This window comes from Trinickia camelliae (assembly GCF_053525655.1).
Genome location: NZ_JBCHAA010000001.1, coordinates 570,720 through 628,390 on the forward strand (window position 1 = coordinate 570,720; position 57,671 = coordinate 628,390).

A 57,671-nucleotide genomic window follows, 5' to 3' on the forward strand; every position below is an offset into this window, starting at 1 on the left:
CCGGTGCTCGGCTGTCGATGGCATCTCGCCGCTGGTTAGCAACCTTCTCGGCTGTCGCCCGCACGGGATCATCCTCGGTATGCACATAAGTCATGAACATGGTAACGGTCTTGTGTCCGGTTATCGCCATTCCGACCTTGATGGGAACGCTGGAATTTGTGATGTCGGTGGCAGCGCGATGGCGGATGCCATGCGTCCCGACGTCCGGCACCTTAGCGCGGTCCAAAATGCGCTTCCAGGCGTTGCAATACGTGCCTTCGGGCAGGGGGCTGTGCTGTCAAAGATGGCCGGACACACGTAGGGCGAATCGTCGATGCGAGGGGCGCTCGATAGCAGTTGGAACGGCACTTCGCTCATCGGCTTGGAATTATCCCCGGTCTTACTGTCAGGCCAGCTGACGCGGCGATTATCGAAGTCGATCCACCTCCGTTCGAGCGTGCGGGTTTCCAGCATGCGCGCAGAGAACTCAAATTAAGGCAGTCGCTGGTTAAGCGACCACCGGCTCGATCGATATCTCCTCCGCGATTTAAAGGGTGGCAATCCCCTATTTTGTTTGGGGTTGGGGGGATCCATTGCTGCGAGTCACTGTGATGTACCGCGAGAGTTCGGGCTGGGCTGTCGCGAGCAGGAGCAGTACGACGCCCCCTAAGTTGCGCGCGAATTCGTCATCGAGCTCGAAGTTTCGTTCTTCGAGCGGCCAGGGCACGACCAGTGCCTTTTCTCTCAGCGCCGCTATAGCGGCGCGATCCACCGTGCATGTTTCAATTTGCTGGCCGTCCTCATCGTACGCGATGAGCACACAGCGTGGCGCTCGTGGATTCATCCGATCCCTCAGAGACAGTTTGTATAGCGATTCCGCTGGCCGAGACTTCGGCGACGTGCCTGTGAGTCCCAAACGATTATTCTCCCGCCGCTCGAAGAGTGGTTGCTCGCTACATGAGGACGGCTGCCAAGGGCAGAGGGTGTCGTTCAACGAAAGTTAAACAGTGTTACACCTATGCCAGCCGAGTTTATTAGGACTCGCGCATGCAGCGGTTGGTGCGATTGCCCTGCCGGCTGTACCAGCCGAAACCTGCCCACTGGCCCTACCTGAGCCCATTGGGGCCGCTTAGAATTTTCCGTGAGGATCGCGGCGGCGAGGCGGTCTCGCGGGATCAGGATGAGGCAGTCGATGTAGTCGAAGTGCGAAACGCTAGGAGAACGCTGTGACGACGGATTTCATGAAGCAGGCCCCGGACCGCATGGTGTCGGTGCGCGAGCACTTCGGCATCGATTCGAGCCTGAAAGTGCCGGCGTTCAGAGAGCGTGACGCCCACGTGCCGGACATCGATTCCGCCTACCGCTTCAACCCCGAGGTGACGCTCGCGATTCTCGCCGGCTTCACGCGCAACCGGCGCGTGATGGTTCAGGGCCTGCACGGCACCGGCAAGTCGACGCACATCGAGCAGGTTGCCGCGCGCCTGAACTGGCCGTGTGTGCGCGTGAACCTCGACGGCCACATCAGCCGGCTCGACCTGGTCGGCAAGGATGCGATCGTCGTGCGTGACGACCTGCAGGTGACCGAGTTCCAGGAAGGCATCGTGCCGTGGGCGCTGCAGCGCCCGGTCGCCTTGATCTTCGACGAATACGACGCGGGCCGCCCCGACGTGATGTTCGTGATCCAGCGCATTCTGGAGCGCGACGGCAGTTTCACGCTGCTCGATCAAAACCGCGTGATTCGTCCGCATGCGTTTTTCCGGCTGTTCGCGACGACGAACACGATTGGCCTCGGCAATCTCAACGGCCTCTATCACGGCACCCAGATGCTCAACCATGCGCAGATGGACCGCTGGAACGTCGTGGCGACGCTCAACTATCTGCCGCGCGAAGAGGAAGAGGGCATCGTGCTGGCGCGTGTGCCGGAGATGGCCGACATGGGCGACGGTGACGGCCGCGCGCTCGTCGAGTCGATGGTCAGCATGGCCGCGCTGACGCGCAAGGGCTTCGCGACCGGCGACCTGTCCACGCTCATGTCGCCGCGTACCGTGATCGACTGGGCCGAGAACTGCCAGATCTTCCGCGATCCGGCGCTCGCGTTCCGGCTCACGTTCTTGAACAAGTGCGACGAGGCGGAACGGCCGATCGTCGCCGAGTACTACCAGCGCTGTTTCGGTGTCGAGCTCGAGGCGGGCGGCGAAGCCAATGGCGGCGCGCCGGAGCCGGGCCGATGATGCCGTCGCGCGAGGCCGTGCGCGCCGCGCTGCGCCGCGAGGCGCTGTGCGCGGCTGCCGTGCGCGCGCTCACCGGCGACGCCGCGCTGCACTACCGTGGCGGCCGCCTATGCCGCCAACTGCGGCCGCTGCCGCTTCACGCACCGCATCTGCGCAGCAACGCCTACGAGGACGATTTCGCGTCGCTGCGCGGCGCCGCCGACGGCGCCGCGTTGCGGCTCATCCATTCCGATGCGGCGCTGCACCGGCGGCTGTGTCCCGACGATCCGGTCGAGCGCTTGCTGTTCGAGCTGTTCGAGCAGGTGCGCTGCGAAGCGCAGGCGCCGCCCGGCATGCGCGGCCTCGCGCGCAACCTGCGCGATCGTTTCGACGCGTGGTCGCGCGCGTACTGTCGCGCGGGGCTCACTGACGGACAGCTCGGCATCCTCATCTATACGGTGGCGCAGATCGTGTGGTCGCGCGTGACCGGCTGGCCCGTGCTCGAAGACACCGAAGACCTGATCGAAGCCACCCGTGCCGGCATCGCGCCGGTGATCGGCGTGCAGCTCGCGGGCCTGCGCCGGCATCGGCGGGACCAGCGCGCCTACGCGCACGACGCTCGGGAGTTGGCGCGACGTGTCGCGGCAATGCTCAATGAGGAACGCACGGCCTTCGCCGCCGACGGTGATGATGTCGCGCGCAAACCCGATGATGCGTTGACGTCGTTCTCGCTGTGGGTCGATTTCGACGAGTCCGACGAAGCGCTGCTCGCACTCGCGCCAACGGGCGAGAGTCGCGTGCTCGGTGAGGCCGAGGACGGTTATCGCGCCTACACGACGCAGTTCGATCGCGAGATCCGGCCCGCCACGCTCGTGCGCGAGCCGCTGTTGCGCGAATACCGCGAACAGCTCGACGAGCGCATCGCCGCGCGCGGCATCCATGTCGCGCGGCTCGCGCGCGTGCTGCAGGCGGCGCTTGCGGTGCCGCAGCGCGACGGCTGGTCGTTCGGCGAGGAGGACGGGCGCATCGACGGGCGGCGCCTCGCGCAAGTCGTCAGCTCGCCGGCCGAACGGCGCGTGTTCACGCGCGAGCAGCTGCGGCCACGTGGGGATTGCGTGGTCAGTTTTCTGATCGACTGCTCGGGGTCGATGAAGGCGCACGTCGAGCCCGTTGCGATGCTGGTCGACATCTTCGCGCGCGCGGCCGAGCAGGCCGGGCTCGCGACGGAAGTGCTCGGCTTCACGACCGGTGCATGGAACGGCGGCCGCGCGCGGCTCGACTGGCTCGCGAGAGGGAGGCCGCCGCATCCCGGCCGCTTGAACGAGACCTGCCACATGGTGTTCAAGGGTGCCGACGACAGCTGGCGGCGCGCACGCACGAGCATCGCCGCGCTCTTCAAGGCGGATTTGTATCGCGAGGGCGTGGACGGCGAGGCCGTCGAGTGGGCGTGCACGCGGCTCGCCGCGCGCCCGGAAGCGCGGCGCATCCTCGTCGTGATCTCGGATGGCAGTCCGATGGACGCGTCGACCGCGCAGGCCAACGACGCGTTCTATCTCGACAACCATCTGAAGGACGTGGTCGCGCGCCACGAGACGCTGCGCGACGTGGACGTAATCGGATTGGGCGTCGGGCTCGATCTGAGCCCGTATTACCGGCATAGCGTGGCGCTCGATCTCGCGGAGCCGCTCGACATGGCGCGGCTCGTGGGCCTCGCGCGGTGGATTGGCGCGCGGCGGCGTTAGCGGGGGCGCTAAGTCGGGCGCGCCTAGCGGGGCGCGCCCTCGCGGCATGCGCAGTGCGCGCCGTGACTCATGCCGCCGACGCCGCAGCCGCGCGTTGCGCCGCGGCCTGCGCCTGCACCGTCGTCACGGCGATCACGTAATAGATGTCTTCGGCGCTGCAGCCGCGCGACAGATCGTTCGCGGGTTTCGCGAGCCCCTGCAGCAGCGGCCCGATCGCCTTCGCGCGGCCGATGCGCTCAGCGAGCTTGTAGCCGATGTTGCCGGCATCGAGATCGGGGAACACGAGCACATTGGCGTGGCCGTGCACATGCGAGTGCTCGATCTTGCGGTCCGCGATCTCGGCTACGATCGCGGCGTCGAGCTGCACATCGCCGTCGATCGCGAGTCCGGGCCGCAGCGCCTCGACGCGATGGGTGGCTTCGACGACCTTGTCGACGGCCGCATGATGGGCGCTGCCGCTCGTCGAGAACGACAGCATCGCGACCCTCGGCTCCTCCATCAACAGCGCGCGCGCACTGTCGGCGGCGGCCATCGCGATTTCCGACAATTGCCCGGCGTCCGGGTCGACGACGAGCGCGCAGTCGGAAAAGATCAGGCCGCCTTTCATCGTATGGAACGGCTCGCAGAGCATCATCAGAAAGAAGCTCGAAACGAGTTTGCACGACGGATCGATGCCGATGATCTGGATCGCGGTGCGCACGACGTCGGCCGACGTATGCACGCAGCCCGCGACGGAGCCGTCCGCATCGCCGAGACGGACCATCAGGTTCGCGTAGGTCAGCGGGTGGCGGATCGCGTCGCGCGCGGCGTCGGGCGTCATGCCTTTTTTCGCGCGCAGGGCGTGGAGCGCGTCGGCGTAGGCCTCGCGCTCAGGGGAGGTCGCCGGGTCGATCAGATCCATGCCGGCGAGGTCGATGCCTTCGCGTTCGGCGGTGGCGCGTATCGACGACATGTCGCCGACCAGCACGATGCGCGCGATGCCTTCTTGCGTCGCGCGTTGCGCGGCTTGCAGCATGCGCGCGTCGTCGCCTTCGCAGAGCGCGATGCGCATCGGCGACGAGCGCGCGGTTTCGATGATGCGGTTCAGGGCTTTCATGGTTTGCGAGAGGACGTCCAATGCGAAAACGGCCGGAGTCAGGCTCTGCATGGGGCCGGAGTAAGTGCTGAAGCACTAACTTCGGCCGACACGCTGAAGCGCTAACTCCGGACGAGCGCTGAACATTCCGAGTAAGCGCTAAAGCGCCAACTTGGACTAATTCAGCATGGGACCGGAGTCAGTGCTGAAGCACCAACTCCGGCCGACACTCCCGTTAGACGTAATCCTTGTACTTATCGAGCAAGCGCACCGGCTTCGCCAACGCGTCGCGGCGGAACGGATCGCCAAGCTCGCGCGTGCACATGATCTCGATGATCGTCGTCTTGCCCTGATTCATCTGCAGATCGATCGCCTTCTTCAAGGCAGGCCCGACGTCCTCGAGCCTATCCACGACGATGCCTTCCGCGCCCATCGCCTTCGCGATCGCCGCGAAGCTCTGGTTGTCGAGCTCGCCCGCGACGAAGCGGCGGTTGTAGAAGTCGACCTGGTTCTTCTTCTCCGCGCCCCATTGGCGGTTATGGAACACCACGGCCGTCACCGGGATGTTGTGGCGCACGCAGGTCATCGTCTCCATCAGGCTCATGCCCCATGCGCCGTCGCCCGCGTACGAGACCGCTGGGCGGTGGGGCGCCGCGACCTTCGCGCCGATGATGGTTGGGAACGCATAGCCGCAGTTGCCCCAGCTCATGGCCGCGAAGAAGCTGCGCGGCTTGTTGAAGCGCAGGTAGCTGTTCGCGACCGAGTTGATGTTGCCGATGTCGGTCGACACCATCACGTCCTCCGGCATCGCCTTCTCGAGCTCGCGCAGCACCTGGCGCGGATGCAGATACGTGCCGCCGCTGAACGGGCGCTCGTGCGACTGCTCTTCGATCATGTCGAGGCTGTACGGGTCGCGCTCGTGGGTCCACTCGTCGAGCTCCTTCTCCCAGGCGGCCTTCTCGGATGCGATCTGGCCGGCGCGTTCGTCGCGCGTCGCATCGCTCGCGAGCTTGCGGTCCGCGAGGCGCTGCGTGAGCGCGACCGCGGCGGCCTTCGCGTCGCCGCAGATGCCGACCGAGATCTTCTTCACGAGGCCGAGCATCTTGTGATCGGCGTCGATCTGGATGATCTTCGCTTCTTTCGGCCAGTAATCCAGCCCATGCTGCGGCAGCGTGCCGAACGGTCCGAGCCGCGAGCCGAGCGCGATCACGACGTCGGCGCGCGACAGCAGCTTCATGGCGGCCTTCGACCCCTGATAGCCGAGCGGGCCGCACCACAGCGGATGCTTCGCCGGGAACGAGTCGTTGTGCAGGTAGCTGTTGACGACCGGCGCGCCGAGCCGTTCGGCGAGCGCCTTGCATTCCTCGATGGCATCGGCCATCACGACGCCGCCGCCCGAAATGATCACCGGGAATTTCGCCTGCGCGATCAGCTCGGCCGCTTCGTTCAGGCTCTGCTCACCGCCCGCGCCGCGATCGAGCTTGCGGGGCTGCGGAATCTCGACCTTGACCTTGCCGTAGAAGTAGTCGCGCGGAATGTTGAGCTGGGTCGGTCCCATCTCGGCCTGCGCGCGGTCGAAGCAGCGCGCGGTGAATTCGGCCATCCGCGCGGGGTGCGTGACGTGGCCCTGGTATTTCGTGAATTCCTGGAACATCGGCAGCTGGTTCGCTTCCTGGAAACCACCGAGGCCGATGCCCATCGTGCCGGCCTCCGGCGTGACGATCACCACCGGGCTGTGGGCCCAGTAGGCGGCCGCGATCGCGGTGACGGCGTTGCTGATGCCGGGGCCGTTCTGGCCGATCACGACGCCGTGGCGGCCCGACACGCGCGCATAGCCGTCGGCCATATGGCCCGCGCCCTGTTCGTGGACGACCGGAATCAGGCGGATGCCGGCGGGCGCGAAGATGTCCATCGCGTCCATGAACGCGGAGCCCATGATGCCGAACATCTCGGTCACGCCATTGGCCGCGAGTGTCTCGACGAAGGCTTCGGAAGGCGTCATGTCTTGCGCACCGGTAACGGTCGCGGGCTGGGGTTTGGAAAGGTCGTTCATACGTTGTCTCCGTTCGTCATCTAATGGGATGCCCTGTTTCTGATGCTATTCACTGTCGAAATCAGGTCAATCGATTCCGCGTGTGGTTCAGAAATCTGGAATGAAATGAAATGATTTGTTCCAAATGCGTGCGCCAATGCGCGACCCGTCAGGCCGGCTGCTTCGGCCGCTCTTTGCGGAACGCGCGCTTGACGGCAATCAGCCCGTCGCGGAACTCGAACAGGTCGCAGCCTTCGGCTTCGATTCGCCAGCCTTCCGCGTGCGTGCCCGTGAACACCCACTCGGATACGCCGCGCTCACCGGCGACGTAATGGCGGCCGTGGCCCCAGTGCGCGTCGGGGAAGGTCTTGAATACCGCTTCGAATGCGGCGCGCACCGCTTCGCGTCCAACGAAGCGCGTGCCGAAAACGTCGGGGCCGCCGGCCGCGTCGAACACGCAGTCCTCAGTCATGAAGGTCATCAGCGCGTTCGCGTCGTGCCGGTTGAAGGCATCGGAGAACGCGGCGAGCGTGTCGGCGGTGACGGCGGAAGAGGCGAGGGGCGTGTCTGTCATACGTGTCTCCATAGGGGATGGCGGTGGCCGCACCGCATAGGTGCGCAATGCGGCATCTCGTACTGACACGTTAGTGGGGGCGTGCCCCGGCGAGTAGCGCCAGTTCGGAGGTTTCGCTTGGGCCAGCGGGGGTCAGCGGGCACGTGCGCAGCCCGCGCGGCGGCCCGCTCGACGGCCCGCGGAACCAAGGGAAATCCCTCATCTGGCTGGCCCCATCAGAACCTTTTGGCTGGTACTACCCGCTCATTTATGGATTGACGATGCTGGTCTCAACGGGCGAGCTGACAAGTGCGTGTCGCGTCCCGGGCCGAAGTCCGTCGCTGCCTGTGCTGTCTATACTTGAAGCCAGAAGCCATGGTGATGAGGTCTACTTATTGCAGACCAGATTGAGGAGGCGGTGATGAGATTGACACTAGGACACGGAAAGATGAAGCATCTGAAGCATCCCATTGCGTCACCCGGCGAGCAGGCGATCAAGCTTCGCCGCGTTCGCTTCGGATCGAGCTCGTACTGGCTGACCGCCGCCGTGCTGGTGGCATCGGTCTTGATTTGGCAGGCCGTGTCGATGGCGGGCGTGTTCCCATCGTTCGCGCTGCCGTCGCCGGTGGCGGTCTGGCAGTCCCTCATCGAGATTCTGCGCAACGGCTACGGTGGACAGACGCTAGGCAGCGACATCCTCATCAGCTGCGTGCGCATCATCATCGGCTTCGTCGGCGCGGTCGTGATCGGCGTTCCCATCGGGCTCGCGATGTCGCGCAACAAGTTCGTGTTCGACATCATCGACCCCTTCCTGCAGTTCGTCCGTCCGGTTCCGCCGCTCGCCTACATCCCGCTGCTGGTGGTGTGGTTCGGCATCGGCGAATTGCCCAAGGCCATTCTGATTCTGGTCGGCACGATCCCCGTCATCATCATCGGCACCATGTCGGGGGTGAAGAGCACGCCGGCGCTGCGCATTTCGGTGGCCCGCACGCTCGGCGCGAGCAATGCGCAAATTTTTCGGAAAGTCGTACTGCCTTCGGCGTTGCCTGAAATCTTTACCGCGATGCGCGTGGGGATCGGCGTCGCGTGGACGTGTCTGGTCGCAGCGGAACTGATTGCCGCGAGCAGCGGGCTGGGCTGGCTCGTGCAGTTCGCGGGACAAGCCCTGCAGGTCAGCATCGTGATCGTGGGGATCGTGATCATCGGGCTGATCGGGTATGGCATGGAGTTGGTGATACGAAAGTTCGAAAACCTGATCGTGCCTTGGCGCAGCCATAACTGATCGAAAGATCGGAGGAGACTAAACATGAAACGAATGCAATGGGTCCAGGCCGCGAGCGCGGTGCTGCTCGCCGCCGGCTGTGCGGCCTCGGGCGTGGTCAGCGCCCAGGACAAGCCCGAAGTCATCATCGGCTACGAGGACAACGGCGCCGATCCGTATATGGTGTCGATGGCGGAGCATATGTTCGAGAAGCACATGAAGGCCGACGTCCAGTACAAGCTGTTCAGCTCGGGCCCGGCGGCGATGAGCGCGCTGGCGTCGAACAGCCTCACGTTCATGTGCGGGCTCGGCGTTCCGCCGCTCGTCACGGCCATCTCGCAGGGCCTGCCGATGACCATCGTGTACAACCAGGAGCGCTACACGAATGCGGCCGGCATCGTGGTCAAGCCTGAGAGCGGCATCAAGGACGTCGCCGAACTGAAAGGCAAGAAGATCGCGATCGTTGCCGGCTCGCAGGCGTCCTTCGAACTGGCCACTTTTCTCTCCGAGGCGAAAGTGCCGTATGACTCGGTGACGCAAATCAACATGGCGCCGCCGCAGATGCGCACCTCGTGGGTGACCGGCGCGATCGACGCGGCTATCGTCTGGGACCCGGTATTCAGCGCGCTGCGCGGGGCGGGCGGCAAGGCGATCAAGACCGACGGCGATCTGCCGCGCGAAGCATCGAGCTACAACGTCTGCATCGCCAACGCGGACTGGGCGAAAGCGCATCCGGATCTGGTGCAAGGTTTCGTCGCCGCGCTCGACGACGGCTATCAGCTAACGCAGAAGGAGCAAGACAAGGCGCTCGGCGAGATGGCCAAGGCGACGGGCGTCACCTTGGACGTCGCGAAGAGCGAGCTGGCCGGCTACGAGCTGTTCTCGGGCGCCGACCAGACGACGCCGAAAGTCATGGGCCTCGACGCGGGCGTGAAAACCTCGGCGACGTATATGACTTTGGCCAATACGGCCAAGGTGCTCAAGCAGATCGGCCGCATCCAGTCGGTGCCGGCGAGCTTCGAGACCAACGTCGCGCCGCAGTATTCGAAGCATTTGGCCCATTAGGGCTGGCCCATTAACGGGCTGGCCCATTAGGGGCTGGCCCATTAACGGCTAACGGGCTGGCCTATTACTCGCCAGCCCATTGAGTGACTCACCCGCCTAGCAGGAGACGAACTTGAACATCGTCATCGATTCCTTGTACAAGACCTTCGGCGCCACCGCCGCATTGGAAAACATCAATCTGACGTTCCAAGGCGGCGAGTTCGTCACCGTGCTGGGGGCCTCCGGCTGCGGCAAGACCACCTTGCTGCACCTGCTGGCGGGGCTGACGTCACCCTCACGGGGCAACATCTACGTCGACGGCGAAGTCAAGAGCGAGCCCGGGGCCGACCGCGTCGTCGTGTTCCAGCAGGCGGGATTGTTTCCGTGGCTCAGCGTCGAAGACAACATCGAGTTCGGGCTTTCGCTGCACAGCGTGCCCAAGGAGAAGCGCCGGAAGGCCTCGGCTGACATCCTGCGCATCATCGGATTGGAGTCCTTCGCCAAGCACAAGCCCTACGAGTTGTCGGGGGGTATGCAGCAGCGCGTGGCCATCGCCCGCGCGCTGGTCATGAAGCCCAAGGTCCTGCTGATGGACGAGCCCTTCGGCGCGTTGGATGCGCAGACCCGCAGTGACATGCAGACCTTCTTGACCTCGCTGTGGGATCAACTGCATTGCACCATCGTGTTCATCACGCACGACGTCGACGAAGCGATCTTTCTGGGCACGCGGCTGGTCGTCATGTCGGCGCGGCCTGGGCGGGTTGCGATCGACGTGCCGATCGAGCTGGAGCGGCCGCGCACGCCGCAGGTCGCATTCGAGCCGCATTTTCTGGAGTTGAAGAGGCAGGCGATGGGCATTCTGGCGCATTGAGCGCGGCGCCTTATGTGGCACCTGCGGCGGCGCTCAGCCGTCGCGCAGGTGCAGGAGCGGGGCGAGCCGGCTGGCGGCTTCCCGCATCTGCGGCACGGCCTCGAGCAAATCGTTGAGCGTCGCTCGCGCGGTCGGCGCATGCACGGCCAGCGCCGCGAGCACGCGCCCGTCGGCGGCGTCCTTCACCGGCACCGCGACGGCCACCATTCCTCGCACGAATTCTTCGTTGTCGATGCCGACGCCGCGCGTGCCGAGGCGCTCGAGCTCGGCGGCGAGCTGTTGCTTATCCGTCAGCGTCCGGTAGGTCATCTTCTTGAGCGTGAGCCGCGCGAGCATCGCATTGCGTTCGAGCGCCGTCATCTGCGACAGGAACAGCTTGCCGCTCGCCGTGCAGTGCAGCGGCACGCGCATGCCGGGCCGCATCTCGAGCCGCAGCGGCTCGGCCGTTTCCACACGCTCCACGTACACCACCATGTCGCCGTCGAGCGCGGTGAGGTTGCAGGTCTCGCCAAGCACCTCGACGAGCGCGCGCAGCACCGAGCGGCATGCGCGCGTGAAGGTGTTGTTGGCGAGTGTGGCAAGCGCGAAGTGCGCGGCGCTCGGGCCGAGCGCGATGCTGCGGTCATGGCCGCGCGAGTCCGGCATGTGCATCACGTAGCCGCGTGTCTCCAGCGATTCGATCAGCCGCAGCAGCGTGGCTTTGGGAATGTGCAGGCGCGCGGCGAGCTGCGACAGCGTGTACGGCTGTCCCGCCGACGCGAGCGCTTCGAGCACGGCGAGCGCGCGCAGCACGCGGGCGTCGTCGGCGGGCGTGGCATCGGTTGCGGCTTCAGGCTGCTTCGGAGCGGTGGCGCGCATGGGTCTCCTTAGTTGATTCTTCGTCGCTCAGTTGATTTCGCCGTGCGTCCCAGCATAGCTAAAAATGAAACAAATTGGTCTGTTTTTGTGGGGCATCGCTCGGCATGAATACCCGGCGTGAACACTAAGCGGGCCGATTTTGCTGGCCCAAGCGAATCCGGGACACTGGTCCTACCTGCCGAAAATTTGCCTTCCTACACTTTCTTCAACAGGTCGCCGCAACGAAGCGTAAGCGCTCGATGGTCGACCTGAAGAAAACGATTTGGAGACAGGCATGGGATCCACCAGTTCAATGGAGCGAGTCGCAGGCGGCTTCGTCACACGCACGCCGGCGGATACGCGTTACGACCCGACCTACGACCCGCTTGTATCGCCGGGACCGGGGCACGGCAAGGACTATGCGCCGACCTACTGGGTCGCGACCGCGGGCACGCCGCCGCCCGACGACGGTCCGATCACGAAGGACATCGACGTCGACGTCGCGATCATCGGCGGCGGTTACACGGGCCTCGCGACCGCGCTTTGCCTCGCACGCGAGCATGGCATCAAGGCCGTCGTCCTCGAGGCCAACCGCACGAGCTGGGGCTGCAGCAGCCGCAACGGCGGGCAGGGGCAGAACGCGTCGGGACGCCTGTCGCGCTCGCAGTGGATCGAGCGCTGGGGCAAGGACGTCGCGCTCAAGATGCACGACGAGATCCTCGAAGGCTTTCAGCACTTCAAGGCGTTCGTCTCCGAGATCGATTGCGATCCGCAGCCGGGTGGCCACTTTCTGATCGCGCATCGCGCGCGGATCATGGAGAAGCTCGCGGCCGAAGCGAAGGTTTGGAAGGACGTGTTCGGCTATCCGTCCGAACTGCTGAGCGCCGAGACGTTCCGCCGCGAATTCGTCAACGATCACGAGTCGTGCGGCGCGCTGCATGAGCCCGAAGGCATCGGCATTCACGCCTTGAAGCTCGCGTTCGGCTATCTGCGCCTCGCGCGCGAAGCCGGTGCGCGCGTGCATACGAGCAGCCCCGTGATCGGCTGGGAAACGATCAACGGCGTGCATCACTTGCGCACGCCGGGCGGGATCGTCCGTGCGCGCGCGGTCGGCATCGCGACGGGCGCTTATACCGCGCAACGCTTGCATCCGTCGCTGCGCAGCAAGGTGATGCCGATCCTGTCGAATTCGATGGTCACGCGCCCGCTCACCGATCAGGAGATCGAAGCGTGCAACTTCCGCACGACGCAGGTGCTGACCGACACGCGCACACTGCGCTTCTACTACCGATTCCTGCCCGACAAGCGTCTGCAGATCGGTAGCCGCAGCGCGATCACGGGTGCCGACGCGCCGAACCCGCGCCACCTCGATCTGCTCAAGGAAGGGATGGCGCGCAAGTTTCCGGCGCTCGCCGGCATCCAGATCGACTACTCGTGGTGGGGCTGGGTCGACGTGAGCCACGACATGATGCCGCGCGTCTGCCAGCCCGATCCGAAGCAGGCCGTGTTCTATGCACTCGGCTACGGCGGCAACGGCGTGTCGTATTCGCAGCAGGCGGGGCGCCGGATGGCCGAGCGCATCGCCGGCAAGGGCGCACATCAGACGCTGCCGATCTTCACTTCGCCACTGCCCGGTCACCTGTTTGCGCCGTTCCGCCGCCTCGGGCAGCGGATGCTCTACGTCGGCTACTTCCGGCGCGACGAGAAGCCCTGATCCTCACGCGCCGGCGGGCTCAGCCGCCCAGGCCGGCGCATCCCCGATTACAAAACGATAAATCCTTGCGGCAAGGCGCGAGAGGCGCCTTTGCACGCTCCGTTCAGACGGCGCGAGTGCGGGCGCTTAAGCGCATCGGGATCGCACGGGCGTCGTCCAAGACATCTGGAAATGGAGAAGACATGCAACCCTCGATGGACCGAAGTGACTTGAAGTGCGGACTCAAGCAGCGGCACATGACGATGATCGCGCTTGGCGGCGTGATCGGTGCAGGGCTCTTCGTCGGCAGCGGCGTGGTGATACAGCAGACCGGGCCCGCTGCGATCCTGTCGTTCCTGATTACGGGCGTGCTCGTCGTGCTCGTGATGCGGATGCTCGGCGAGATGGCGTGCGCGATGCCCGCCGTCGGCTCGTTCTACGAATACGCGCGGCTCGCGTTTGGCCGCGGGCAAAGACCGGGACGGCTCGCCGGTTTTCTGACGGGCTGGATGTATTGGTATTTCTGGGTGATCGTCGTCGCGCTCGAAGCGGTTGCGGGAGCGAAGCTCGTGCAGTTCTGGATACCCGACGTGCCCGCGTGGATCATCAGCTTGACGCTGTTAGTCGTGCTTACGGCGACGAACCTGATCTCGGTCGGCAGCTACGGCGAGTTCGAGTTCTGGTTCTCGTCGATCAAGGTGGGCGCGATCGTCGTGTTCCTGTTTCTCGGCGGCCTCTATGTGCTCGGCCTTTGGCCTGCGTCGTTGCACACGACGGCGGTGCTGCCGACGCTGCTCGGCCACGGCGGTTTCATGCCGCACGGCATAGGCCCGGTGATGAGCGGGGCGGTCGCGGCGACAGGCTTCTACTTCGGCGCGGAAATCGTGACGATCGCGGCGGCCGAGGCGCGCGAGCCCGCGAAGGCCGTTGCGAAGGCAACCAATTCGGTGATCACGCGCGTGCTCGTGTTCTACGTCGGCTCGGTCGCGCTCGTCGTCGCGCTCGTGCCGTGGAATTCGCCGCACATGGCGACGCCGTACGTTAGCGCGCTGCAAGTGATGGGCCTGCCGGCCGCCGCGAACGTGATGAACGCGATCGTGCTGACCGCCGTGCTGTCGGCGCTGAATTCGGGGCTTTACGCGGCCTCGCGGATGTTGTTCGCGCTCACGCGCCACGGCGACGCGCCGGCCTCGCTCGCGAAAGTCAACAAGCGCGGCGTGCCGGTGCGGGCGATCTTGCTCGGCACGCTGTTCGGCTATGTGTCGGTCGTGATGTCGTACGTGTCGCCCGATACGGTGTTCGCGTTTCTCGTCGATTCGTACGGGACGGTCGCGATCTTTGTCTACGTGTTGATCGCGTTTTCTCAGCTGCGTCTGCGTAGCCGGCTCGGCGCTCAGGCAGTAAGCGAACTGCGCGTGAAGATGTGGGGCTTTCCGTATCTGACGTGGCTGTCGATCGCCGGCATGATCGGCATTCTCGTAGCGATGGCGTTCATTCCCGAGCAGCGCAAGCCGCTTTGGCTCGGCGTTGTGAGCCTCGGGGTGCTGCTTGTGGTGTATGGGGTGTTCGTTCGCCGTCGCCGTGCGTCGTCGTCGCATGTCGACGAGCATGAGCTCGTCACGTATTCGCAGCATTGAATAATCGCGCCGTCGCGGGCGGCCGCGACCTGAGACTGTTCTCGCCGACGGCGTCAATGATCTAAACCGATGCGTCTGGCCCGGCAGCACCATCGTCCGACAGCCGGGCAAGCAGCGCATCGATATCTTCGACTGCGGCGGGCTTGACCAAATGGGCATCGAAGCCGGCGTCCCTGGAGCGGCGCCGGTCGTCCTCCTGCGACCATCCGGTCAGCGCCACCAGCAAGAAGCGCCGGTCCGATTGCTGGCCGCGAATCCTCTCGGCGGCCTCGTAGCCATTCAACCCGGGCAAACCAATGTCGAGCAGGATCAAGTCAGGCAGCAGGGCGGCCGCTTCCTCCACCGCGCGAAGCCCATCGTACGCAACGTGGACATCGTGACCCAGCATTCGCAGCAGTGTGGCGAGCGAGTCAGCCGAGTCATGGTTGTCGTCAACGATCAGTATGCGGCGAGCCTGCTCCGCCATCTGCTCGCGCCCGGGTCGTTCCGGCAGCGCTGGCTGCGCCAGTTGCGCTTCCGTCAGCATGGGCAGCCGCACGACGAACTCGCTGCCCTGGCCCGCGCCAGCACTGTGAACGGCCACAGCACCGCCATGCATCTCCACCAGCGTCTTGACCAGGGTCAGGCCGATTCCCAGACCGCTACGCGTGCGTTCCAGCGAATTGTCGGCCTGCGCGAACATGTCGAAGATGCGTGACAGCTGGGCTTCCGTAATGCCGATGCCGTTGTCCCAGACCCGGACCAGCGCATGGTCCCCTTCGCGTTCCAGATGCAGTTCGATCCGGCCGCCTCCCTCAGTGAACTTGCTCGCGTTGCTCAGCAGATTGCCGATCACCTGCAGCAGCCGCACGGGGTCACCGTCGACGTAGATCGGCTCAGGCGTCACACTAACCACCAGTTCCTGACGCATCGCCTCGCACTCGCTGCGGGCAGCCTCGGCGGCGTGGTGGGCCAGCGAGTTCAATTCGACCTCACCCCGGCGCAGTTCGATCTTGCCGCGACTGACGCGGCTCACATCGAGCAGTTCGTCGACAAGGCGAACCATCTGCGCCATCTGGCGTTCCATGATGTCCATCGCGGATCGATCCGCTGGCATGTGTGTGCCCGACTGCAGCAGTATCTGCAGGGCATTGCGAATCGGCGCGAGCGGGTTGCGCAGCTCGTGTGCGAGTACCGCCAGAAACTCGTTCTTGCGCCGGTCGGTTTCGGCGAGTCCGGCGGCAAACGCTTTCAATTCTTCCTGCATGCGCCGGCTCTCGCTGATGTCGCGCGCCACGCGGGATATGCCGAACACCGCACCGTTGGCGTTGCGAAGCGGCGAGATGGCGACCGACAGGTGCACCTGCCGGCCGCCCCTGTTCATGATCGTCGTTTCGACATGCGCGATACGCTCGCCCCGCCGCATGCGGGCCTGAAAGTCGGCCTCCCCGTTTTCCTGTGCGGGCGGCATCAGCCGCGCGAGGGACGTGTCGATCGCCTCGTCGGCGCGCAGCCCGAAGATCCGTTCCGCGCCCGCGTTCCATGTCGTGATCACGCCGTCAAGGGTTGTGCTGATGATTCCGTCGTCGGAGCATTCGACAATCTCGGCCAGCCGCGCCTGGACCTCTCCCGCGCGAGTGCGTTCGGTCACGTCCTCGAGCGCCAGCAGGATCAGTCCCGTTTCTTCCCCGTTGCGAACGATGCGGCGGGCATTGAGCAGCATGATCCTGTGGCCGACTGTGTCGAAGGTCGCCTTGACTTCGTAGTCCTCGAAAGGCTTGCGCTCGACGAGCGCCTGCGCGAGCAGTGCGCGCAGCTCGGGAATGTTCCACTGACCGTTGCCCAGTTCAAACAGACGGCGCCCTTCCGTATCGGATGGCATCTGGCGGAACGTGCGATAGAACGAGCGGCTCGCCATCTGGATGCGCAGCTCGCTGTCCAGGACCAGCAGCGGGTCGCGCACCGTCTCGATGATGGCCCTGGCGTAATCGCGCGCATCGAGCAGCGCGGCCTGCGCCAGCTTCGCGGCATGAATGTCCTCGAGCGCGAGCACAGCGCCGTCGATCCGGTTGTCGGCGGTGCGGTAGGGCAGCACGCGGAACGCGTACCAGCGACCGGCTGCGTCCTGCACCTCGTGTTCGCGCATCTGCACGGTCCCGATGACCTCGTTCAGCAGCGCTTCGAGGCCAACCGTCGGCACCGGCAGCCTGAGATGACTGGCCGGTCGTCCGACGTCGCCGGCGCGCAGGTGCAGCAGCTTCGTGGCGGGCGGCGTGAAGCGGCGCACGCGCAAGTCGCTGCCGAACACGATGATCGGAACGTTGACGCTGCCGAACAGGTTGGTCATGTCGTCGTTGAGCCGGATGAGCTCGGCGTTGCGGACCTGCAGCTGTTCGTTGACCGTCGTCAGCTCTTCGTTGAGCGATTGCAGCTCCTCCTTTGCGGTTTCGAGTTCTTCATTGGTGCTCTGCAACTCCTCGTTCGACGAAAGGATCTCCTCGTTGCTCGCCTTCAGCTCCTCATTGGCGGCATCCTGCTGCTCGATCACCGATTGCAGGTATTCACGCGTGGAGGCCAGTTCCTGGCGCAGCAATTCCAGTTCGTCCCCAGGCCATTTCGCCGGTGCGGCGATGGCCGGTGCCGCCGGCATCGGACCGGTGCGACGCGCAGGCTCGGCAAACGAAATCAGGTAGCAGCGTTCCGCCGCGTTCGGCAATTTGACCGGGATGACGTCCAGGTCGATCTCCCGGTCGGCCGCTTCGCCACGCACGCGTACGCCCTGACGGTGCACCGGAACGCCCTGCTGCTGAGACTCGGCGAGCGCGGTGCGTAATGGGCCGAACAGCCCCTCGCGCGCCATCTTCAGGAGGTTGTGACTGGGTTCCCCCGGCGCCGGGGTCAAGAACGGTCCGGTCTGGCCGCGAAACTGCAGGATGTCCAGATTCTCGTTGACCAGGACCCCCGGCGGTGCGTATCGGGCGAGCGCGACGCGGTCGGCCTCGCGCTGCCAGTCTGTAACAGACGTAGCCGGTGCCGGGGCGGCGCTTCGATCGGGGGTTGCGATGGTTCGTTCAGCGCGGAAGTGGGGATACGCCCGGGTTGCCGTTGCCTTTCTTACATAGATGCGGTTGGGCTGGTCGACGGCGGCGAAAAGCGTCGTGAACGAACCGACGGTTTCCGACGAACCGAGTACGAGAAAGCCGCCCGGGTTGAGTGCGTAATGGAAAGTCGGGATGACGCGTTTTTGCAGCGAAGGTGCGAGGTAGATAAGCAGATTACGGCAGCTGATCAGGTCGACACGCGAAAAGGGCGGATCGGCCGCCACGTTCTGCCGGGCGAAAACGATCATCTCCCGCAGCGAAGCGGACACGCGGTAGTGGCTGTCGTCCTTGGTGAAAAAACGGCTGAGCCGCTCGGGTGACACTTCCGCCTCGATGCTGCCGGGATACAGTCCTTCGCGCGCCTGCTGCAGCGACATCGTGTCGCTCAGATCAGTGGCGAAGATCTGGACAGGTAGCGATGCCCAATGGGTCTTCTCGAGAAATTCCGTTACGACGATCGCCAGAGAGTAGGCTTCCTGACCGGTCGAGCATCCCGGCACCCAGATGCGCAGCGGCATGCCGGGTTCCTTGCTCTTGATGATCGCGGGCAGCACCAGCTTCCTGATCGCATCGAACGCGTCGGGGTCCCGAAAGAAGCTGGTGACGTTGATCAGGATGTCGTGGTACAGCGCCTCGAGCTCGATGCGGTCGATCTTCAGTTGCGCGGCGTAGTCGGCCAGGCTGCCAAGCGAATGCAGCACCATCCGGCGCGTGATGCGCCGCCTGACGGTCGTATCGCGATAGGTGCTGAAGTCGACCTTGAAAGCCGCATGCAGCCGGGTCAGGATCTCGCTGTAGTTCCGGTCTTCCGCGAGGGTGTCCGGTTCGGATTTCGTCACCCGGGAAGCGGCGACATAGGGATGACGGCCGATGCGTGCCAGCTCGCGAGCCATGTCCGCAGGAGTCAGAACCATGTCGATGCAGCCCGAACGGATGGCATTCAACGGCATGCCAGCGTGGGCAGCGCTCTGTTCGTCCTGGGCGAGCGTGATGCCTCCGGCAGCTTTGATCTCTTCCACGCCCTGGGTCCCGTCGGTGCCGGTGCCCGAGAGGATCACGCCGATCGCGCGGGCCTGGCAGTCTTCGGCTAGTGACTTGAGAAAATGGTCAATCGGCAAATGTACGCCGTGCGCCTCGCTGCGCGGGGTGACGCGGCATACGCCGTTGGCAATGGCCAGCGTCGTGTTGGGGGCAATTACATAAACGTGGTCCGGTTCGACCGGTAGACCTTCGCGGGCCTCGAGCACCGGCATCGGCGTCACTTCGCCCAGCAGATCGCGCAGTTTGCTTTCGTGTTGCGGATCAAGATGCTGCACGATGACAAAGGCCATGCCCGTATCGGAGGGCAAATGTCCGAGCAGCTTGTTCAGGGCCTCGAGGCCGCCGGCCGACGCGCCGATGCCGACCACCGGCACCTGGCTTCCCTGGACTCGGTCATCCTGTTGCGCGGCTGGGCGAGACGTTTTGCGGATCACTCAAAATGCTCCAGAAGGGGAATCGTTGCTGCTGCCCGGTGCCAATAGCGAGATCGAGATCCGACAACGTCGAGTGCGCAAGCGCCGTGCCGTGGGACCGAAGGGTATCGATATTCCCCACTATATGTCGCCCGCCTGCTGCGCTCGCACGCATTGCGCGAGCGCACGCACGCCGGGCTCGATCTTGTCGAGCGGAATGGCCGAAAAACCCATGCGGAAATAACGGCGCGCCTCGTCGTCGTTCGTGAAGAACACGCTGCCCGGCTCGATCAGGACACCGAGCGCTTGTGCATCGGCGGCGAGGCGCGTGGCATCGAGCCACAACGGCCCCTCGACCCAGCACGATGCGCCGCCCGTCACGCGTACATAGCGCGCATCCGGCAGATGCGCATCGAGCGCGGCCATCAGCGCTTGCGAGCGCTCGTTGTACGCATGCGCGAGCCGCCGCAGTAGCGCGTCGTGATGCCCGAGCGCGAGAAACGTCGCGAACGCGCGCTGGATGTACGCAACGGGGTGCCGCACCATCAGGCGCCGCAACGCACGCAGCTCGCGAATCAGCTCGCGCGGACCGACTACGTAACCGAGCCGCAGACCCGGCGCAAAGGTCTTCGACAGACTACCGACGTAAATCACGCGATCGGCCGTGTCGAGGCTCTTCAGCGCGGGGTGCGGCGTGCCGGAGAACGTGTTCTCGCTCTCGTAGTCGTCCTCGACAATGACGAAGTCGTGCTGCTGGGCGCAGTCGAGCAGCGCGCGGCGACGCTCGATCGGCATCGTCGCGGTGGTGGGGCACTGGTGGCTCGGCGTCACGTACACGTAGTCGCAGCGCGCGAGCGTTTCGCCGAGCGCGTCGGGTGCGATCCCGTTGCCGTCGACAGGCAGCGGCAGCAGCCGCGCATTGCGGTTCTCGAAGATGTTGCGCGCGTCGGGGTAGCCGGGATTCTCGAAACCGACCGTCGTGTCCTCGTCACACAGCAAGTCGGCGATCAAATACAACGCTTGCTGGCAGCCGTTCGTGATGACGATTTCTTCTGCGGCCGCGAACACGCCGCGCCGTGGCAGCACGCGTGTGCGGATCTGCTGGATCAGCGATTCGTCGTCGCGCTCGATGAGGTCGGGCGCCCAGTTGCGGATCTCCATGATCGACAGCGCCTTCATGCAGCACTCGCGCCAGTCGTTGGCCGGAAACAGCGATTGGTCGAACTGGCCGTAGATGAACGGAAATTCGTAGTGCTGCCAATTCGCGGGTTTCACGATGTTGCGTTGCGCCGACGGCGGATGCGCGATGCGCTGTCGCCAGATGGGGCGGCTCGGTGCTTCGCCGCCGGCGGTCGCGGGCGTCGACGCGAAACCGGACCGGCCCCCGAGCATCTGCGGGTTCACGAAGTGTCCGCTGCGCTCACGGGAGATCAGGTAGCCGTCGTCGACGAGCATCTGGTACGCCAGCACGACGGTGTTGCGCGCGACGCCAAGCTGGTCGGCGAGCTCGCGGCTCGACGGCAGGGCGGCGTCGGGAGGCAGTTGGCCGTCGAGGATCGCGGCCACGAGCATCTGCCGGATCTGGTCCTGCAGACTCGTCTTCGATGCCGACGACCGCCTGAATTGCTGGGCCCACAAGGCGGTCGGGGTACGGTTCGGCATGCTGTCTCCTAGTGTGCGCGGTCTTGGCAGCAGGATACGCAAACTCGTGATGCGCCGACGATCCGGACAAATGCCGGTGGCTCTCGCTGGAATCTGCGATGCGTTGTTGCTCGGCAGCGCAGTCGCGAGCCTTCAGGGCCAGGAAGGGGCCGCGCTGCCCAATGCGCTAGCCGGCAGGTCCCAGCGCACGTCGACCCCCGCGATCCGCCACGGCGTGGCGATGCGTCGAGCCGGTCCCCATGAAGTCGATTCGATCGCCGCGCCGGCGTCGGCTGAGGATTCCGCAGCGAGCGGCGTGTCGTCCCACGCTGCGTTGAAGTCGATGAGGGCTCGCGCGGTCCGCGCCAGCGCGAGCCGCGCGCGCGTCGCGACGCCGTCCTCGAGCCGCCGCGTCAGGCCGCGCAGCACCGCTGCCGCCATCAGATACCCGGTGGCGTGGTCGAGCGCCTGCACCGGCAGCGGGACAGGCGAGGCCGAGCCGCGCCAGCGCATCCCCGCATCGGCGATGCCGCAGCTCATCTGCACCAGGCTGTCGAAGCCGCGCCGCGCCGCCCAGGGGCCGCTCCAGCCGTAGGCATCGAGGCTGACGTCCACGAGTCCGGGGGCGAGGCGCTCGCGTGTGGCGGCGTCGAAGCGGAGCGCATCGAGCGCGCCGGGGCGCAGGCCGTGCACCAGCACGTCGGCGTTCGCCAGCAACCCGGCAAACATCGCGTGTCCGGATGGCGTCTTCAAGTCGAGTCGTGCGCAGCGCTTGCCGAGCGTCACGTCGGGCACCGCGCCGGGCTCGTCCCAATCCGGGGGATCGATGCGCAAGACCGTGGCGCCCAGGCCCGCGAGAAAGCGCGTCGCCACCGGCCCGGCGAGCACGCGTGTCACGTCGAGCACGCGCACGCCGTCGAGCGGCCGGTCGAGCGCGACGGGCCAGCCAGGCGCGGCGCTGGCCGGACTCGTGTCGCTCGCGACGAGCGGTTCCGCTGCTATCGCGCTGCCTTGAGGGTGCGAGCGCCACGCGTCGGCGTCGCGCATTTGCGCGGCACAACCGCCTGCATTGACGATCGCTTGCTCGAGGCCGGCGCCGTCCCATGCCGCGACGGCTGCGGCGGCCGCTTGGCGATCGGCGACCGCGCCGAGCACGCGAAGCACGGCCGCCCGGTGATGCGGGGCGTTGACATGCAGCCGGATCCAGCCGTCGCGGGTCGGGTAGTCGCCCGTCAATGGATCCCGCAACGGGGGCACTTGCCAGCCCATCGGACGCAACGACGTCGCAAACCAGAACGAAGCAAGCCGCCGGTCGACTTCGACGGCGGCTGGCGGGCGGGTTTCAACGAGGGAGGCGGAAGGTTCAACAGCGAGCGCACGCACGGCGTGCGGATGCGCCCGCGCGAGCAGTGCGTCGACCGCGAGCGCCGCAGCGGCGATCGACGCGGCCGCGAAATCGGTGACGGCGAACGCCGACGGCAAACTGCCGGCGCCGCGAAAAGCGAGCCGATCGACATCGCCGGCTTGCCCGCCGAGCGCATCCCACAGGATGCGGGTCAGGGCGAGCGAGGCGGACGACATCGCGTGGCTCCTTGTTAACTCAGGTCTCGAGATCGACGCCCTTGGTCTCCGGCGTGGCGAGGATCGCGAAGATTGCCGCCACGGCGTAGACCATCACGAACAGGCCAATATAAATATAGGCGCGATGAATCCCGTACGCATGCAGGATCAGGCCGGCGATGATCGGAATGAGCCCCCCGCCGTAGACCTGCGACACCTGATAGCCGGCGCTCGCGCCCGAGGCGCGATAGCGCGTCGGGAAATTCTCGGTGTAGAAGGTCGGGATCGCGCCATACCCGAAGCCGAACACGAAGCCGAAGCCGATCACCTCGGCGAGCACCGCGAGCCAGAAGTCGCCGGTGTTGATCAGATAGAAGTAGGGGATCGCCCACACGAGGAAGACGACCGCCGAGGTCAGCAGGATCGTGCGGCGGTTGATGATGTCCGCGAGCAGCGAGCCGATGATCATGAACACCAGCATCGAAGCGGCGGCGATGAGGCCGATCGTCTCCGCTTGCGTTCCCGGGAAGCCGACCGCCTTCATGTAGCTCGTGCCGAACACGAAGCTCAAGAAAAACGCGCCGCCGAACATCGCGTTCACGAGCGACGTGCGCAGGATGCGCAGCGGCATTTCCGCCCACACGCGGGCAGCCGGGTTCTTGAGTTTTTCTTCACCCTGTTTGAAGCGCTCGAACACGAAACTGTCCATCGTGCGGGTGCGGATCACGATGCCGACGATCGCCACCGCGAAGCCGACGTAGAAGAAGATCCGCCAGCCCCAATCGGTGAACTGCGCGGGCGTCATCAGCGACTTCACGAAGATCACCGAACCGAAGCCGAGCAGCAGGCCGATCGGGATCGCGAATCCGACCCAGGCGCCCCAGAACGCGCGGCGCTTCGACTTCGCCGCTTGCTCCACGACCCACGTCGACGCCGTGCCGAATTCGGCGCCGAAGCTGATGCCTTGAAACAGGCGAAACACGATCAGGAGGATCGGGGCGATGGCGCCGATGCTGTCGTAGGTCGGCGTCAGTCCGATGGCCAGGGTGCTCACGCCCATCAGCAGCAGCGCATAGACCATCGCGTCCTTGCGGCCGGCGCGATCGGCGATGTTCCCGAAGATGAACGCGCCCACCGGGCGGATCACGATGCCGAGACCGTACACGCCGATCGCGGCGGCAATCGCGGCGAGATTGGGCAGCTTGAAGAAGACGCCGCCCCACACGGTGGCGGCGATGATCCCCGTGACGAGGAAGTCATACTGCTCGATGACCGATCCGATGATGCTGGCGAACGCAACCTTGAAGATCTGCTGCTGTGTGGGTGCTGCTACGGCTTCTTCTGTTATTGCCATGTTGGGTCTCCGTACTTGTCTTGCGCTGGTTTACCGTCGTCGGGAGCCTACATTGCGCCCCGTTCCCGTTTGGTTCGAATCATCCTCGCTTCTGCGCATTTCCATTAGTTGAGGCGATCCCTAGTGCGTATGTCATGCATCAACCTCAATCGTCGGCGAGGCCCAGGCGGTTCGGCTGGCGGCGCTCGATCGCCCACTTGAGCAAGGCCGCCGCGCGCAGCGGCCCGTGCGCGAATTTTCCGTAAGGCAGCGTCAGGAACAACGCGATCACCGCACCCAGGTGAACCGCGAGCAACGTGGGCATCGCTTCGCTCGTGCGCCAGGCGGCAAGTGCGAGCCCGGTCACGGCGATGAACAGCAGCAGCGCGATGAAGCCGAGATCCATCGGCTTTTGTTGCGCGTCGCCCTGCAGCGGGTGGCGACGCAGATTCAGCCAGCCGAGGCCGAGCGTGCCGATCGCAATGCCGATGCCGCCCGCGACGCCCAGCAGCACCGGCAGGCTCGTGTACGCATACGGCGCTTCGAGACGGAACACGTAGTGATAGAGCGTCGCGACGCTCGTCGACAGGAAGCACAGCAAGAAGCCGTAGAAGGTCGCCTGGTGGCAGTGGCGGCGGGCGAGCGAGAAGCGGTCGTCGTCGTTGTTGCAACCGTCGCCGTGGCCGCCGCCGAGATACTTGAGCGTCGCCACCGCCGCGGTGGCCTCGGCCGCTTGCGCGGCGCCGGCCGCGCCGGGCGCCATCTCGCGCCAGAAACGCCGCACGCCGGCGCCGAGCGCGAAGAGCGCGAACAGGAACACCGGCGCGAAGATGCCCGCCATCAGGTTGTGCGAAAACACATCGTAGAAGCTGCCGCCGGGCGTTGCGCGCCATAGGGTGCCGTTCATCGCGAGCGCGAGAACCAGGAACAACGCGATGCCGATGGCAAGCGAGAGCGAAACCACGAGCCCGTTGCGAGCGTAGAGCCGCCCGAAAGCGCTCGGCCACGCGTAGAGGCCGTACGTGCGCAGGCGCACGCGAGCCATCGTCTGCGGCACGTTCACCGCGAACTCATGGGGCGGCGCGTACTGGCACGCGTGCAGGCATGCGCCGCAGTTGTGGCAGAGGTTGGCGAGGTAATGCACGTCGGCGTCGCCGAACTCCAGACGCCGCGTCATCGCCGGAAAGACTGCGCAAAAGCCTTCGCAATAGCGGCATGCATTGCAGATCTGCAGGATCCGCGCGGCTTCGCTCTCAGGGGCGGGCATGAGCGGCACGCCGTCCGCCGCGGCCTGGGCTTGGCGGATCAGGACTTCAAGCGACTGCATCGGCGTGTCCCTTGCGTGCGGCGATGGCTGCGAAGGCCGCGTTGCTGCCCGCGATGCGGCCGAAGGCCGTGCCGATGCTCATGCCGACGCCCGCCGTGTAGCCCTGGCCGAGCACGTTGCCGGCCATCATTTCGCCCGCGACGAACAGGTTCGGGCTCGCGACGCCGCCGAAGTGGACCGCGGCCGTCTCGTCGGTCTTCAGGCCGAGATAGGTGAAGGTGACGCCCGGCCGCAGCGCGTAGCCGAAGAAGGGCGCGGTGTCGATCGGACGCGCCCAGTGCGTCTTGGGCGGCGCGAGATCGGCGGTGCGGCAGTCGTCGAGCCGTGTGTGGTCGAACGTGCCGGGCCGGCACGCCGCGTTGTAGGTGTCGAGCGTCTGCATGAAGCGGGCTTCGTCGAGGTTGAGGGCGCGGGCGAGCTCCGGCAGGCTCTCTGCGCGCGTGCCCGGAAACACGGGAGGCATGAAGCGGCCGACGGCCTTTGCGTCGATGATCGAGTAGGCGATTTGGCCCGGTTGCTGCGCGACGAGCCGGCCCCAGATCGCGTAGCGCTTCGGCCAGAAATCCTCGCCTTCGTCGTAGAAGCGCGCCGCGTCCCGGTTGACGACGACCCCTAGCGACACGCAGTCGATCCGCGTGCAGATCCCGCCGTCGTAGAGCGGCGCGCGCGCGTCGATCGCCACCATGTGCGCCTGGGTCGGGTCGCCGATGCGGTCCGCGCCCGCGTCGAGCATGAAGCGCAGCAGCGTGCCGTTGTTAAAGCGCGTGCCGCGGATCAGGAAGTTATCGGCCGGGTGCTCGCCGCGCTCGTTCTCGCCCCACGCGGCGCGCAGCCACTCGCGGTTCGATTCGAAGCCGCCCGCTGCGAGCACGCCGGTTCGCGCGGCGATCCGTTCGCCGCCCGCATAGGCTGCGACGAAGCGCGAGCCGTCGAGCTCGATCCGGTCGACGGGCGTGTCGTAGCGGATCTGCACGCCGAGCCGCTCGGCGCTGCGGTAGTAGGCGTTGACGAGCGCCTTGCCGCCGCCCATGAAGAACGCATTGGTGCGCGCCGTGTGCAGCGCGCCCGACAGCGACGGCTGGAAGCGCACGCCGTGCCGGATCATCCACGGGCGGCAGGTCGACGAGGCCCGGATCACGAGGCGGGCGAGTGCTTCGTTCGTCTTGCCGCCGGTGACTTTCAACAGGTCCTGCCAGAACTCCTCTTCGGGATACACGTCGACGAGCACGTCCTGCGGGGCGTCGTGCATGCAGCGCAGATTGCGCGTGTGCTGCGAATTGCCGCCGCGCCATTCGCGCGGCGACGCTTCGAGCAGCAGCACCGACGCGCCCGCCTCGCGCGCCATCAGCGCGGCGCAAAGAGCGGCATTGCCGCCGCCGATAACCAGAACATCGACCACTTGATGCGCCACGCTCGTCCATGGGAATCGAAAGATAGACCGTGAGTCTCGGTCCGCGACAGATCGACGTCAATTGCAATTAAGGCATCGATTATTCCAAAATAGGCATCAATCGACCGACGGTGTCCCATGAACATCAATTTCGACTTGAACGACCTTGTGGCCTTTCGCGCGCTCGCCGACCTCGGCAGCTTCCGCAAGGCCGCCGACGCCGTGCATCTGTCCCAGCCGGCGTACAGCCGCCGCATCGACAAGCTCGAGCGCGCGCTCGGCGTGCGGCTCATCGAGCGCACGACGCGGCGCGTGACGCTGACGGCGGCCGGACGCGAGTTCGAGCGCAAGGTGCGCGTGCTGCTCGACGATCTCGACAACGCGCTGCTCGGCATCCGCGGCGATCCGGGCACGCGCGGCGACCGGGTGACGCTCGCGTGCGTGCCGTCGTCGGTTCACCACTTCGTGTCGAAGGTGCTGCGGCGCTATGGCGAAACGCATCCGCGCGTGCAGGTCATCGTGCTCGACGCCAAGGCCAACGAGGTGCGCGAGGCGGTGTCGCAGGGCGAGGCGGATTTCGGCCTGACCTTCGTCGATGCGCACGAGGGCGATGTGGAATTCACGCCGCTGGTTGAAGACCGTTTCGTGCTCGCGTGCAGACGCGATCATCCGCTTGCCGGCGAGCCGAACGTGAGCTGGGCGCAACTCTCGGGCTACGCCTTCATCACGCTCGCGCGCACCTCCGGCAACCGGCTGATCATCGACCGCGCGCTTGCGGGCGCGGCGGTGCGTCCGCGCGTCGCCTACGAGGTGCAGACCGGCGCCACGGCGCTGGCGCTCGTCGAGGCCGGGCTCGGCGTGGCCGCCGTGCCGGCCATCGCCATGGCGGGCACGGAGCATCCGGTGCTCGCGAGCGTGCCGCTCGTCGAGCCGGAAGTGACGCGGACCATCGGGCTCATCCACCGGCGCGGGCGCGCGCTGTCGGCGAGCGCGCAGCACCTGTTCGAGTTGTTCGCGCAGCCTTGGTGATGGCTTGATGCATCTCGTTGGCTGCGCTCATGCCCTGTCTGAGCGGCGCGTTACTCCCACTCGGCCGTCGCCTGTTCCGGATCGGCGAGCGTGAGCCCGCCCGCCGGCAGCGGCAGCGCCGTCTTGTAGCGCACCTGCTTGAGCGCGAAGCTGGAACGGATGTTCGACACCCCCGGAATCGTCGTCAGCCTTTCGATGATGAAGCGTTCGAGCGTGCGCATGTCCGGCATCACGACGCGCAGCAGATAGTCGGCGTCGCCCGACATCAGGTAGCACTCCATCACCTCGGGCCGCTGCGAGATCGCTTCCTCGAAGCGCCGCAGGGCGTCCTCGACCTGCTTTTCCAGGCTCACCTGGATGAACACGTTGATCCGAAGGCCTAGCGGCTCGGGGTCGAGCAAAGTGACTTGCTGCTTGAAGAGGCCGAGCTTTTCCAGCGCGCGCACGCGGTTGAAGCAGGGCGTCGCGGAAAGGTTGACGGCTTTGGCCAGCTCGGCGTTCGTGATCCGCGCGTTCTGCTGAAGCTGGTTCAGGATGCCGATGTCGATGCGGTCGAGCCGCCGGGCGTTGGAGGTCATGGTGTAAATATTCCGATGTCATCGCGATAAGCAGAATATTTACACTATCAACGTGCGAATCTCCAATGAAATCAGACGCACATTTTGCGGGTCGGCCGGTAGCATGACTTCCATTGATGCACGCCCCTGAGACAGCGTGCGGGAGCCTAGCGATGACGGATTTATCGAGCGGTATCGAGCAGACCCAACGCCTTGAGTGGGCAAACGAGTCGGCGAACGCCGACCCCGATGCGCAAGAAACGGCCGAATGGCTCGACGCGCTGGACGGCGTCGTCGCCCACGCCGGCAAGTCGCGTGCGCAATATCTGCTCGACCGGCTCGCCGAACATGCGCGCGCGAACGGACTCGCGTCTGCCCGCATGCCTGTCACGCGTTACCTGAACACGATCCCGCTCGCCGATCAGCCGCGCTATCCCGGCGACCTCGACATCGAAGAGCGGCTCTCGGCCGCGCTGCGCTGGAACGCGCTCGCGATGGTCGTGCGCGCGAACCGCGCGTATGGCGAGCTGGGCGGCCATATCGCGAGCTACGCGTCGGCGTCGGACCTGTTCGAGGTCGGCTTCAATCACTTCTTCCGCGCGGCCCCGCAGGATGGCGGTGCGGGCGCGGGCGGCGATCTCGTCTACTTCCAGCCGCATTCGTCGCCGGGCGTCTACGCGCGCGCGTATCTCGAGGGGTTTCTCGACGAGGATCACCTGCGGCACTACCGGCGCGAGATCGCGGGCCCCGGGCTCTGTTCGTATCCGCATCCGTGGCTGATGCCGGACTTCTGGCAGTTCCCGACCGGCTCGATGGGCATCGGCCCGATCAACTCGATCTACCAAGCGCGCTTCATGCGCTACCTGCAGAATCGCGGACTCGCGAACACGGACGGCCGCACGGTTTGGGGCTTCTTCGGCGACGGTGAAATGGACGAACCGGAATCGCTCGCCGCGCTCTCGTTGGCCGCGCGGGAAGGGCTCGACAACCTCGTGTTCGTCATCAATTGCAACCTGCAGCGGCTCGATGGCCCGGTGCGCGGCAACGGACGCGTGATCGACGAACTCGAAGCGCAGTTCTCGGGCGCCGGCTGGAACGTGATCAAGGTGCTGTGGGGCTCCGACTGGGACCCGTTGTTCGCGCGCGATCACGCCGGCGCACTCGCTCGCGCGTTCGCCGAAACCGTCGACGGCCAGTTCCAGACGTTCTCGGCGAACGACGGCGCGTACAACCGCGCGCACTTTTTCGGTCAGCATCCGGCGTTGGCAGCGCTTGCGGCGCAGCTGACCGATGCCGAGATCGACCGCCTGCGCCGCGGCGGCCACGACGCGCGCAAGCTCCACGCCGCGTATGCGCGTGCGCTGGCTCATAAGGGCCAGCCCACCGTGATCCTCGCGAAGACGATGAAGGGCTTCGGGATGGGCGCGTCGGGGCAGGGCCGCATGACGACCCATCAGCAGAAGAAGCTCGACGTCGACGACCTGAAAGCGTTCCGCGACCGTTTTCGTCTGCCGCTCTCGGACGGCGACGTCGAGCAGCTCACGTTCTACAAACCTGCGGAAGACAGCCCGGAAATGCGTTACCTGCATGCACGCCGGGCTGCTCTGGGAGGCTATCTGCCCAGAAGGCGGAGAGCGGCGTCGAAGGGGCTGACCGTCCCTTCGATGCCAACCTGGGGCGCGTTCGCGCTGGAGGCGGGCGGCCGCGAGATGTCGACGACGATGGCGCTCGTGCGCATGCTCACGGCGCTCTTGAAGGACGGCGAGATCGGCTCGCGCGTCGTGCCGATCGTCGCCGACGAGGCGCGCACCTTCGGCATGGCCAACATGTTCCGGCAGGTCGGGATCTACTCGCCGCTTGGGCAGCGCTACGAGCCGGAAGACCTCGGCTCGATGCTCTACTACCGCGAGGACACGCGCGGCCAGATTCTCGAGGAAGGGATATCGGAGGCGGGCGCGATCTCGTCATGGATCGCCGCGGCGACGTCGTACAGCGTGCACGACCTGCCGATGCTGCCGTTCTACATCTACTACTCGATGTTCGGCTTCCAGCGCATCGGCGACCTGATCTGGGCCGCGGCCGACCAGCGCTCGCGCGGCTTCCTCGTCGGCGCTACGTCGGGCCGCACGACGCTCGGCGGCGAGGGCCTGCAGCATCAGGACGGCACGAGCCACCTCGCGGCATCGACGATTCCTAACTGCCGCGCTTACGATCCGGCGTTCGCGTACGAAGTCGCGACGATCGTCGATGCGGGGATGCGCGAGATGGTCGAGGAACAGCGCGACGTGTTCTATTACGTGACCGTCACGAACGAGAACTACGCGCAGCCGTCGATGCCGGCAGGCGATCGGGAGGCGTTGCGCGACGGGATTTTGAAGGGGATGTACGCGTTGTCGCCCGAAATGTCCGCCGGTGCGCGCGTGCAGCTGCTCGGCTCGGGCGCGATCCTGGGTGAGACGATCGCCGCGCAGCGCATGTTGAAGGAAGACTGGGGCATCGACGCGGCGGTATGGAGCGTGACGAGCTTTACCGAACTGCAGCGCGACGGCATGGAGGCCGAGCGGCAAGCGCGGCTCGGCGACGCGCACGTGAGCCCATACGTGAGCGCCGCGCTCGGCGCATCGCGCGGGCCGGTGATCGCCGCGACCGATTACGTGCGCGCGGTGCCGGAGCTGATCCGCGCCTACGTGCCTCGGCGGTATGTGACGCTCGGCACCGACGGCTTCGGCCGCAGCGATACGAGGCAGGCGTTGCGGTCGTTCTTCGAAGTCGACCGCGCGAGCATCGTGATCGCCGCATTGAAGGCGCTCGCCGACGATGGCGAGATCGATGCCGCCATCGTGCGGGCGGCGCACGAGCGCTACGAAAAGACGGCGGAGCCGAGCGCCGCGCCGTGGCAACGTTGATCTGACGCGGAGCGACAGGCCGCGCGATGCCTCTCATGGACTGTCGCGCTCGCTCCCGTTAAGCCGCCCAAGACTGCGGCCGTGCCACCAATAGGCCTGCTAACCAGCATTTTTTGTATAGCGCGAAGGCGCATTTGGCAAGCCGTGCGCGGCCACCGGGTTCATTCGAGACGGAATAGGGGCCAGTGCGCAAGATGCCGAATGTTGGTCGAATGACGGCCGGTGCATCGGCAGCGTGTAAACTACGGCCTTTTTTGCCTCTCGCAGTATGGAGCAAGCCCCTCAGCGCGCGGCCCTCGGCGGCCCGGCGCTCGTTCGCTTACTGGCGCGCCTGGCCGATGCCGACGTGCCCGAATCCAGCCAATCGCTCTCGGACCGGTTGAGCCAATGGCTCGGCTGGACCGACGCTATTGCGCTGTCGACGGCGTTGAACGGCAATCCTCCCCCGGCGGCTTCCGGCGCGCGCGGCGTCGCGATCGACGACGACCTGTCGAAACGGTGCGCCCACGCGCGCAGCGCGTTGACGAAAGCCATCGTCGGCGATAACGCGCCCGGCTCCGTCAGGCGGGACGGGCGCGTGCCATTACGCGGCCAGGAAGCCCCGACGGATGCGCAACCCGATTTCGCGGTCTTTCGTCAGCGCTATCTGTCGCTGCAGCAGACGATGGACACCGAAATCGGCACGCTGCGCACCCGTCTGCGGACGATGCTGGCCGCCCGGCCGCACGGCATGGCTCGGCTCGCGATGGTGGACGCCGTCATGGAGCGCGCATTGAGCGCGCGTGAGCAGAGCCTCTTTGCCTCGGTGCCCGCGTGGCTCGCGGGGCATTTCGAGCGCCTGCGCCAAGCCGAGGCGCAGCGGCAGGCCGTTGCCGCGGACGCCACCGACGTCAACGCCGAAGAAGCCCCGCCGACGGTCCCCCCCAGCGCCTGGCTGGACGTGTTCCGCAAGGATATGCAGAGCGTGTTGCTCGCCGAACTCGAGGTTCGGTTCAAACCGGTCGAAGGGCTGCTCGCGGCTCTTCGCGCCCGCTAATCAAGACGCTATGCCCAAATTTCGTATCGATTTCGTGGTTTTCTTTGCAGGTCTTTTCGCGGTGTGCTGGATCGGCGCCGGCTATGTCGGATCGAACCCGCTCGCGCTCGCCGTCACGCTGTTGATCGGCGCGTGCTACCTGGCGGGCGCCTTCGAGTTGCGGCGCTATCAGCAGGCCACGTCCACGCTCGCGCGCGCCGTCGCCGGTCTGTCGGAGCCGCCGCCGAGGCTTTCTGCCTGGCTCGACGCGTTGCATCCGAGCCTGCGCAGCGCGGTGCGCGTGCGTATCGACGGCGAGCGCGCCGCCTTGCCCGGTCCGGCGTTGACGCCGTATCTGGTCGGCTTGCTCGTGCTGCTCGGCATGCTGGGCACGCTGCTCGGCATGGTGGCGACCTTGCGCGGCACCGGGGCCGCGCTCGAAAGCGCGACGGACCTCGACGCGATTCGCGCCTCGCTCGCCGCGCCCGTCAAGGGGCTCGGCTTTGCGTTCGGCACGTCGATTGCGGGCGTCGCCACGTCCGCGATGCTGGGGCTTTTGTCCGCGCTGTGCCGCCGCGAGCGGATCGAGGCGGCGCACGAGCTCGACGTGAAGATCGCGACCACGTTGCGCGTCTATTCGCACGCCCATCAGCGCGACGCGTCCTTCAAGCTGTTGCAGCGGCAGGCCGAGGCGATGCCTGCGCTGGTCGATCGTCTGCAGACGATGATGTCGGCGATCGAGCAGCAGAGCCTCGCGTTGAGCGAGCGGCAGATCGCAAGTCAGCAGATCTTCCTCGACAACGCGCAGGCCGCGTATACGCGTCTGGCTTCGTCCGTGGGGCAATCGCTCAAGGAGAGCGTCGCCGAAGGCGCCCGCGCGGCAAGCTCGGCGCTTCAGCCCGTCGTCACGGCGACGATGGACGGTCTCAAGCGCGAGACCGCCACGCTGCACGACACCGTGACGCACGCCGTCGAGCGGCAGTTGAACGGCCTGTCGACCGGTTTCGAGACGGCGGCCGCCAACGTCGCGGATATCTGGAACCAGGCGCTGGCCGGGCACCAGCGATCGAGCGAGGCGCATGCGGAGCATCTGCGCGTGTCGCTCGATCAATTCACCGAAACCTTCGAGCAGCGCTCGGCGAGCCTGCTGGATGGCGTTGCCGCTCGTTTGGATGCGACTGCCGGCAAGGTATCGGAGGCGTGGAACGACGCACTGTCACGACAAGAGCGCGTCAGCGGGGCCATGGCGGAGCGTAACCAGCAGGCGCTGACTGCGGCCGCCGGGGCGTTCGAGCAGCACTCGGCGTCATTGCTTGGCGCTATGAACCAGTCGCATGCCGACTTGCAGACCGAATTGGCGTCGCGCGATCAGGAGCGCCTCGCGGCCTGGACCGAGTCGCTCGCTTCAATGGCTGCCGGTTTGCGCAAGGAATGGGCGGAAACGAGCGCGCACACCGCGAGCCAGCAGCAGGACATCTGCGACACGCTCGCACGCACGGCGCGCGACATCACCGAGCAGACGCAGGCGCACGCGAGCGGCACGATCGCGGAGATCTCGCGGCTCGTCGAAGCCGCCTCGGAAGCGCCGAGGGCAGCGGCCGAAGTCGTCGCCGAACTGCGCCAGAAGCTCTCCGACAGCATGGCGCGAGATACCGCGATGCTCGCGGAGCGCGCCCGCCTGCTCGAAACGGTGGAGACGCTGCTCGATGCCGTCAACCTGGCGTCGACCGAGCAGCGCTCGGCGGTCGACGCGCTGGTCGCCACGTCGGCGGATCTGTTGGACCGTGTCGGCACCCGCTTCACCGACAAGGTGGAAACCGAAACGCGCCATCTCTCCGAAGTGGCGGCGCAGGTCACCGGCGGCGCCGTCGAAGTGGCGAGCCTCGGAGAAGCGTTCGGCGCGGCCGTGCAGACGTTCGGCGAGTCGAACGACAAGCTCGTGGCCCACCTGCAGCGGATCGAAGCCGCGCTCGACAAGTCGCTCGCGCGCAGCGACGAACAGCTCGCTTATTACGTGGCGCAGGCGCGCGAAGTCATCGACCTGAGCATGCTGTCGCAGAAGCAGATCATCGAAGACTTGCAGCAGCTTGCCGCTCAGCAGGCCGCTGCCGGAGCGGAACCGGCATGACGGAAGACATCGAAGGCGGGGTGGAGCCGGCGGTGCCGATTTGGGCGGCGTTCGGCGACTTGATGTCGGCGTTGTTGGGCGCGTTCGTGCTGATCCTGGTCTGCGTGATCGGCATCCAACTGCAGCTCTCGGCCAATCTCCAGAGCGAGGTCAAAGCGCGGCAACTGGAAACGCAGCGCCGCAAGACGCTCGAAGAGGCGCTGGCGGGCCCGCTCGCGGCGGGGCGGATCACGCTCGTCAATGGGCGCATCGGCATCAGCGGCAGCGTGCTGTTCGCGCTGAACTCGGATCAATTGCAGCCCCAAGGCCGCGAGCTGTTGAAGAGCCTGGCCGGGCCGCTGTCGGCCTACCTCAAGTCCCGCGACGAAATCCTGATGGTGAGCGGCTTTGCCGACGACCAGCAGGTGCGCTCGGGCAATCGGCGCTTCGCCGACAACTGGGAGCTGTCGGCGCAGCGCGCGTTGACGGTGACGCGCGCGTTGATCGATGAGGGCGTGCCGGCGTCGTCGGTCTTCGCGGCGGCATTCGGCTCCGAGCAGCCCGTCGGCTCGAATGCCGACGAGCTGGGGCGGGCGAAGAACCGGCGCGTGGAAATCGCGCCGGTCCCGAGGCCGACGGCATCCAATGGCGGACACGGTGAATAACGGCAGCAGGTCCGCCCGGGCGACGCTCGACGCGTGGCGCGAGCGCGGCGCCGATCGCCTGGACCCCGTGCGCTTTCGTTTCATCGATGCGCTGGAGCGGCGCTCGGCCGCGCATAGCGGCGAGGCGCGGCGTGTGTTGGACGAGAGGCTGGCCGCGCTGCTCGATGCTTATGCGGGTGATCTCGAATCCTCCGCGTCGAAGGCCGAAGACGTCGGCAACGAGGCATCGTCGCGCGAGGGGCTGAAGGACCTGGTCGCGTACATCGCCGCCAGCCAAGCATCGGAAGAAGGCGGCGCATCGGCTGGCAACCACGCGAGGCCCACGCCGCGCTCCTATCCGGAATTGGCGATACTCGATGAGTTCCGCGAGATCTGGTCCAGAGTCAGCACCGATCGACAGCTGCGGCAATCGGAGCACCAAGTGCCCAAGAACGCCGGCCCGCTCAATTCGAACATCCTCGTGCACCGATCGCTCTCGCTGATGCGAGAGTTGTCACCGGGTTATTTGCGGCAGTTCCTGTCGTACGCGGACGCTTTGTCGTGGCTGGAGCAACTGACCGCCGTCGCTGCCCCGCCGGCTAAAGAAGCGCCTCGCGCCGCAAGCGCCAAGAAGAGTGCGCGGAGCAAGCCGCGCTAAACCTGCTTATCCAAATCGAGCGCCGTCACGCCTTCAGGCGGACTCGTCACGCGAAGTCATCCCGACCACGTATTCATAGCGCTCGGTGTTCACGTGCGAGATGCGCACTTCGACTGGCGACTGGTGATACGAGTAAGCGACGCGCCGCACTTCGAGCAGCGGATCGCCTTGCGCGAGATCGAGCAATTCGCTTTCGAATTCGTTGGCGCTGGCGGCGCGCACGCGCTCGGAAGTGTTGACCACGTTGATCCCGTACGCTTCCTGATAGAAGTTGTAGAGCGTGCTCGAGCGCCCGCGCAGCGCGGCCTCGGTCAATCCCGGGAAGCGGGATTCGGCGACGGTGATGGTGTCGACGATGATGGCCTCGCCGTGCAGCGAGAGCCGATTGGTAAACGTAAACACGCGTGCGCCCGGTTCGATGTCGAGCATCTCGGCCACCTCGCGTGTGGCTTTCGCCTTCTTGAACGCGACGAGTTCGACGGTAGGGTAGGTCTTGTCGCCGTCCTGTCGCGTGATCCGAAAGAACCGGAAGTAGTGCTGGTCGCGCTGGTGCTGCGCCACGAACGTGCCGAGCCCTTGGTGGCGGATCAGGATGTTGTCGGCGACGAGTTCGTCGATGGCCTTGCGCAGCGTGCCGATCGATACGCCGAAGCGTTCCGACAGACGCTTTTCCGACGGAATCGCTTCCCCGCCTTTCCACTCGTGCGCGGCGAGCGCCGCCAATAGCGCGTTCTTCACTTCCTTGTAGCGCGTTCCGCCCACGGCGGAGACACCCAATGTACGCGCGTTCGCGTTCATGACACCTCCCTGATTTGATATTTGGATTCCGGCCCTCGGCGGCCGGTTTGTCGTTTGGATTCTACCTTGTGTGGTTGACGTAACTCATATAGATGATATAGTTGACTGCGATATCAGCTCAACCTATCAGCTCAATTACACCCAGGAGCGAAAGATGATCCATATCGTGTTGCACGAGTCGAAGGACACCGTCGGCGTGGCGGTCGTCGAGGGCATCAAGGCAGGCGAGCGGTTGAGCGCTTGGATCATGGATGACGACGAGGTCATCACCGTCGTCGCCAAGCAAGACATCCCGATCGGCCACAAGGTCGCGCTCAAGGACATGAACGTCGGCGATACCGTCTACAAGTACGGCGTCGATATCGGCCGCGTCGTCGCGCCGATTGCCGCCGGCGAGCACGCTCACGTGCACAACATCAAGACGAAGCGCTGGTAAGCGCCGCATCCCCCGCGGCAACCCCTTCCTTTCAGTCAAGCCAGAACAGCGAGGCACCATGAGCGTGATCGACTCCAACACGACTTTTCGCGGTTATCGCCGGGCCAATGGGCGCGTCGGCGTGCGCAACCACGTGATCATCCTGCCGGTCGACGATTTGTCGAACGCAGCCGCGCAAGCCGTCGAAAACAACATCAAGGGCACGATGGCCTTGCCCCATCCTTACGGGCGCCTGCAGTTCGGCGCCGATCTCGACCTGCATTTCCGCACGCTGATCGGCGCAGGGTGCAATCCGAATGTCGCGGCCGTGGTGGTGATCGGCATCGAGGATGGCTGGACCAAGCGCGTGGTCGACGGCATCGCGAAGTCCGGCAAGCCGGTCATGGGCTTCGGCATCGAGCTGCACGGCGATCACGACACGATCATGCGCGCGTCGAAAGCGGCCAAGGAAATGGTGCAGTACGCCACCTCGCTCGAGCGCGAGACGTGCCCGATCGGCGATCTGTGGGTGTCGACGAAATGCGGCGAGTCGGACACGACCTCGGGCTGCGGCGCGAATCCGACGGTCGGCAACGCTTTCGACAAGCTCTACGGCCTCGGCACTACGCTCGTCTTCGGCGAAACGTCGGAGCTGACGGGCGGCGAGCAGATCGTGGCCGCGCGCTGCGCGAACGATCAGGTGCGCGAGCGCTTCCAGTTCATGTTCGATCGCTACCAGGACATGATCAATCGCTGGAAGACCGACGACCTTTCGGAATCCCAACCGACGAAGGGCAACATCGCGGGCGGCCTGACCACGATCGAAGAGAAGGCGCTCGGCAACATCCAGAAGATCGGCAAGAAGTGCGTGATCGAGGGCGTGCTCGACAAGGCAGAAGAGCCGACCGGACCGGGGCTCTGGTTCATGGATTCGTCGTCGGCTGCCGCCGAGATGGTCACGCTGTGCGCGGCGTCAGGCTTCGCCGTGCACTTCTTCCCGACCGGGCAGGGCAACGTGATCGGCAATCCGATCGTGCCCGTCATCAAGATCTGCGCGAACCCGCGCACGGTGCGCACGATGTCCGAGCATATCGACGTCGACGTCTCCGGACTTCTGCAGCGCGAACAAAACCTCGATCAAGCCGGCGACAAGCTGCTCGAAGCGATGCTCGCGACGATCAACGGCCGCTGGACGGCCGCTGAAACGCTCGGTCATCGCGAGTTCGTGCTGACGCGGTTGTTCGAAAGCGCGTGAGCGATACCGATGGGGGCGACAGCCCTTGAATATTGGCGCGGGGTGCGACGAGTGCAAGACGAACTCGCCGCACCCCGCGCCATGTGGCGCTTACCCACTATCCAGCAGCAGCGAGTTGAGGAGACACACCTTGCGCCTGCTCAGACATCTCTACGTGCAAGTCCTGATCGGACTTGCCGCCGGCATTCTCGTCGGATTCTTTGCGCCTGACTTCGGCATTCAAATGAAGCCGTTGGGCGATACCTTCATCCGGCTCATCAAAATGGTCATCACGCTCGTGGTGTTCTGCACCGTGACCGTGGGCATCGCGCGGATGGAAAGCCTCAAGCATGTCGGCCGCGTGGGCGTGAGGACGATCCTGTACTTCGAGGCCGTGACGACGGTCGCGCTCGTGCTCGGGCTCATCGTCGCGAACGTCGCGCATCCGGGCGCGGGTATGAACATCGATCCGAAAGCGCTCGACGCGCACGCAGTGAGCCGCTACGTCGCCGAGGCTCATGCCGGGGCGTCGAGCGGCTTGCTCGAAGAGATCGTGCCGAACTCGGTGATCGGCGCGTTCGCGAGCGGCAATCTGCTGCAAGTGCTGCTGTTTTCGGTGCTGTTCGGTATTGCGCTGTCGATCATGGCGCGGCGCGGGCGCTTCTTGTCGAGAGTGATCGAGCAATGCGGCGACGCGCTCATGCGTATCGTCGAAATGATCATGCGTCTTGCGCCGCTCGGCGCATTCGGCGCGATGGCGTTCACGGTCGGCAAGTACGGTATCGCCACGCTGCAGCAGCTCGGGCTCTTGATCGTCTGCTACTACGCGACCTGCATCGTGTTCGTCGTGCTCGTGCTGGGCACGATATCGCGCTGGGCGGGCGTGCCGCTGTGGCCGCTGCTGCGCTATCTGCGTGAAGAGCTGTTGATCGTGCTCGGCACGTCGACGACCGAATCGGTCTTGCCGCGCACGATGGAAAAGCTCGAGCGGCTCGGTTGTCCGAAGTCCATCGTCGGGCTCGTGCTGCCGACGGGCTACTCGTTCAATCTCGACGGCGCCGCGCTCTACCTGACGATGACATCGCTCTTCATCGCCCAGGCGATGAACATCCATCTGACGCTGCTGCAGCAAATCGGCTTGCTCGCGGCGCTGATGATCACCTCCAAGGGCGGTGCAGGCGTCGCGGGGGCGGCGCTGGTCGCGCTGACGGCGACGTTGTCGACGCACTCGATCATTCCGGTGGCGGGCGTTACGTTGATTCTGGGCATCGACCGGGTCTTGAACGAGGTGCGGGCGCTCGTGAATCTGGTCGGCAATGCGGTGGCGACGATCGTCGTCGCGCGCTGGGAGGGCGCGTTCGATTACAAGGTGGCGCGCGAAGTGCTGGCTTCGCACCGCTCTACAACTGACGAAGCCGACGAAGCTCAAAGTTTCCCCGACCAGGCCGTTAATGATGCTGTTGCCGCAAATATAAAAAATCGAACCTAATCGTTGAGATTCCTGATGAAACGTATCAGTCTGAATGCCAAGCTCTGGTCCGCGCTGACGCTCATGTGGCTGGGGTTGTTGCTTCTCGGGGGCTGGGGTGCGCTGCAGGAGCGTAGCACGATGATTCGCGACCGCCGCGCCGATATCAAGAACATCGTCGATACGGCCGACGGCATCGTCAAGGACTACGCAGCGCAAGCGGCGGCCGGCAAGCTGTCGACGCAGGCCGCGCAGCAGGAGGCGAAAGCGCGTCTGTCGACGATGCGCTACGGCACCGATGGCTATTTGTTCATTCTCGATTCTCGCCCCGTCGTCGTGATGCACGCGACCAACGCGAGCCTGCGCAACAAGGACGTGAGCAGCGTGCGCGACACGAACGGCAAGCTGCTGTTCGTCGACATGGTCAAGACCGCGCGCGGCGAAGGCGAGGGCTTCGTGGACTATGAGGGCATTCTCGTCGGCACCGATACGCGCGCGCCCAAGGTGACGTTCGTCAAATACTTCGAGCCGTGGGATTGGACCGTTGCCACCGGCGTCTTCATGCAGGACATCAATCAAGCCTTTTACCGGAACCTGCTGATCAATCTGGCCGTGCTGGCGGCGATCGGCGCGGCGGTGACGATCGCGATGCTGCTGATCATGCGCAACATCAAGCGAAGTCTCGGCGGCGAGCCGGCGTATGCGGCGCAGATCGCGACCCGGATTGCGAGCCGCGATCTGCAAGCGGCAGTGCAGTTGCAGCCAGGAGACGACGACAGCCTGTTGCATGCGATCTCCAGCATGCAAGCGAATCTGTCGTCCGTGATCGGCGAGATTCGCGCGGGCACGGAGTCGATCACGTCCGCGGCGCAGCAGATCGCGGCGGGCAATCTCGACTTGTCGTCGCGCACCGAAGAGCAGGCGGCATCGCTGGAGGAGACGGCGGCCAGCATGGATGAACTGACGGGCGCCGTGAGGAACAACGCTGAGAGCGCGACGCAGGCCACCGCGCTAGCCGCCAAGGCCTCCGACATCGCCGCGCGCGGCGGGGACGTGGTGAGCCGTGTCGTGAGCACGATGGAGGAAATTTCGGCGAGCTCGAACAAGATCGCGGACATCATCGGCGTCATCGACGGCATCGCGTTCCAGACCAATATCCTCGCGCTCAACGCGGCCGTCGAGGCGGCACGCGCGGGCGAACAGGGACGCGGCTTCGCGGTGGTGGCGGGCGAAGTCCGCACGCTGGCGCAGCGCAGCGCGGCGGCGGCGAAGGAAATCAAGGCGTTGATCGGCGATTCGGCGAGCAAGGTGCAGGGCGGCGCGACGCTCGTCGGCGAAGCGGGCAGGACGATGGAAGCGATCGTGGCGTCGGTGAAGCAGGTGTCCGGGATCATGGCCGAGATCTCGGCGGCGTCGGCCGAGCAGAGCACGGGCATCGAGCAGGTCAATCAAGCGGTCGCGCAGATGGATACCGTGACGCAGCAGAACGCGGCCTTGGTCGAGCAGGTATCGGCGGCGGCCCACAGCATGCACGATCAGGCCGCGAGCCTTGCGCGGGCAGTCCGGGAGTTCAAGATTCGCGAGGCGGCTAGTGAGGCGGCGGCAAACGCACTCTCAATGCAAAGTTGAGAGTTGGCTGCGGACCGGGGCGCGGCCAGGCACGGCTCCGGCCGAGAGCGGACTAGGCCCGCTCGGTGGCGACTTGGTGCGGATGGCTTCGATCGCAGGCCGGCGTGGTGGTGATTGCCGGCCTGCCGGTTAGACCAGGTCAGGCTTGAGGCTGGCTGCCGTCGGCACTATCCGTGTTGTTGGCTTCGTCTTCTTTCTTTTCATCTTCTTTTTTTTCCACCAGCTCTTCCAGGGCGCCCGCGCCTTTGAAGCCTGCCACAGCCGCAATGCCTTTCGTCAAAAGCGATGCATCCGGATCAACCTTTTCCGTTGCTTCAACTGCGGCAACGGCGCCCGCGATTTCACCGACCTTATCCAGAATTCCCATGATGATCACCGTAGAGGTTGAAAGTATTGACGAGAAGAACAAGGAGAACGCCTAAGGGGGAGATGGGCGTGACTGGATAAATCAGAAGAATGATCGATCAGCGAAGCGCGTCATCGGCGTCAAGTGTAGCAACAAGCAAGCGCCGCGATGCTTAGGAATTGTCAAATCGATAACCATCCGTAAGCTATATCCGCAGAAACAATCCATTAATCAGACGAATTTGATTTGTATTAATTGCAATGATAAGGATGGCTATATATCGAGTCGGGAGATTTAACAATCTTCAATCATTCGATGAAATTGTGAAGTTTCGTTAGACAACGCCGATCACCACCTCAATCGATGAATCGGTCTCATCGAAAACCCTCGTACAAACGTTTTCGCGCCAATCGCGCCTTAAGTTGTTTTGATTAACGTCGATAGACGCCTCAAGCGCGCCGCGGCCGCCTGCATAAATCAGGTGCGGTGAATGAGTAAAGCAAGGATCGAGCAACCTGTATATCGCGCGCACGTTCTTGCGTTTTCGAATCTCCCATACGTCGTTGTCACACGATTGTCTTCCAGGAGCGTTGTCATGAATTTCAACCAGATGACCGTGAAGGCCAAGCTCACGGCGGGCTTTGGCATCATCGCCGCCGCTGTCATGGTGGTATCGGGCTTTTCGTTGAAGTCGCTGAGCGACTCGAACGAAAGGTTTTCGGGCTATGTGGCAGGCGTGAACGCACGCGCGGACATGGCTGCACAGGTTCGCACGGCGGTCGACCGGCGCGCAATCGCGGCGCGAAATCTGGTGCTGGTGACGAAGCCGGCGGATATCGAGCTGGAAAAGGCAGCGGTTACGCAGGCGCATGAGGACGTCCAAGCGAAATTGAAGCAGCTCAACGACATGATTTCGCACGCGTCCGATGCCACGCAGAAGGCCAAGGACATGGTGGCCGACATCGACCGCATCGAGCAGTCGTATGGACCTGTCGCGCTTGCCATCGTCAACGCGGCGCTGAACAACAAGCACGATGATGCGATTGCGATGCTCGACGACCAGTGCCGCCCGCTGCTTTCAGCGCTGGTCAAGGCGACGGACGACTACGCGCAATACACGCGCACGCGCGCGGCCGAATTGGTCAACGACGCCGATGAGCGGTACGCGAGCCAGCGCAATGTGCTGATCGCGATCTGCCTTGCGGCGATCGCCGCGGCTGTCGCGGCGGGCGTGTTGATCACGCGCGGGCTGACGCGCACGTTGGGCGCGGAACCGGGAACGTTGAGCGACGTGACCCAACGCATCGCGGGGGGCAACCTGAGCCCCGTGTCCGGTTCGCAGGACGCGCCGCAAGGCAGCGTGCTGGCGTCGATGGGCGACATGCAGACGAGCCTGGTGCGGTTGATCGGGCAAGTCCGCACGTCGGCCGACAACATCGCGACCGGCTCGAGCCAGATTGCGGCAGGCAACGCCGATTTGTCGTCGCGCACCGAGCAGCAGGCGTCGTCGTTGCAGGAAACCGCGTCGAGCATGGAGGAGCTGACCTCCACCGTGAAGCAGAACGCGGAAAACGCAAGGCAGGCGAGCACGCTGGCCGCCAACGCGTCGGAGGTCTCGCAGCGCGGCAGCGCGGTGGTCGGCCAAGTCGTCGAGACGATGAACGACATCAGCCAGAGCTCGACCAAGATCGCGGAGATCACGGGCATGATCGAGGGCATCGCATTCCAGACGAACATCCTGGCGCTGAATGCGGCGGTCGAGGCTGCACGCGCCGGCGAGCAAGGCAGGGGCTTCGCGGTCGTGGCGAGCGAAGTGCGGAGTCTCGCGCAGCGCTCGTCGGGGGCGGCGAAGGAAATCAAGGACCTGATCGCCACCTCCGTGGGGAAGATTCAGAATGGCTCGGTACTGGCCTCGGACGCCGGCAAGACCATGTCCGAAGTGACGCAGGCCGTGGCGCGCGTGACCGACATCATGGGCGAGATCGCCGCCGCTTCGGAGGAACAAAGCCGCGGCATCGGACAAGTCAATCTGGCGATCACCCAAATGGACGAGGTCACGCAGCAGAATGCCGCGCTGGTGGAGGAGGCCGCAGCCGCGTCGCGTTCGCTGGAGGAGCAGGGGCGGCAATTGACGCATGCGGTTGCGTTCTTCCGCATCGACGCCACTACGACTGCGCATCGCGGCTCTCAACAAGCGGCGGTTGGATTCGGCGGGACTTCGCTTGTTGCGAGCTAGCGCTGGAAAGGCGGGGTGCGATGCGATCCGGCGCCGAACACAGCGCTGCCCGCGAATGCCGCGAACGGTGCGAAGTGGAGAAGGTCGAGACTCATTGCTCGACGCTTGCGACGAAGCGGGCGATTTCGTCCGTCAGAGTTTCCGCAGCGTCGCGATGCGGCGAGTGTCCGCCGTGAGCGAGCTTGCACAGGCGCGAATGGGAAACGCGTTGCGCGATCGCCTCGATCTGCGCCATCGTGCCGTAGTGGTCGTCTTCGGCTTGAATCTCGATGAGCGGGCATCGGATCGCCGCGAGTTGATCGGTGATGGTCCAGTGGCGGAAGGCCGGGTCGAGCCAGATGTCGTTCCAACCGTAGAACGCGGAATCGACGTCCGCGTGATAGCGGGCGAGGCGCGCGCGCAAGTCCGTCGATTCATACAGGACTTTCGCTTCCGCGATGCTTTCGACCGTCACGTCCTCGACGAACACGTGCGGCGCGATGACGGCCGCTCCGCGCAACGCGGCTGGAAATGCGCTCGCGTACAAGAGCGCGATGGACCCGCCGTCGCTATGGCCGATCAGCCACATGCGCGCGCGTTCGGCGTCGTCGATGGCGAGCACATCGAGGAACGCCGGCAGTACGTCGCGCGCTTGATGCGTCATGAAATCGACGGGCCATTTCACGTCGTGCGCACGAGCCGTCGAGCGCCCATATCCGGGACGCGAATACACCAGGCCGCGCATGCCGAGCCGGTCGCAGAGCGTCTGCGGCCAGTCCTTCCACATCGCAATCGAACCGAGTCCTTCGTGCAGGAACAGGGCGATGGGCGCGTCTCGCCGATCGCGATTCAGCCATTGATATTCGAGCCGAAGCGCTGTTCGTCCGGCAGTGGCGGGCAGTTCGGCAAAGCCCGCATCCGGTGCGGGTGTGATGGGGTGCGCGATCGTATTCATGTCTGACGGCTGGCTTGCTCGCGGAGCCTGAAGCGCTGGATTTTACCCGTGGCCGTCTTCGGCAGATCGTCGACGAAGTGAATCTCCCGTGGATACTTGAAGGGCGCGAGGCGCGATTTGACGAACGCCTTCATGTCGTCCGCGAGTTGCTCGTTTGCCACGTACTCCTGCTTCAGCACGACGAACGCGCAGGTCTTCACGAGCCCGCCGTGATCGACACCGATGACCGCCGCTTCGAGCACCGCTTCGTGCTCCATCAACGCCATCTCGACCTCGATCGGCGAGACATACTGGCCGCTGACTTTCAGCATGTCGTCGCTGCGGCCGGAGTACACGTAATGGCCGTCGGCGAGGCGCTGATACTTGTCGCCGCTCTTGACCCATTCGCCGAGGAAGGTCGCGCGCGATTTCTCGCGGTTGCACCAGTACATCACGGCCGAACTCGGGCCCTTGATGTAGAGATCGCCGATTTCGCCGTCGGCGACGAGCCGGCCCTGTTCGTCGCGCAGTTCGATTTCATAGCCGGGCACGGGGACGCCGGTCGTGCCGTAGCGGACCGCGCCGGGCCGGTTCGACAGGAAGATGTGGAGCATCTCGGTCGAGCCGAGGCCGTCGAGGATCTCGCAGCCGAAGTGCGCGTTGAACCGCTCGCCGATCTGGCTCGGCAGCGCCTCGCCGGCAGACGTGCAGATGCGCAGCGCGACTTCGCTGCGCGCGGGCAGGCGCGGCGACGCCATGATGTTCGCGTATAAGGTCGGCACGCCGCAGAACACGGTCGGCTGGTGTTCGACCATGCGCCGCAGCACGGCGTCGGTCGTGGGGCGCTCGGCCATCAGCACCGTCGTCGCGCCGACCGAGAGCGGGAACGTCAAGGCATTGCCCAGTCCGTACGCGAAGAACAGCTTCGCGGCGGAAAACACGACATCCGTTTCGCGGATGCCGAGGATGGCCTTGCCGTACAGCTCGGCGGTCCAATAGAGATTGGCGTGGGTGTGGACGGTGCCCTTGGGCTTGCCGGTCGAGCCCGACGAGTAGAGCCAGAACGCGATGTCGTCGGCGTTGGTCGCGAGCGGGTGAGGCGCAGGCTCGGCCGCGTCGATCAGCGCGCGCAGGTCGTGACCGGCTACCTCGGGTTCGGCGGGCTGACGTGCGACGATCTGCAGGCAATGTTCGCAGCCCGCTTCGACGAGCGCCTCTGCGACGACAGCCTGCAGCGCGGATGACACGACGACCGCCCGCGCACGGCTGTGCGTCAGCATGTAGACATAATCGGCGGGCGTCAGCAGCGTGTTGACGATGACCGGCACGACGCCCGCGTAAAGCGCGCCGAGCATGACGGCGGGCAAATCCGCCGTATCGAGCATGACGAGCAGGATGCGCTCGTCGGGATGCACGTCGAGTGCGCGCAGTGCGGCGGCGAAGCGGCGTGAGCGCGATTCGAGTTCGCCAAAGGTGGTCGCGCCGTGGTCGTCGATGTACGCGGTTTTCTGCGCCCTCGACGCGTTCAAGCCGAAAACATGCGCGGCGAAGTTGAACAGGGCGAGCGGCGCGACCGCTTTCGCAGGCGCCGTCGTGGTGGGCTCGATCATGTGTCGTCTCCGTCCGATCAGGCGTACGCCGAGGCGTCGCACTCCGATTTGTCGGGCATCGGCATTTTCGCGAAAATTATCGACTGCAATCGCACGTGTCACGCACTATAGTGCATCTATCGAAGTCGTGGAACGAAAAACATGAAGCAGGTTTACCCTGAAGTGATGCAGTCCGAGGCGCAAAGCGCCGGGCAGGAGGCCGCGGACAACGAAGCGCGCAACGCCGAGGCGGCGGAGCGCGACCCGTTCATGGCCGCCATGGGCGAGCGCGTGCGCCTGTTGCGCGCGCGGCGCGGCATGACGCGCAAGACGCTCGCGACCGAAACGGGGCTGTCGGAGCGGCACCTCGCCAACCTCGAATCGGGGGTGGGCAATCCGTCCGTGCAAGTGTTGCGGCAGATCGCGACCACGCTCGGCTGTCCGCTCGCGGAGATCATCGGCGACGTCACGACGTCGTCCGCCGAATGGCTGCTGATCCGCGAGTTGCTGCAGGATCGCGACCAGGCCGCCTTGCATCGCTGCCGCCTCGCGCTGGAAGACTTGCTGCAGGCGGCCCCGGCCGATCCGCACCGCAAGGAGCGCATCGCCCTCATCGGCTTGCGCGGCGCGGGCAAGTCGACGCTGGGCCGGATGCTCGCGCAGGAGCTCAAGGTGCCGTTCATCGAGCTGAATCGCGTGATCGAGCAGCTAGCGGGTTGCCCGCCGTCGGAGATCCATTCGCTCTATGGGGCGAGCGCGTACCGGCGCTACGAGCACCGGGCGCTCGAAGGGGTGATCGCCGAACATCCGCGGGCGGTGATCGCGTCGCCCGGGGGGCTCGTGTCGGAGCCGGCCACGTTCAGCATGCTGCTCGCGCACTGCTTCACGATCTGGCTGCAAGCGTCGCCGGAAGAGCACATGCAACGCGTGATCGCGCAAGGCGACTTGCGGCCTATGTCGGGAAACCGCGAAGCCATGGACGACCTCAAGCGGATTCTCGCCGGCCGCAGCGAACTGTACGGCCGCGCCGACATGCAGTACGACACGAGCGACAAGACACTCGCCGACGCGTATCTGCAGCTTCGCGACCGGCTCGCCGCGCGCCTCGCGGCCGAGGTGTAGCAACGCGAAGGAGGGCGACGGGGTTTACCCTTCGTTGCTGCGTCATATGCACTAAAATGCTTTACTCGCCTCTTGGTGTGCACTATCGTTCATTGAAACGACGGCGAACACCAGGAGACGCTCATGTCCGCACCGCAGTCCCGTGTCGACTACCGCACCGATCCCTCGCAATACAAGCACTGGAACCTGACGTTCGACGGCCCGGTCGCCACGCTCGGCATCGACATCGCCGAAGACGGCGGCATCCGCGACGGCTACAAGCTCAAGCTCAATTCCTATGACCTGGGCGTCGACATCGAACTGCACGATGCGCTTCAGCGCATCCGCTTCGAGCATCCGGAGGTCCGCTCGGTCGTCGTGACGAGCCTCAAGGACCGCGTGTTCTGCTCGGGCGCGAATATCTTCATGCTCGGCCTCTCGTCGCACGCCTGGAAGGTGAACTTCTGCAAGTTCACCAACGAGACGAGGAACGGCATGGAAGACTCGTCGCGCGACTCGGGCCTCAAGTTCCTCGCGGCGGTCAACGGCTCGTGCGCGGGCGGCGGCTACGAACTCGCGATGGCCTGCGACGAGATCTGGCTCGTGGACGACCGCTCGTCGTCGGTCGCGCTGCCGGAGGTGCCGCTGCTCGGCGTCCTGCCGGGCACAGGCGGCCTGACGCGACTCACCGACAAGCGCCACGTGCGGCACGACCACGCCGACATTTTCTGCACGGTGGTCGAGGGCATTCGCGGCGAGCGCGCCAAGGCATGGCGGCTCGTCGACGAGGTCGTGAAGCCCAACCAGTTCGAGCAGGCGATTCACGCCCGCGCGCTTGAACTTGCCGCGCAAAGCGACCGGCCCGCCGAGGCGAAAGGCATCGCGCTGACCCGCATCGAGCGCGCGGAGCGCGAGGACAGCCTCGCCTACGACACCGTCAACGTGACGATCGATCGCGCCAAACGCACCGCGACGTTCACCGCAAAAGCACCCGCAGTCGCCCAGCCTACGGACATCGACGCCATCGTCGCAGCCGGCGCGAACTGGTGGCCGCTGAAATTCGCACGCGAGCTGGACGACGCGATTCTCTCGATGCGCACCAACGAACTCGACATCGGCACGTGGATCTTTAAGACCGAAGGCGACGCGAAGACGGTGCTCGCGGCGGACGCCTCGCTGATCGCCCATCGCGATCACTGGTTCGTGCGGGAAACGATCGGCATGCTGCGCCGCACGCTGGCGCGCATCGACGTGTCGTCGCGCTCGCTCTTCGCGCTGATCGAGCCGGGCTCGTGTTTCGCGGGCACGTTCGCGGAATTCGCGTTCGCTGCTGACAGAAGCTACATGGCGGCGTTGCCCGCCAACGAGGACGAAGAGCCCACGCTCACGCTATCGGAGGTCAACTTCGGCCTCTATCCGATGGTCACGCGCCAGTCGCGCCTCGCGCGCCGCTTCTACGACGAGGCCGCACCGCTCGACGCCGCGCGCGCCGCGATCGGTCAGCGGATCAAACCCGCCGAGGCCGAGCGGCTCGGCCTCGTGACCGCCGCGCCGGACGATCTCGACTGGGCCGACGAAATCCGCATCGCGCTCGAAGAACGCGCGGCGATGTCGCCCGATGCATTGACGGGGCTCGAAGCGAACCTGCGCTTCAACGGCCCGGAGACGATGGAGACGCGCATTTTCGGGCGCTTGTCCGCGTGGCAGAACTGGATCTTCAACCGGCCGAACGCGGTGGGCGAGAAGGGCGCGCTCAAGGTGTACGGCAAGGGCGCCAAGGCGCAGTTCGACGCGGCGCGCGTTTGATACGCGCTCGATACGCGCTTGATACGCGATGCGTCCACACTCGACGAATTCCTCACAAGGCACTGACATGTCCACGATCAACTACAGCGAGAAGATCCCGAACAACGTCAACCTGGCCGACGACCGCACGCTGCAGCGCGCGCTCGAGCAATGGCAGCCGAACTTCCTGTCCTGGTGGTCCGACATGGGACCCGATGGCTCGCACAATTTCGACGTCTATCTGCGCACGGCGGTAAGCGTCGAGCCTGGCGGCTGGGCGCATTTCGATTACGTGAAGATGCCCGACTACCGCTGGGGCATCTTCCTCGCGCCGGGCGACGCCGAGCGCAAGATCCATTTCGGCGAGCACAAGGGCGAGGCTGCGTGGCACGACGTGCCGGGCGAGCATCGCGCGAACCTGCGCCGCATCATCGTCACGCAGGGCGATACCGAGCCCGCTTCGGTCGAGCAGCAGCGTCACCTCGGCCTCACGGCCCCTTCGATGTACGACCTGCGCAATCTGTTCCAAGTGAACGTGGAGGAGGGCCGCCATCTGTGGGCGATGGTCTACCTGCTGCATCGCTACTTCGGCCGCGACGGCCGTGAGGAAGCCGAAGCATTGCTCGGCCGACGCTCCGGCGACGATGACAATCCACGCATTCTCGGCGCATTCAACGAGAAGACGCCCGATTGGCTCGCGTTCTTCATGTTCACGTACTTCACGGACCGCGACGGCAAATTCCAGCTTTCCGCGCTCGCCGAATCGGGCTTCGATCCGCTCGCGCGCACGACGAAGTTCATGCTGACCGAGGAGGCGCATCACATGTTCGTCGGCGAATCGGGCGTGTCGCGCGTGGTGCAGCGCACGGCGCAAGTCATGAACGAGCTGAAGACCCAGGACGCCACGAAACTCCGCGCGGCCGGCGTGATCGATCTCGACACGATCCAGCGCTACCTGAACTTCCACTACTCGGTGACGATCGATCTGTTCGGCGCCGACCAATCGTCGAACGCGGCGACGTTCTACAGCGCGGGGCTCAAAGGCCGCTACGAGGAAACCAAGCGCGACGACGACCATCAATTGAGCGGCCAGACCTATCGGCTGCTCGACGTCGAGGACGGCAAGCTCATCGAGCGCGATGCGCCGATGCTCAACGCGATGAACGAGGTGCTGCGCGACGACTACATCAAGGATTCGATCGCGGGCGTGAACCGCTGGAACAAGGTGCTCGAAAAGGCCGGCATCGACTTCCGCCTGATGGTGCCGCACAAGGCGTTCAATCGGCTGATCGGCACTTTCGCAGGCATCCGCGTGTCGCCGGACGGCCGTGTCGTGAACGAGGCGGAATGGGCGGCCAACGAGGCGAAGTGGCTGCCGACATCGGACGACCGCGCATTCGTCGCGTCGCTGATGGGGCGCGTGGTCGAGCCGGGCAAGTTCGCGAACTGGATCGCACCGCCCGCGGCGGGGATCAAGGGGCAGCCCCTCGATTTCGAATACGTGCGGTTCAACTGAAATCATGAACGCGCCCGAACCACTCGAGATCCTCAAGCAGCATCTGATCGATCCCGAGATATGCATCCGCTGCAATACGTGTGAAGAAACGTGCCCGATCGATGCGATCACGCACGACGATCGCAACTACGTCGTGAAGGCGGACGTGTGCAACGGCTGCCTGGCCTGCCTCGGACCTTGCCCGACCGGCGCGATCGACAACTGGCGCAACGTGCTGAAGGCCGAGGCATACGGCATCGACGAGCAATTCACGTGGGACGAACTGCCCGCGCAGAACACCACGGTGGCGGCGGCGCCGGAAGCTCCAGGCGATGCCGCCGCCGCGCTCGAAGCGGACGACGACATCGTCGCTTCCGACATGGTGCGAGGCGCATCGGTGCCGCCGTGGTCGGCGGCGAAGCCCTACGTGAACCTCTACACCCACAAGGCGCCGACGACGGCGACGGTGGTCGGCAACTACCGGCTCACCGACGAATCGGTCGAGAGCGACATCCATCACATCGTGCTCGATTTCGGCGCGATGCCGTTTCCGGTGCTGGAGGGGCAGTCGATCGGCATCCTGCCGCCCGGTGCGAGCGCTGACGGCAAGCCGCACCACGCGCGCCAGTATTCGATCGCGAGCCCGCGCGACGGCGAGCGTCCGCGCTACAACAACGTCTCGCTGACGGTGAAGCGCGTGACGCACGATCACGGCGGCAATCCGACCGACGGCGTCTGCTCGAACTACCTCTGCGGCCTGAAGAAAGGCGACACCGTCACCGTGATCGGACCATTCGGCACGACGTTCCTGATGCCGAATCATCCGAATTCGCACTTGCTGATGATCTGCACCGGCACCGGCTCGGCGCCAATGCGCGCAATGACCGAGTACCGTCGGCGCCGGCGCCTCAAGGGCGCGACCGGCAAGCTGATGCTGTTCTTCGGCGCACGCACGAAAGAGGAGCTGCCGTACTTCGGGCCGCTCACGAATCTGCCGAAGGATTTCATCGACACGAACCTCGCGTTCTCGCGCACGGCCGGGGTGCCGAAGCGCTACGTGCAGGACGCTATGCGCGAGCGCGCCAGCGACGTTGCGCAGTTCTTGAAGGACGACAACACCTACATCTACGTGTGCGGCCTGAAGGGCATGGAGGACGGCGTGGTGCAGGCATTGCAGGAGATCGCCGGCGCGAGCGGGCTCGACTGGGCGGAGCTGTGGGCGCGGCTCAAGCGCGAAGGGCGGCTGCATCTCGAGACGTATTGAAGACGCTCGCGGGTGCCGCGGGCGGTGGACGCGCGTCCGCAGCAGGTATATAAGAAAAAGAAAGTAGCGGCGTCCACAGGGGCGCCCTCGAAAACGGGAGGAAAAGACTATGTCGGACCCATCGGAAAAGCCGGGTGAAGGTCAGGACCGGCTCGAACATCTCGACGCCGCCGTCAACCACGTCGACGAATTGATCTCATCGGGCAGCATCGCCAAAGGCGCGGCGAAAGGGCTTTTGTACAGCTTGATCGAAACGCTCGGGGCGCTCGTCGGCGACCCCGATCTGCCCGCGCATTCGCGCTCGGGCTATGAGGGATTGCTGGAGACGGCGCGCGAGTTGCGCGTGAAACTCGGCAAGTAAGGCGGTGGGGTGCGCAGAGTGCCCCCACCGTCTTTGCGCCTGCGCTTGCCGGCGTCGCCGCGGTATTTGCGTGGCAAAGCGGCCGGGTTTTGCGTGCGCTACTTTGTCGACAAGCCTTTCCATGCAACAGGCGCTGTCGCCGCCACCAAGACCAGAAATCCCACCTGGGACAGATAGAACGGATTGGTCCATTGGTTCGCCAATGCGACGTAGTAGCTGTTGTGGAGCACGTCGCTTGTTATGACCACGCCAGTCAGCACGAGCCCGGCACGCGGGCGAATCAGCAAGAGCACGGCGGCGAGCGGATCGAGAAGGGTCAGCGAGGACCAGTAGATCCGGCTCGGCAGCGCGGCGTCGAAACCGTAGCCGCACAAGAGGCCGCAATCGATGTCGGCGCGCACGTGGTTATACGTTGCGCCGAGCAGGCACGCGGCGAACAACAGGCGAAGGGCAAGAGAAAGGCGGGTCACGTTGTCGGTTGGGCCCCAAGGCGGTCGGCAACACGATACCGGAAATCGTCATTCGAATCCTCCGTTAGAGGATTTATTCAGTGACGGGGCTGACGGTGCGCTCCGTCTCGTATTGAGCCCAAATCGAGCCCAGCGGGGTCTCCGTGCATTCCGCTTATTCCCAGAATGGTTGCCGGAAGCGCTCCGGGCCCCTGCTAGAATGCCGGGGCCGCAATGTAGTTAGTGGATCGCAGATGAAATTGCTTGATGCCTTAGTCGAACAGCGTATTGCCGCCGCCGCCGCGCGGGGCGAGTTCGACGGTTTGCCGGGCGCCGGCGCGCCGCAGGAACTGGACGACGATTTGCTCGTCCCGGAGGAAGTGCGCGTCGCGAACCGGATCTTGAAGAACGCGGGCTTCGTGCCGCCCGCGGTGGAACAGCTACGCTCGCTGCGCGATCTCCAGACCGCGCTGAACTCCGTCAGCGACCCGGCGACGCGCTGCGCGCTGCAGGCCAAGATGCTCGCACTCGACATGGCGCTCGAATCGCTGCGCGGCGCCCCGATGCTCGCGCCGCGCGAGTATTGCGAGCGCATCGCGCAACGCCTGTGCGAACGTGCGCGCGCCGATGTCGGCGCCGTCACGGAGCAGACGTGAGCCCGCACGAGGGCGCGCCCGTTCCCACCGAGATATCCGAGCGCGACCGCCGCTTCATGGCGCTCGCGCAAGCCGCAGCCGACAAGGCGCGCGCCGCGGGCGAAGTGCCGGTCGGCGCCGTGCTCGTGCGCGGTGACGAGGTGATTGCCACGGGCTTCAATCATCCGATCGGCGGGCACGATCCGTCGGCGCACGCCGAAATGGCCGCGCTGCGCGCTGCCGCCCAGTCGCTGGAAAACTACCGGTTGCCCGGCTGCGAACTCTACGTGACGCTCGAGCCTTGCCTGATGTGCGCCGGCGCGATCATGCACGCGCGTATCGCTCGCGTGGTGTTCGGCGCTTATGATCCGAAGACGGGCGCGTGCGGCAGCGTCGTCGACGCCTTCGCGAATCCTCAGCTCAATCACCACACGTCCGTGACGGGCGGCGTGCTGGAAGCCGAGTGCGGCCAGGCGCTCAAGTCGTTCTTCGCGGACCGGCGCCGCGCGATTCGGGCCGCTCGCGAGGCCGAGGCAGAGGCCGCCCGCACACACGGCCCGACCGAGCCCGTCTAAACTCTTTCCTATCGTCTCATCTCGTCTCGTCGGCACACGGCCATGACTGCTCACCGCACCATCGAACTGATCGCGCCTTCCGGGTATCCGCAGGACCCGGCCACTGTCGAGCGCGGGCTCGCCCGGTTGCATGCGCAAGGGCACAAGGTCAAAGGCCTGGAGGCCACCCGGCGGCGCTATCAGCGCTTCGGCGGCACCGATGGCGAACGTGCGGCCGACCTGAACCGCCTTGCCGACGCCGCCCAGCCGCTGCCGGACGTGGTGCTCGCCGTGCGCGGCGGCTACGGCGCGGTTCGCATCCTGCACGGGCTCGATTACGAAGGACTGCAGCGGCGGCTGCGCGACCAGCCGGTCGTGCTGGTCGGACACAGCGATTTCACGGCGATCCAGTTCGCGCTGCTCGCGCGCTCGGGGGTGACGACCTTTGGCGGTCCGATGTTCGCCACCAATTTCGGCGCGCCGGAGCTGAGCGCTTACACGATGCATCACTTCTGGGACACGGTCACGAAGCCTTCCTTCACGCTCGTGGTCGACGTCCCGCAGACGCAAACGGTCGACGTGACCGGCACGCTCTGGGGCGGCAATCTGGCGACGATCGCGGCGCTGGTCGGCACGCCGTATATGCCGCCCGTGCAGGGCGGCATCCTGTTTCTCGAAGACGTGAACGAGCAGCCGTTCCGGATCGAACGCCTCATCTATCAACTGCACCTGGCCGGCATCCTGGCGGAGCAGCAGGCACTGGTGCTGGGCGATTTCTCGGGCGGGCAGGCGTTCGACTACGACAACGGCTACGATCTGCACTCGATGATCGAGCAGATCCGCTCGGTGATCGGCATTCCGGTGATCACGGGGCTGCCGTTCGGCCATATCGACAACATGGTGACGGTCCCGGTTGGCGCGAAGGCGCATTTGGTCGCGAATCAGCACGGCTTCAGGCTGACGGCTTCGGATTACCCGCATCTGAGCTAGGCCGGGAGCAGGGCGGATCGGGGCAGGGTCGAGAAGGCGGGATGTTTCCCGCCTTTTTTATCGCCCACTTGCGCAACTAACTGTCTGCCAATCAAGCGCCCATAGCGACGCTCGAGCCCTATCAATCGCGCCTAATTGTTGACAAAATGGCGGGCGACGACGCGTAACGGTTTAGGATTTAAGTACGCTTTTAGAGCACGCCCGCCTGCCTGGCACATCCTCTACAAGCCCGCCGCGCAGTGAATTGTTGAAAATCGCCAAAAAAATTGTTGACAATTTTAATGTCCAATCTAGGATACAACCCATATTGAGACGCACATGATGTCCGACACGAAACAACTTGCCGAGTCCGGCGGAATGAAACCCGAGGCGATCGCCGAGCGCATTCGCGCCGCGATCCTCGAGCACCGCCTCGCACCCGGCGCGAAGTTGACCGAAGCGCAGTTATGCGAAGTATTCGGTGTGAAGCGCGGGCCGATCCGCCAGGCGCTCACCCAATTGGCGACCGATCACCTGGTCGACCTGGAGCCGAATCGCGGCGCCTTCGTGGCCAGCCCGTCGCTTCAGGAAGTGCACGAGGTGTTCGAGATGCGCCGGATCATCGAGCTGGCGGTGGTTGAGCGGGTTTGCGCGGAGCACGCCCACGGCGCGCGGCGCCTGAAGACGATCGGCGGCATGATCGGACGCGAGCGCAAGGCGTTCGAGAGTCGCGATTTCCCGGCGTGGATCCGGCTTTCGGGTGAGTTCCACACGGAGCTTGCCGCGCTGACCGGTAACACGGTGTTGTGCGATTGTTTAGACGGATTGGTCGCGCGCTCGACGCTGATTTCGGCCCTGTACGAATCCCTTGGACGCAGCGCGTGCTCGTTCGAGGACCACGAAGCGATCCTCGCGGCGATCGAGGCAGGCGATGCGAAGCAAGCGGCGACGTTGATGTCGAGCCATCTGCAAAGCGTCGAATTGAAGATGCTCAACCGCCCGGCACAAGGCGCGGCCGATCTGCGCGAAGTCTTCGGAACGCTTGCCGGATCGGAATCGAGCGGTAAATGAAAGACCTGGCGCCGGACCACCCCCCGGTTCGGCGCCTACCCAACGCAATGGCGAGGCCCGCGGCCTGCGTCGTAGCGAAAAACACAAGTACGTAAGTACGGAGACAACCGCGGCGTTGGCGACCCTGCCGTTAGTGGTCCTGATGGACTGTCACGGCATGGCGTCGGACGAATCGACTTTCGAATGTCAATCGATCGACACTCATCAAGGAGAGGTCATGGCTCAGTTCAGTGCAACACAAGAGGGTCCCGCGATGCCGGCGTTCGGCGCGAGCGAGGCAGACGGCGCCCACAGCGGCGCGCATCTGCCGGCAGGTTACAGCGAGCGTCTCTACAACGAAGACCTCGCGCCGCTGCGGCATCAAAGCTGGGGCGCTTACAACATCTTCGCGTTCTGGATGTCGGATGTGCACAGCGTCGGCGGCTATGTGTTCGCGGGGAGTCTCTTCGCGCTGGGCCTGACGAGCTGGCAGGTGCTGGTGGCGCTGCTGGTCGGCATCGGTATCGTCAACGTGTTCTGCAACCTGATCGCAAAGCCGAGCCAGATGAACGGCGTGCCGTATCCAGTCGCGTGCCGGGCGACGTTCGGCGTGCTTGGCGCGAACGTCCCCGCCGTGATTCGCGGGCTGATTGCGGTAGCGTGGTATGGCATCCAAACGTATCTGGCTTCGAGCGCGCTCGTGATCGTCGTGCTCAAGTTCGTCCCGCAGTTGCTGCCGTACGCGGATGTGCACCACCACGGCTTCGCAGGCCTGTCGACGCTCGGCTGGGCCGGCTTCATGCTGCTGTGGGTGCTGCAGGCGCTCGTGTTCTGGAACGGGATGGAGACGATCAAGAAGTTCATCGACTTTGCCGGCCCTGCCGTCTATGTCGTGATGTTCATTCTGGCCGGCTACATGATCTGGCGCGCGGGCTGGCGCAACATCGGCCTGAACCTCGGCGGCGTGAAGTATCACGGTCTCGAAGTCGTGCCGGTGATGATCACGGCGATCTCGCTCGTCGTCTCTTACTTCTCGGGCCCGATGCTGAACTTCGGCGACTTCTCTCGCTACAGCAAGAGCTTCCGCAGCGTGAAGCGCGGCAACTTCTGGGGCCTGCCGGTGAACTTCCTCATGTTCTCGCTCGTGACGGTCGTCACGACGGCAGCGACGCTGCCGGTGTTCGGAGAACTGATTACCGATCCGGTCGAAACCGTGGGCCGCATCGACTATCCGACCGCGGTGATCCTCGGCGCGCTGACCTTCACGATCGCCACGATCGGCATCAACATCGTCGCGAACTTCGTGTCGCCCGCGTTCGACTTCTCGAACGTCGCGCCGCGCCTCATCAGCTGGCGCGCGGGCGGGATGCTGGCGGCGGTCGCATCGATCTTCATCACGCCGTGGAATCTCTTTAACAACCCGGCCGTGATCCATTACACGCTCGATGTGCTCGGCTGCTTCATCGGACCGCTCTACGGCGTGCTGATCGTCGACTTCTACCTGGTCAAGCGCCAGAAGGTCGTGCTCGACGATCTCTATTCGGTCTCGGAGAAGGGCGCGTACTGGTATCGCAACGGCGTCAACTATCGCGCGGTGTTCGCGCTCTTGCCTGCCGCAGCGATCGCGATGGCCTGCGTGTTGATCCCGGCATTGCAGGGGGCGGCGAACTACTCGTGGTTCGTCGGCGTGCTGGTGGGTGCTGTCGTCTATCGGCTCCTCGCGCGCTCGAAATAAGCACGAAGCC

General features: G+C 65.1%; 44 protein-coding genes and 1 pseudogene (1 of these 45 only partly in view). 28 read left to right on the forward strand and 17 right to left on the reverse strand.

Annotated features, from left to right (window positions below):
* Nucleotides 1–471, reverse strand: a pseudogene (locus AAHK20_RS02620) (site-specific integrase) (its annotated part extends 158 nt beyond the left edge of the window); the annotation flags it as partial.
* A 749-nt stretch (nucleotides 472–1,220) separates the two neighbouring features.
* Between AAHK20_RS02620 and AAHK20_RS02625 the strand changes: the two are divergent.
* Nucleotides 1,221–2,210, forward strand: a complete 990-nt coding sequence (locus AAHK20_RS02625; RefSeq protein ID WP_449180051.1) for an AAA family ATPase — start codon at nucleotides 1,221–1,223, stop codon at nucleotides 2,208–2,210.
* Nucleotides 2,207–3,931, forward strand: coding sequence for a cobaltochelatase CobT-related protein (locus AAHK20_RS02630; protein WP_449179860.1), 1,725 nt, complete (start codon nucleotides 2,207–2,209; stop codon nucleotides 3,929–3,931). The genes AAHK20_RS02625 and AAHK20_RS02630 overlap by 4 nt, the downstream gene beginning before the upstream one ends.
* A gap of 67 nt (nucleotides 3,932–3,998) precedes the next feature.
* Here AAHK20_RS02630 and pta read toward each other — a convergent pair whose 3' ends face one another.
* The 3 genes from pta to AAHK20_RS02645 all read right to left on the reverse strand — a co-directional run bounded on the left by pta (nucleotide 3,999) and on the right by AAHK20_RS02645 (nucleotide 7,612).
* Complete coding sequence (gene pta, locus AAHK20_RS02635; protein WP_449179861.1) at nucleotides 3,999–5,027, reverse strand: phosphate acetyltransferase; 1,029 nt, start codon at nucleotides 5,025–5,027, stop codon at nucleotides 3,999–4,001.
* A 214-nt stretch (nucleotides 5,028–5,241) separates the two neighbouring features.
* Nucleotides 5,242–7,059: a sulfoacetaldehyde acetyltransferase gene (gene xsc / locus AAHK20_RS02640; RefSeq protein WP_449179862.1), complete on the reverse strand. Its 1,818-nt coding sequence runs from the start codon at nucleotides 7,057–7,059 to the stop codon at nucleotides 5,242–5,244.
* 148 nt (nucleotides 7,060–7,207) lie between these two features.
* Nucleotides 7,208–7,612: a nuclear transport factor 2 family protein gene (locus tag AAHK20_RS02645; protein ID WP_449179863.1), complete on the reverse strand. Its 405-nt coding sequence runs from the start codon at nucleotides 7,610–7,612 to the stop codon at nucleotides 7,208–7,210.
* 427 nt (nucleotides 7,613–8,039) lie between these two features.
* Here AAHK20_RS02645 and AAHK20_RS02650 point away from each other — a divergent pair, with 427 nt between their 5' ends.
* The 3 genes from AAHK20_RS02650 to AAHK20_RS02660 all read left to right on the forward strand — a co-directional run bounded on the left by AAHK20_RS02650 (nucleotide 8,040) and on the right by AAHK20_RS02660 (nucleotide 10,767).
* Complete coding sequence (locus AAHK20_RS02650) at nucleotides 8,040–8,873, forward strand: ABC transporter permease (RefSeq protein ID WP_449179864.1); 834 nt, start codon at nucleotides 8,040–8,042, stop codon at nucleotides 8,871–8,873.
* A 24-nt stretch (nucleotides 8,874–8,897) separates the two neighbouring features.
* Entirely contained in the window at nucleotides 8,898–9,917 is a 1,020-nt protein-coding gene (locus tag AAHK20_RS02655) for a taurine ABC transporter substrate-binding protein (RefSeq protein WP_449179865.1), read from the forward strand.
* Between the two features lie 112 nt (nucleotides 9,918–10,029).
* Nucleotides 10,030–10,767 carry an ABC transporter ATP-binding protein gene (locus tag AAHK20_RS02660; RefSeq protein ID WP_449179866.1) on the forward strand — a complete coding sequence of 246 codons (738 nt, stop codon included), beginning with the start codon at nucleotides 10,030–10,032 and terminating at the stop codon, nucleotides 10,765–10,767.
* 33 nt (nucleotides 10,768–10,800) lie between these two features.
* Here the strand turns inward: AAHK20_RS02660 and AAHK20_RS02665 are convergent, their stop codons facing one another.
* Entirely contained in the window at nucleotides 10,801–11,625 is an 825-nt protein-coding gene (locus AAHK20_RS02665) for an IclR family transcriptional regulator (protein ID WP_449179867.1), read from the reverse strand.
* Nucleotides 11,626–11,899: 274 nt separating this feature from the next.
* On the opposite strand from AAHK20_RS02665, the gene AAHK20_RS02670 reads away from it, so the two are divergent.
* Entirely contained in the window at nucleotides 11,900–13,318 is a 1,419-nt protein-coding gene (locus AAHK20_RS02670) for an NAD(P)/FAD-dependent oxidoreductase (protein ID WP_449179868.1), read from the forward strand.
* A 182-nt stretch (nucleotides 13,319–13,500) separates the two neighbouring features.
* On the forward strand, nucleotides 13,501–14,934 hold the full coding sequence (locus AAHK20_RS02675) for an amino acid permease (RefSeq protein WP_449179869.1): 1,434 nt from the start codon (nucleotides 13,501–13,503) through the stop codon (nucleotides 14,932–14,934).
* 61 nt (nucleotides 14,935–14,995) lie between these two features.
* On the opposite strand, the gene AAHK20_RS02680 is transcribed toward AAHK20_RS02675, so the two are convergent.
* From AAHK20_RS02680 to tcuA, 6 genes are all read right to left on the reverse strand, one after another.
* On the reverse strand, nucleotides 14,996–19,489 hold the full coding sequence (locus AAHK20_RS02680; RefSeq protein WP_449179870.1) for a chemotaxis protein CheB: 4,494 nt from the start codon (nucleotides 19,487–19,489) through the stop codon (nucleotides 14,996–14,998).
* A gap of 120 nt (nucleotides 19,490–19,609) precedes the next feature.
* Entirely contained in the window at nucleotides 19,610–21,130 is a 1,521-nt protein-coding gene (gene pdxR / locus AAHK20_RS02685) for a MocR-like pyridoxine biosynthesis transcription factor PdxR (RefSeq protein WP_449179871.1), read from the reverse strand.
* Between the two features lie 132 nt (nucleotides 21,131–21,262).
* Nucleotides 21,263–22,690, reverse strand: a complete 1,428-nt coding sequence (locus AAHK20_RS02690) for a CoA transferase (RefSeq protein WP_449179872.1) — start codon at nucleotides 22,688–22,690, stop codon at nucleotides 21,263–21,265.
* Nucleotides 22,691–22,709: 19 nt separating this feature from the next.
* Nucleotides 22,710–24,023, reverse strand: coding sequence for an MFS transporter (locus tag AAHK20_RS02695; RefSeq protein WP_449179873.1), 1,314 nt, complete (start codon nucleotides 24,021–24,023; stop codon nucleotides 22,710–22,712).
* A gap of 145 nt (nucleotides 24,024–24,168) precedes the next feature.
* Nucleotides 24,169–25,329 carry a tricarballylate utilization 4Fe-4S protein TcuB gene (gene tcuB / locus AAHK20_RS02700; protein WP_449179874.1) on the reverse strand — a complete coding sequence of 387 codons (1,161 nt, stop codon included), beginning with the start codon at nucleotides 25,327–25,329 and terminating at the stop codon, nucleotides 24,169–24,171.
* A complete protein-coding gene (gene tcuA, locus AAHK20_RS02705; RefSeq protein ID WP_449179875.1) occupies nucleotides 25,316–26,728 on the reverse strand; it encodes an FAD-dependent tricarballylate dehydrogenase TcuA in 1,413 nt (470 codons plus the stop codon). The genes tcuB and tcuA overlap by 14 nt, the downstream gene beginning before the upstream one ends.
* Nucleotides 26,729–26,857: 129 nt before the next feature.
* Between tcuA and AAHK20_RS02710 the strand changes: the two genes are divergently transcribed.
* The gene (locus tag AAHK20_RS02710; RefSeq protein ID WP_449179876.1) at nucleotides 26,858–27,748 is read left to right on the forward strand and encodes a LysR family transcriptional regulator; all 891 of its coding nucleotides are present in this window, start codon (nucleotides 26,858–26,860) and stop codon (nucleotides 27,746–27,748) included.
* A 50-nt stretch (nucleotides 27,749–27,798) separates the two neighbouring features.
* Here AAHK20_RS02710 and AAHK20_RS02715 read toward each other — a convergent pair whose 3' ends face one another.
* On the reverse strand, nucleotides 27,799–28,326 hold the full coding sequence (locus AAHK20_RS02715) for an Lrp/AsnC family transcriptional regulator (RefSeq protein WP_449179877.1): 528 nt from the start codon (nucleotides 28,324–28,326) through the stop codon (nucleotides 27,799–27,801).
* Nucleotides 28,327–28,478: 152 nt separating this feature from the next.
* On the opposite strand from AAHK20_RS02715, the gene mdeB reads away from it, so the two are divergent.
* The 5 genes from mdeB to AAHK20_RS02740 all read left to right on the forward strand — a co-directional run bounded on the left by mdeB (nucleotide 28,479) and on the right by AAHK20_RS02740 (nucleotide 35,635).
* Nucleotides 28,479–31,211 (forward strand): alpha-ketoglutarate dehydrogenase, encoded by a 2,733-nt coding sequence (gene mdeB, locus AAHK20_RS02720; protein WP_449179878.1) that lies wholly within the window; start codon nucleotides 28,479–28,481, stop codon nucleotides 31,209–31,211.
* 268 nt (nucleotides 31,212–31,479) lie between these two features.
* Nucleotides 31,480–32,247 (forward strand): DUF3348 domain-containing protein, encoded by a 768-nt coding sequence (locus AAHK20_RS02725; protein ID WP_449179879.1) that lies wholly within the window; start codon nucleotides 31,480–31,482, stop codon nucleotides 32,245–32,247.
* A 10-nt stretch (nucleotides 32,248–32,257) separates the two neighbouring features.
* Nucleotides 32,258–34,354 (forward strand): DUF802 domain-containing protein, encoded by a 2,097-nt coding sequence (locus AAHK20_RS02730; RefSeq protein WP_449179880.1) that lies wholly within the window; start codon nucleotides 32,258–32,260, stop codon nucleotides 34,352–34,354.
* Complete coding sequence (locus AAHK20_RS02735) at nucleotides 34,351–34,998, forward strand: OmpA family protein (RefSeq protein ID WP_449179881.1); 648 nt, start codon at nucleotides 34,351–34,353, stop codon at nucleotides 34,996–34,998. The genes AAHK20_RS02730 and AAHK20_RS02735 overlap by 4 nt, the downstream gene beginning before the upstream one ends.
* Nucleotides 34,979–35,635: a DUF2894 domain-containing protein gene (locus tag AAHK20_RS02740; RefSeq protein ID WP_449179882.1), complete on the forward strand. Its 657-nt coding sequence runs from the start codon at nucleotides 34,979–34,981 to the stop codon at nucleotides 35,633–35,635. Before AAHK20_RS02735 ends, AAHK20_RS02740 begins: the two co-directional genes overlap by 20 nt.
* Nucleotides 35,636–35,668: 33 nt before the next feature.
* Here AAHK20_RS02740 and AAHK20_RS02745 read toward each other — a convergent pair whose 3' ends face one another.
* Nucleotides 35,669–36,433 carry a GntR family transcriptional regulator gene (locus AAHK20_RS02745; RefSeq protein ID WP_449179883.1) on the reverse strand — a complete coding sequence of 255 codons (765 nt, stop codon included), beginning with the start codon at nucleotides 36,431–36,433 and terminating at the stop codon, nucleotides 35,669–35,671.
* A gap of 154 nt (nucleotides 36,434–36,587) precedes the next feature.
* Between AAHK20_RS02745 and AAHK20_RS02750 the strand changes: the two genes are divergently transcribed.
* From AAHK20_RS02750 to AAHK20_RS02765, 4 genes are all read left to right on the forward strand, one after another.
* Nucleotides 36,588–36,869, forward strand: coding sequence for a UxaA family hydrolase (locus AAHK20_RS02750; RefSeq protein ID WP_137332594.1), 282 nt, complete (start codon nucleotides 36,588–36,590; stop codon nucleotides 36,867–36,869).
* A gap of 58 nt (nucleotides 36,870–36,927) precedes the next feature.
* Nucleotides 36,928–38,103, forward strand: coding sequence for a UxaA family hydrolase (locus tag AAHK20_RS02755; protein WP_449179884.1), 1,176 nt, complete (start codon nucleotides 36,928–36,930; stop codon nucleotides 38,101–38,103).
* Between the two features lie 130 nt (nucleotides 38,104–38,233).
* Complete coding sequence (gene dctA / locus AAHK20_RS02760) at nucleotides 38,234–39,571, forward strand: C4-dicarboxylate transporter DctA (RefSeq protein ID WP_449179885.1); 1,338 nt, start codon at nucleotides 38,234–38,236, stop codon at nucleotides 39,569–39,571.
* Between the two features lie 15 nt (nucleotides 39,572–39,586).
* Nucleotides 39,587–41,179: a methyl-accepting chemotaxis protein gene (locus AAHK20_RS02765; RefSeq protein WP_449179886.1), complete on the forward strand. Its 1,593-nt coding sequence runs from the start codon at nucleotides 39,587–39,589 to the stop codon at nucleotides 41,177–41,179.
* Between the two features lie 139 nt (nucleotides 41,180–41,318).
* Here AAHK20_RS02765 and AAHK20_RS02770 read toward each other — a convergent pair whose 3' ends face one another.
* Complete coding sequence (locus AAHK20_RS02770) at nucleotides 41,319–41,546, reverse strand: hypothetical protein (protein ID WP_449179887.1); 228 nt, start codon at nucleotides 41,544–41,546, stop codon at nucleotides 41,319–41,321.
* A 574-nt stretch (nucleotides 41,547–42,120) separates the two neighbouring features.
* Here AAHK20_RS02770 and AAHK20_RS02775 point away from each other — a divergent pair.
* Nucleotides 42,121–43,761 carry a methyl-accepting chemotaxis protein gene (locus tag AAHK20_RS02775; protein ID WP_449179888.1) on the forward strand — a complete coding sequence of 547 codons (1,641 nt, stop codon included), beginning with the start codon at nucleotides 42,121–42,123 and terminating at the stop codon, nucleotides 43,759–43,761.
* Between the two features lie 91 nt (nucleotides 43,762–43,852).
* On the opposite strand, the gene AAHK20_RS02780 is transcribed toward AAHK20_RS02775, so the two are convergent.
* A complete protein-coding gene (locus AAHK20_RS02780; protein WP_449179889.1) occupies nucleotides 43,853–44,695 on the reverse strand; it encodes an alpha/beta fold hydrolase in 843 nt (280 codons plus the stop codon).
* The gene (locus AAHK20_RS02785) at nucleotides 44,692–46,284 is read right to left on the reverse strand and encodes a benzoate-CoA ligase family protein (protein ID WP_449179890.1); all 1,593 of its coding nucleotides are present in this window, start codon (nucleotides 46,282–46,284) and stop codon (nucleotides 44,692–44,694) included. The genes AAHK20_RS02780 and AAHK20_RS02785 overlap by 4 nt, the downstream gene beginning before the upstream one ends.
* A gap of 165 nt (nucleotides 46,285–46,449) precedes the next feature.
* Here AAHK20_RS02785 and AAHK20_RS02790 point away from each other — a divergent pair, with 165 nt between their 5' ends.
* The 5 genes from AAHK20_RS02790 (at nucleotide 46,450) to AAHK20_RS02810 (ending at nucleotide 52,269) form a co-directional block, all read left to right on the forward strand.
* The gene (locus AAHK20_RS02790; protein WP_449180052.1) at nucleotides 46,450–47,385 is read left to right on the forward strand and encodes a helix-turn-helix transcriptional regulator; all 936 of its coding nucleotides are present in this window, start codon (nucleotides 46,450–46,452) and stop codon (nucleotides 47,383–47,385) included.
* Between the two features lie 123 nt (nucleotides 47,386–47,508).
* Nucleotides 47,509–49,170, forward strand: a complete 1,662-nt coding sequence (boxC, locus tag AAHK20_RS02795) for a 2,3-epoxybenzoyl-CoA dihydrolase (RefSeq protein WP_449179891.1) — start codon at nucleotides 47,509–47,511, stop codon at nucleotides 49,168–49,170.
* A gap of 67 nt (nucleotides 49,171–49,237) precedes the next feature.
* Nucleotides 49,238–50,665 (forward strand): benzoyl-CoA 2,3-epoxidase subunit BoxB, encoded by a 1,428-nt coding sequence (gene boxB, locus AAHK20_RS02800; RefSeq protein ID WP_449179892.1) that lies wholly within the window; start codon nucleotides 49,238–49,240, stop codon nucleotides 50,663–50,665.
* A gap of 4 nt (nucleotides 50,666–50,669) precedes the next feature.
* Entirely contained in the window at nucleotides 50,670–51,908 is a 1,239-nt protein-coding gene (boxA, locus tag AAHK20_RS02805) for a benzoyl-CoA 2,3-epoxidase subunit BoxA (RefSeq protein ID WP_449179893.1), read from the forward strand.
* 109 nt (nucleotides 51,909–52,017) lie between these two features.
* Nucleotides 52,018–52,269 (forward strand): hypothetical protein, encoded by a 252-nt coding sequence (locus AAHK20_RS02810; RefSeq protein WP_449179894.1) that lies wholly within the window; start codon nucleotides 52,018–52,020, stop codon nucleotides 52,267–52,269.
* A gap of 98 nt (nucleotides 52,270–52,367) precedes the next feature.
* Here AAHK20_RS02810 and AAHK20_RS02815 read toward each other — a convergent pair whose 3' ends face one another.
* On the reverse strand, nucleotides 52,368–52,739 hold the full coding sequence (locus tag AAHK20_RS02815) for a hypothetical protein (protein WP_449179895.1): 372 nt from the start codon (nucleotides 52,737–52,739) through the stop codon (nucleotides 52,368–52,370).
* 233 nt (nucleotides 52,740–52,972) lie between these two features.
* Between AAHK20_RS02815 and AAHK20_RS02820 the strand changes: the two genes are divergently transcribed.
* The 5 genes from AAHK20_RS02820 (at nucleotide 52,973) to AAHK20_RS02840 (ending at nucleotide 57,661) form a co-directional block, all read left to right on the forward strand.
* Entirely contained in the window at nucleotides 52,973–53,374 is a 402-nt protein-coding gene (locus AAHK20_RS02820; protein ID WP_449179896.1) for a DnaJ family domain-containing protein, read from the forward strand.
* Complete coding sequence (gene tadA / locus AAHK20_RS02825; protein ID WP_449179897.1) at nucleotides 53,371–53,928, forward strand: tRNA adenosine(34) deaminase TadA; 558 nt, start codon at nucleotides 53,371–53,373, stop codon at nucleotides 53,926–53,928. The genes AAHK20_RS02820 and tadA overlap by 4 nt, the downstream gene beginning before the upstream one ends.
* Before the next feature lie 42 nt (nucleotides 53,929–53,970).
* Entirely contained in the window at nucleotides 53,971–54,897 is a 927-nt protein-coding gene (ldcA, locus tag AAHK20_RS02830) for a muramoyltetrapeptide carboxypeptidase (RefSeq protein ID WP_449179898.1), read from the forward strand.
* A 321-nt stretch (nucleotides 54,898–55,218) separates the two neighbouring features.
* Complete coding sequence (locus AAHK20_RS02835; protein WP_449179899.1) at nucleotides 55,219–55,947, forward strand: GntR family transcriptional regulator; 729 nt, start codon at nucleotides 55,219–55,221, stop codon at nucleotides 55,945–55,947.
* Nucleotides 55,948–56,164: 217 nt separating this feature from the next.
* The gene (locus AAHK20_RS02840; RefSeq protein ID WP_449179900.1) at nucleotides 56,165–57,661 is read left to right on the forward strand and encodes an NCS1 family nucleobase:cation symporter-1; all 1,497 of its coding nucleotides are present in this window, start codon (nucleotides 56,165–56,167) and stop codon (nucleotides 57,659–57,661) included.
* Nucleotides 57,662–57,671: the final 10 nt, after the last annotated feature.

What these genes read in the sequence shown, in the direction of transcription:
- AAHK20_RS02625 (WP_449180051.1), top strand. Translation starts at nt 1,221, where the DNA reads ATGAAGCAGGCCCCGGACCGCATGGTGTCGGTGCGCGAGCACTTCGGC.
- AAHK20_RS02630 (WP_449179860.1), top strand. Translation starts at nt 2,207, where the DNA reads ATGATGCCGTCGCGCGAGGCCGTGCGCGCCGCGCTGCGCCGCGAGGCG.
- pta (WP_449179861.1), bottom strand. Translation starts at nt 5,027, where the DNA reads ATGAAAGCCCTGAACCGCATCATCGAAACCGCGCGCTCGTCGCCGATG.
- xsc (WP_449179862.1), bottom strand. Translation starts at nt 7,059, where the DNA reads ATGAACGACCTTTCCAAACCCCAGCCCGCGACCGTTACCGGTGCGCAA.
- AAHK20_RS02645 (WP_449179863.1), bottom strand. Translation starts at nt 7,612, where the DNA reads ATGACAGACACGCCCCTCGCCTCTTCCGCCGTCACCGCCGACACGCTC.
- AAHK20_RS02650 (WP_449179864.1), top strand. Translation starts at nt 8,040, where the DNA reads ATGAAGCATCTGAAGCATCCCATTGCGTCACCCGGCGAGCAGGCGATC.
- AAHK20_RS02655 (WP_449179865.1), top strand. Translation starts at nt 8,898, where the DNA reads ATGAAACGAATGCAATGGGTCCAGGCCGCGAGCGCGGTGCTGCTCGCC.
- AAHK20_RS02665 (WP_449179867.1), bottom strand. Translation starts at nt 11,625, where the DNA reads ATGCGCGCCACCGCTCCGAAGCAGCCTGAAGCCGCAACCGATGCCACG.
- AAHK20_RS02670 (WP_449179868.1), top strand. Translation starts at nt 11,900, where the DNA reads ATGGGATCCACCAGTTCAATGGAGCGAGTCGCAGGCGGCTTCGTCACA.
- AAHK20_RS02675 (WP_449179869.1), top strand. Translation starts at nt 13,501, where the DNA reads ATGCAACCCTCGATGGACCGAAGTGACTTGAAGTGCGGACTCAAGCAG.
- pdxR (WP_449179871.1), bottom strand. Translation starts at nt 21,130, where the DNA reads ATGCCGAACCGTACCCCGACCGCCTTGTGGGCCCAGCAATTCAGGCGG.
- AAHK20_RS02690 (WP_449179872.1), bottom strand. Translation starts at nt 22,690, where the DNA reads ATGTCGTCCGCCTCGCTCGCCCTGACCCGCATCCTGTGGGATGCGCTC.
- AAHK20_RS02695 (WP_449179873.1), bottom strand. Translation starts at nt 24,023, where the DNA reads ATGGCAATAACAGAAGAAGCCGTAGCAGCACCCACACAGCAGCAGATC.
- tcuB (WP_449179874.1), bottom strand. Translation starts at nt 25,329, where the DNA reads ATGCAGTCGCTTGAAGTCCTGATCCGCCAAGCCCAGGCCGCGGCGGAC.
- AAHK20_RS02710 (WP_449179876.1), top strand. Translation starts at nt 26,858, where the DNA reads ATGAACATCAATTTCGACTTGAACGACCTTGTGGCCTTTCGCGCGCTC.
- AAHK20_RS02715 (WP_449179877.1), bottom strand. Translation starts at nt 28,326, where the DNA reads ATGACCTCCAACGCCCGGCGGCTCGACCGCATCGACATCGGCATCCTG.
- mdeB (WP_449179878.1), top strand. Translation starts at nt 28,479, where the DNA reads ATGACGGATTTATCGAGCGGTATCGAGCAGACCCAACGCCTTGAGTGG.
- AAHK20_RS02725 (WP_449179879.1), top strand. Translation starts at nt 31,480, where the DNA reads ATGGAGCAAGCCCCTCAGCGCGCGGCCCTCGGCGGCCCGGCGCTCGTT.
- AAHK20_RS02730 (WP_449179880.1), top strand. Translation starts at nt 32,258, where the DNA reads ATGCCCAAATTTCGTATCGATTTCGTGGTTTTCTTTGCAGGTCTTTTC.
- AAHK20_RS02735 (WP_449179881.1), top strand. Translation starts at nt 34,351, where the DNA reads ATGACGGAAGACATCGAAGGCGGGGTGGAGCCGGCGGTGCCGATTTGG.
- AAHK20_RS02740 (WP_449179882.1), top strand. Translation starts at nt 34,979, where the DNA reads ATGGCGGACACGGTGAATAACGGCAGCAGGTCCGCCCGGGCGACGCTC.
- AAHK20_RS02745 (WP_449179883.1), bottom strand. Translation starts at nt 36,433, where the DNA reads ATGAACGCGAACGCGCGTACATTGGGTGTCTCCGCCGTGGGCGGAACG.
- AAHK20_RS02750 (WP_137332594.1), top strand. Translation starts at nt 36,588, where the DNA reads ATGATCCATATCGTGTTGCACGAGTCGAAGGACACCGTCGGCGTGGCG.
- AAHK20_RS02755 (WP_449179884.1), top strand. Translation starts at nt 36,928, where the DNA reads ATGAGCGTGATCGACTCCAACACGACTTTTCGCGGTTATCGCCGGGCC.
- AAHK20_RS02765 (WP_449179886.1), top strand. Translation starts at nt 39,587, where the DNA reads ATGAAACGTATCAGTCTGAATGCCAAGCTCTGGTCCGCGCTGACGCTC.
- AAHK20_RS02770 (WP_449179887.1), bottom strand. Translation starts at nt 41,546, where the DNA reads ATGGGAATTCTGGATAAGGTCGGTGAAATCGCGGGCGCCGTTGCCGCA.
- AAHK20_RS02775 (WP_449179888.1), top strand. Translation starts at nt 42,121, where the DNA reads ATGAATTTCAACCAGATGACCGTGAAGGCCAAGCTCACGGCGGGCTTT.
- AAHK20_RS02780 (WP_449179889.1), bottom strand. Translation starts at nt 44,695, where the DNA reads ATGAATACGATCGCGCACCCCATCACACCCGCACCGGATGCGGGCTTT.
- AAHK20_RS02785 (WP_449179890.1), bottom strand. Translation starts at nt 46,284, where the DNA reads ATGATCGAGCCCACCACGACGGCGCCTGCGAAAGCGGTCGCGCCGCTC.
- AAHK20_RS02790 (WP_449180052.1), top strand. Translation starts at nt 46,450, where the DNA reads ATGCAGTCCGAGGCGCAAAGCGCCGGGCAGGAGGCCGCGGACAACGAA.
- boxC (WP_449179891.1), top strand. Translation starts at nt 47,509, where the DNA reads ATGTCCGCACCGCAGTCCCGTGTCGACTACCGCACCGATCCCTCGCAA.
- boxB (WP_449179892.1), top strand. Translation starts at nt 49,238, where the DNA reads ATGTCCACGATCAACTACAGCGAGAAGATCCCGAACAACGTCAACCTG.
- boxA (WP_449179893.1), top strand. Translation starts at nt 50,670, where the DNA reads ATGAACGCGCCCGAACCACTCGAGATCCTCAAGCAGCATCTGATCGAT.
- AAHK20_RS02810 (WP_449179894.1), top strand. Translation starts at nt 52,018, where the DNA reads ATGTCGGACCCATCGGAAAAGCCGGGTGAAGGTCAGGACCGGCTCGAA.
- AAHK20_RS02820 (WP_449179896.1), top strand. Translation starts at nt 52,973, where the DNA reads ATGAAATTGCTTGATGCCTTAGTCGAACAGCGTATTGCCGCCGCCGCC.
- ldcA (WP_449179898.1), top strand. Translation starts at nt 53,971, where the DNA reads ATGACTGCTCACCGCACCATCGAACTGATCGCGCCTTCCGGGTATCCG.
- AAHK20_RS02835 (WP_449179899.1), top strand. Translation starts at nt 55,219, where the DNA reads ATGTCCGACACGAAACAACTTGCCGAGTCCGGCGGAATGAAACCCGAG.
- AAHK20_RS02840 (WP_449179900.1), top strand. Translation starts at nt 56,165, where the DNA reads ATGGCTCAGTTCAGTGCAACACAAGAGGGTCCCGCGATGCCGGCGTTC.